Source organism: Leisingera sp. SA215 (assembly GCF_055902035.1).
Genome location: NZ_JBVVXU010000017.1, coordinates 1 through 57,671 on the forward strand (window position 1 = coordinate 1; position 57,671 = coordinate 57,671).

Sequence of the window (57,671 nt, forward strand, 5' to 3'; positions counted from 1 at the left end):
CCCCTCCCTCGCTTGGTTGGGTGCCTTCCTTTTTTTTTTTTTCCTTCCCCCCCCCCCCCCCCCCCCCCCCACCCCCAAGGCCGCCAAGGGCGCGCTGGCGCAGCCAGAGGTTCCTGCGGGCGCGGGAGAACCGCCGCGACAGGCCAGCGGCAAAAGCCGGGGCTCAGCGGCCGCGGGTCCAGCGGCTGGCTGACGCAAACAGCGGCGTTTTTGTGGCCAGGGCGACCATCGCATAGACTAGGAACCCGGCTGGATCCGACAGCAGCAGCTTCAGCACAAAGCCGCCGTCCGGAGGTGATTTGTCTTCATTCTGCTGCAGGACAGGGAATTTGCCGGCCACCTCCGCCACGCCGGCATTTTGCCGCCGCCGCACCCGCACTAGGTTGCGGAAGCCCTCCACCATCGGCCAGCTGTAGACAGCCGGCACTTTCACCCGCTCGGACGGGGCGAAATTCAGCCGGGCGAAAATGTCATCGGCGATGATATCCGGCCAGTCCCCCCAGCGCTGCCGTCCGGCCCGGTTCATGGCGAACACGCCGAACCCGGGCACGCCGCCGGTGACAAACGGCAGCCGGCTCCAGAGCCGTGCATAGGCACGGGTCACCGCACTGCGCGCCAGCGCCACCTGCGGGCGGCCGCTGGCATAAAGCGGCACGTCCTGCGCCAGCACCGCGGCAATCCGCGGGATCAGCGCCGGGCTGACGCCAACATCCGCATCCAGATAGATCAGAAGATCGCCGCGGGCCGCCGCATCGCCGGCATTCAGCGCACCAATCTTGCCGCCTTCCGGCAGTTCCAGCACCCGCAGATCCCAGCCCGCAGACGGTCTCTGCGCGCGGGCCAATGCGGCCGTCTCATCGCGGCAGCCGTTTGCCAGCACCAGAACCTCAGCGGTCATGCCCTGCGGCAGCGGATCCGAGGCAAAGACCGCCTGCAGGCACCCTGCGATATACGCCGCCTCATCATGGGCCGGGATCAGCACCGAGACCTGCGGCGTCATCTGACCGCCTCCAGCGCGTCCCAGCGCGGGTTCTCGTCGCTCAGAACCCGCAACGCCCCCCAGCTGCCCCATTTCCCCGGCACGCCAACGTCGGCATAGGCGGTGAACAGACTGCCGCCCAGGGCGCTCCAGCCCGCCAGCAGTTCCTGGTACAGCCTGCCCATCTCGGGCGTATAGTTGAAATGGGTGAAGAACCCGGTAAGTGTCTCATCCTCCACCATCGGACCGATGCCGACCACATGGCTGCCGCCCTCATACATGATCAGCTCCAGACCGTGTTGCCGGGCAATCCCGGCATGGTAGGGCAACACCCGCCCCAGCAGATCGGTCAACGTGTCGGCGCCGTCGCCCGAGATCAGCCCGTCGCGCAGCTCCGCTCCGGCCTGGGCCGAGGCTGCGTCATACTGATGCCTTGCCGCAAACTGCTCTGCGGCGGTGCCGGTCAACCCGCGTTGCGCCGCCACGGTCCGGGCCTGCTCGCGACTGCCGGCGATCCAGGCGCGGACATGGCCTGCGCGTTCCGTGACGCCAAGGATACCACCGAAATAGCCTGTCACCGCATAGGCATCGAAATAGGCGGCAGGGGGCTTGCGCCCCGGCTGTTCCGCCTGCCACAGCGGCGCTGACAGAACCTGTTCTTCCAATCCCAGCCAGCCGGTCTGCGAGGAAATCACCCGCACCAGCCGCTCGCTGCCTTCGCCAAAAACCCGGGTCCAGATCTGCGCAACCTCGGCGGCCCGGCCGCCATAGAACTGCATCCACAAGCCATCGCCGCCCCAGCGCGCCTGCGCCTGCGCTTCGGCCCAGGCGGCTTGCTGGAATTGCCAGTTCCAGACCTCGTTGGAGTATTCTGCATAGGCGCGCAGGTCTTCATCCAGCCTGCGCTCCGTCAGCCGTGCGAACTGGCGGACATAGGTATCATCCGCCATATGCGGCATGGTGAACCAGGGATCCGCCCCCAGCGTGTTGGCCAGCGCCAGCATGATTTCCGCCGGAACGCCTTTCAGCGCCCAGGTGTACTCCGGGACCCGCGGCCGGTCCTCCCAGCCGGTTTGGCCGGAGTCATTGGTGGCCATCCAATCCATGAACCGCAGCGCGGCAAACCCGTCCAGCCGGTCCAGCCACAACGGGTTGAACAGGTCGCCCTGCTCATAGGCTTCCAGATGCTCCTCCTTCACCACCCGGATGTTGCGGACATAGTCCGCGCCGCTGCCAGTACGCCGCCCGGTCCGCTGAATCCGGATTTCCACCGGGCCGGGGCCGGGGGCATAGTCAAACCGCACCTCGCCCTTGCCATAGCGCACGTTCTCGGCCCGGCCCGCAACTTCGACAATGCCCTGGCCCTCGAACCGCAGCACATAGCGGCCCGCAAGCGAGACGGCTTCCTTTGGCAGATCGGTCAGGATCACGGTGCCGATGGAGCTCAGCTCAGGCGGGATGGCGGTGGGCCAGCCCTCCGGGTCCAGATAGCCGGCAGCCAGAAGATCCTGGTGATCCGCACCGCCCCAGCGTTTCGGCAGATGCCCGATCCAGGGACGCGCGGTCTTGAAGTGATCCAGGAATGGCGCCTGGCTGCTCCAATCGGCGATGGCTGCCAGGTTGATGGCGACGGGCTGCCGGGCGGGGATGGCCTCCGGGGCGGTTCGATCTGCGGCCTGCACCGTGTTGAACGCAGGCAGAGCAGGCTCCCGCGGCAGCGTCGCAGGATCCGGCGGCAGCGCGGCGGTGCGCACGCCGGTGCCCTGGGCCGCAGCCCAGGCGATCTGCTGCAGCCGTGCCGCCAGTTCAGGCGGCGGCGCGGGATAAGGCTTGCCCCAGCGGTCGCTCAGCTGATGCGGCAGACCCGCCGGATCCTGCCCGGTCAGCACCGCGTACTGCAGCAGCGCCAGAAAATAGAAACCGGTGGCATTGGGGTGGATATCATCGGCAAACACATCGCGGATGCTGCTGAGGCCGGGCAGGGTGCCGGCCAGGATCGCATCCTCCAACCGGGCCATGGCCTGCCCCGCAGGCAGCAGTTTCACGCTGCCGCCGGTGGCGGTATTCACTTCTTCGACCACCGCCTGCCAGCGCGGCAGGTCCTGTCTGATCCGCGCGCGCCAAGGCACATCCGCGCCTTTGTCAAAGGGCACTTCGGCGCCGGTGCCGCTGTCCAGGCTGTGCCAGGTTTCCTGCAGGTAGAACGCGGTATCCGGATTGGCCGCCCGCGCCAGCTCATAAAACCGGGTCGCGGCACCTTCGGTATCGCTCCACTTCAGATGATTGGACAGCGGTATCGCCTCGGTGATGATCACCGCATCGGCCGGCTGGCGCAGCCTTTCACGTGAATCAACGCCCTCGGCGGTGCCGCTGTGCTGCCAGTTGTAGCTCAGCGGCGCGCCATTGATGATCTGCGCTTCGACGGTGGCTTCTGCGCGGGTATCCAGCAACTGTTCCAGCATCTGCGGATTGTCCGGCCCGAACAGCGAATGGCCGATCATCACAACCGAGGTGATCAGCGTCTCCAAATTCATCCGGTCTCTCCAGCCGCAGGCAATCCGGTGCGGGGCAGGGCGCGCACCACTTGCCAGACGATCCGCTGCACCGCAGCTGCGGCTTCAGGGCTGAATGCCTCTGCCGGGCTGCCATCGGCGCGGGTCAGGTCATGCGGCAGCCCTGCAGGTGCACGCTGATACAGCACCGCGTAATGGGTCAGCGCGACCGCATAGGCCCCCAGATCATTGACATGTATGGTATCGAGACCGCCTTCGGACGTCCGGGCAAACAGCGATTCACGTGAAGCCAGGCCCGGGATCCCGCCGCCCTCCGCTGCCCGCGCCAGCGCCGCCAGCACCTGTCCGCCGGGGATCAGATAGACCGGCTGCTGCGGCTGTCCGCGGCTGTCGGGCCCCAGCAGCTTGTTGACCCAGAGGTGTTCCAGATCGGTGCTGATCCGGTCCAGCCAGTCCTCGGGATCGTTCAGCCTGTGCCAGGTCTCATACAGGTAAATGCGTGTGTCCGGCGAGGCCGCCCGCGCAAGGCCGGCCCATTTGCCCAGGTATTCTGCCGCATCAAAGTAGCGGATGGCATCGCGCAGCTCGACCATCTCGGTCAGCACAACCGCGCCGTAGTTTCCCGAACCGATTGCGTCTTTTGCATCCCGGTAAGCAGGCGCCTGATTGGCGGTCTCAAAGTCGAGGATTTCCTCCTCCGCCTCCCAATGCGCCCTGAGCGGCGTGCCCGAGCCCAGCTGGCTGTTATAGCCATGCCCCTCCGGTGCCAGCTGCGCCAGCATATGCGGCATGTCCGGCCCGACCAGCGAATGGCCGAGGTGAAACACCTGCAGCGGGCCTTTGGGCGGGGTCAGGGGAGGGGGCACCGGCACGCTGCGGCTGCGCGCCGCAACTGCTGCCAGCCCCAGCGCTGAAACCGCCGCTGCCAGGGCCAGAAACCCGCGCCGCGCGATCATCCGCGCCCCCGGATTTCCGCCGTGGTGATGATCAGACCGGCGCCAATTGCAAACCGCCCGCCAACCGCCTCGCCACGCGCAAACGGCGGCCGGCCGGCGGTGAACACAGCCTGATAAGCGCCTGCCGCCAGATCAAACTCCAGCTCCATCCCGTCAAAGCCGTAAAAGGCCCGGCTCAGCGTGTACTGGCATTTATAGGCCGCTTCCTTGGCGGAAAATATCACCTTGGCCATCTGCCCCGGATTGTCCTGCCGCCGCAGCCAGGCCTGTTCGCGCTCCGAGCAGATCGCGGGCAGCAGCGCGTCTTTCAGGGGGGTGTCCTCTTCGATGTCGATCCCCAGCGCCTGAACATCGCCCGTTCTGGCCAGCACCGCCATGGCGCAGCTTTTGGTATGGGTAAGCGAGCCCACCAGCCCCGCGGGCCAGACCGGTGCCCGGTCGCGGCCCACCGGAACCGGAACAGGGGGCAGGCCCAGCTGTTGCATCGCCTGATGCGCAGCGCTGCGCCCGGCGGCAAATTCATTGCGCCGCTTGGCAACCGCGTTGGGCGACAGGCCCGCGGCCTCCTGGGCAAAGGGCACCGGCAGGGCGGCCAGCGGGTCCGCGCCCGCCACGGCCACATCCGCGGCAAACAGCGGCCGCATCAGATTCAGCCGCTCTGCCAGTTTGTTTTCGGCCTCTGTCATCCGGTCCTTGCTCTGCGGTTTGCACGCATCGCCCGCCGCTTTGACATGGTGCCAGCGCGGTCAGGCTTTTGGGTGTCCTGCGGCTGTTGTTCCGCATTTGCAGGGGGGCCTGCAAGCCCCTCGATGTGGGTGGCCAGCCCGGCCAGCGTCGGGAAGCGGAAGATATCGGTGATCGACAGCTTCGCGGTGTTCAGTTCCTCCCGCAGCTCCCGGTGCGCCTGCACCGCCAGCAGCGAATGGCCGCCAAGCGCAAAGAAGTTGTCCTGCGCGCCAATGCCGCTGACGCCCAGGATGCGGCTCCAGACGGTTGCGATCTTGGCCTGCGCGCCTGCATCCAGCGGCACCGCCGGCGCGGCTCCGGCCCGTGCCGGTTTCGGGTCCGGCAACGCCTTGCGGTCGATTTTCCTGTTCGGCGTCAGCGGAAAAGCCTCCAGCGTGACGATACGCGCTGGCACCATCACCTCAGCCAGTTTTGCCGCCAGTGCCCGTTTCAGGGCATCCTCGGCAACCGGTGCGGACACCGTGATATAGCCAGCCAGCTGCTCGGCTCCGCTTTCGCCGCGCGGCACCGCCACCGCTCCTGTGACACCCGGGAAGGCCGCCATGGCAGCCTCGATTTCGCCCAGTTCGATCCGCTGGCCGCGGATCTTCACCTGATGGTCGCTGCGGCCCAAAAAGCCCAGCCGCCCATCCGCAGTCCAGCGCACCAGATCGCCGGTGCGGTACAGGGGGCCATCGGCGAACGGTGCGTTTACGAACCGTTCAGAAGTCAGCGCCTGCTGCTGCCAGTACCCCGCCGTGACGCCCGCGCCGCCAATGTATAATTCACCGGGAGTCCCCGCGGGGACAGGCGATTGTTTTTCGTTCAGCACGTAAACCTGCGTATTCGCAACCGGCGTGCCAATCCCGGCTGTCCCCGCGGGGACAGCGCTGATTTTCTCCACCGTCGACCAGACCGTGGTTTCGGTCGGGCCGTACATGTTGTGGATTTCAGCCCCTGTCGCAGCCTGTAAGTTTTGCACCAGATCGCCCGGCAATGCCTCGCCGCCCAGCAGCAGATGCTGCAGCTGCCCCAGGCAGGCGCTTGCGTTTTCATCCGCCGCGATCATCCGCGCCATCGAGGGTGTGCATTGCAAATGGCTGACCCGGTGGCGCAGGATCTGCGCGCCCAGCGAGAAGTCATCCGCGGCCAGTTCCTGCGGCGCGTTCGTGAGACGCAGCACCTCGGCCAGCGGTTTCAGCCCCTCCAGCACCGCATCCGGCGCGATGCCGTAATCGATCAGGCAGGCAATTTCATCCACCCCGATCCGCTTCAGCTGCTCGACACGCCGGCAGGCGTCCCCGATGGTTCCGAACAGGCCGGCCTCCTCGAAATAGCGTTCAAAGGCAAAGTCGAGGATCGCTTCCAGCTCCGCCTCCGGCAAAGACCCCAGATCCATCTCGAAAGGGGTCTCGACCCCTTCGGGTTTCTTGAACGCCGGGAAGGCCCAGGCATATTGCTTGATCAGCCCTGCCGCCGAGCGCAGATAACCCTTCATCGGCTCCCGCGCCACCTGGCGGGCCTCCTCGCGGGTCGGCGCCAGATAGCTGTGCAGCATCAGCGTGACCTTGAAATCCGCAGGGTCATGGCCGGCGCCGCGCAGGGCCGCGTGATAAATGCGGATCTTGCCCGCAACCTCCTCAATGCTCTGGCCCAGCAGATGGGTCAGCACATTTGCCCCGATCGCGCCCGCCTCGCGCCAGGTCTCCGGGTTGCCCGCAGTGGTGACCCAGACCGGCAGCTCCCTGGATACCGGGCGGGGCTGGGTGACAACGGTGTGGCCGCTGCCGTCCCCGCGGGGAAAGGCAACTGCCTCGCCGCGCCACAGTTTGCGCACGGTTTCAATGGCCTCAAACAGGGCGGGTTTGTTTGCAGGCGGCGTGTTCTCCGGCCGCAGAATGAAATCATCCGGCTGCCACCCCGAGGCAAAGCCGATCCCGGCGCGCCCTGCGGTCAGGTTGTCGATCACCGCCCATTCCTCGGCGATCCGCGCCGGGTGGTGCAGCGGCGCGACGCAGGAGCCGCCGCGAACGCCGATGTTCTGAGTCACCGCGGCGACAGCGGCACCTGTTACCGACGGGTTCGGGTAGGGGCCGCCAAAGGCATGGAAATGCCGCTCCGGTGTCCAGACTGCATTGAACCCGTGGTGATCGGCAAACTTGGCGCCTTCCAGCAGCAGACGGTATTTCTGCGGCCCCGGCCCGTCGTCATTGCCCCAGTAGAACAGGTTGAAATCCATTCTGCGGTCTGACTGTGCAACCGGGCCCCTGGACAATTCCAGCCGGCTTTCATCGCTGGACAAGACCAGCTTGACGCCGCGCGACAGGGTCCAGAACAGTTCCAGCACCGAGATGTCAAAGCTGAGACTGGTGACCGCCAGCCAGGCGTCGCCGGGCTGATGCGGGATGCGCTGATCCATGCCGGCAAAGAAATTCGCGGCATTGGCATGGCTGACCATCACCCCCTTCGGCAGGCCGGTGGAGCCGGAGGTGTAAATCAGATAGGCCAGATCGCTGCCCGTGGCCCCGCCATCGATGTTATCTTCGGCTGTCCCCGCGGGGACGGTCTCGATTTCCAGCACCTGCGCGCCGGAGGCCGGCAGTTTCCCAGCCAGCGCCGCCTGCGTGATGATCACCTGCGCCCGGCTGTCGCTGATATAATGCGCGATCCTGTCTGCGGGGTAGGCCGGGTCCAAAGGCACATAGGCGGCGCCGGCCTTCATCACACCCAGGGCGGCAAAAACCAGTTCGGGCCCGCGGCGGATGTGGATGCCTGCATGCGTACCCGGTTTCACGTCCATTTCACGCAGGCGCCGGGCCACCGCATTGGCGCGGGCATTGACTTCGCCGTAGGTGAAACTCTGGTCCTCAAAGACCAGTGCGACGGCGTCTGGCGTGTTGGCGGCCTGGGCTTCAAAGGCTGCGTGGATGGTCAGATCCGATGGGTACTCGGTTGCGGTCCGGTTCCAGTCCTCCAGCAGCATCTTGCGTTCGGAATCCGGCAGCATAGGCAGGGCGGACACCGGTTGGCTTGCATCCTCGGCGAGGGCGACCAGCACCAGTTCCAGCCGCGCGGCAAGCAGGTCTGCGGCGGTGCTCTCCAGCCGGGCCTGGTCCGTATGCAGCGCCAATGTGCCATCACAGAAGGCGACGGTGGCGGTGCAGCCGGAAACGGCGGCGTCTTTGTCCAGCGACAGGCCTATGGCGGGTTGAGAAAAACCAGAAATCTCCGGAGCGCGCGCAACCAGATCCTCGGAAAATCCGCCGTATTCCCGCATTTTTTCAATAAGCTGACAGGTTTTCGCCTGCAGGTCTGAAGCAGTTTCTTCCCGCCGCGCTTGCAGCGGCACCCAATCAGAGATCAGCCCGGGAACCGTGTTCATGCCGCCAATCGACAGCGCCACATCCGCGGTGGTTTCGCCGCTGCTGAGCAACGCCCAGGCCAGCACTCCGGCAGCGGCCTGCTCCCGGTTAAGGCCGCCAGGCAGGGCAATCCCGCGGCGGGCCATCCCCGCATTGCCGGTATCTGAGGCCAGCGGCACCTGGACCGGCTGCATCGCAGCCAGCGCCTGGCGCCAGTGCTGCTCGCCGGCCTGCGTGACGGCCATCTTTGCGGTGAGGGTTTCGGCGTCCTCCGCGGTCAGCGCAGGCAGCATGCCGCCGGCGTGGATCAGCCCGGCCGGCTCCAGCGGTCTGCCCGCAGGGGTGGTCAGCCGCGACAGCAACAGCGCACCGTCCGCAGTGGCGATTTTCACGCTGTCTTTATGAACGTCTAGCACCGTGCCGGGGGCGCCGGAGCCCGCTGCCGTTTCCGCGGCACCGGTCAGAACCACGCGGCCGCCAATCCGCAGTTTTGCAGCGCACAGCGGATTCCAGTAACCGCCGGTGTCCAGCGCGCGGACCAGCCGCGCCAGTTCGGCGGCGGGGCGGCTGAAATCCAGCAGCCCGCCGGCGGCGGGAAGGTCGGATTTGGCGAACACACGGCGCTGGCTCAGGTCTTGCGGCTGCCGGTTCAGATCGCCGGTTTCCAGTTGCGCGATCACCTCGCCAAAGCTGTCCATCGCGGCGGCGTAGCATTTGGAGTTCAGGCTGAAGGCGGTTTCTTGCTCCGTCAGACCGAACATCCGCTGGGCCAGGATATCGCCCTCGTCCACGCCGCCCTCGATCAGGTGCCAGCTGATGCCATGCTGTGCTTCGCCGTTGATCAGCGCCCAGTTCGGGGTGTTGAGGCCCGCGTAGGCGGGCAGCGGGCCGTCGTGGAAATTCACCGCGCCTTTGGCGGCCAGCGCCAGAATGTTCTGCGGAATCACCGTCAGGTTGGCAATTGACAGCAGCCAGTCGAACCCGCCTTGCAGCTGCTGCTGGCTGTCCAGAAGGGTCAGACCCCTACCGCCGGCCCAGCTGCGGATACCGGGATCCTTGGAGACCACAGCGCGGATCCGGTGGCCGCGCGCCAGCAAGGCATCGGCACAGCCGATCAGCAGGGTTTCATTGCCGATCAGGGCACAGGTAAATGGGGTCATTTCTGCTCCTTTGCAGGCGGAGAAGCCGGGCGTGTTTCCTGCGATGGTTCCGGGCGCGGCGCAGCCATTGCCCGCAGGCTGTACAGGATCAGATCGCGCAGGAAATGCGGCGGATCCGCCTGCGGCTTGTTCTGGATCAGGCGGCGCAGGCCATAGATCAGGCTGCCCGCGGCCCGTGCCAGCGTGGCGGCGGCGGCATAGGCGTGCCCGTGGTGCTTGACGAAGTAATGACGGCGCGAGTCGAACCAGTATTGCGGGGTGCGCTGCCAGGCTTTCATGCCGGTGGAGGCGGACCCCACATGGGCGATCTCGCTGGCCGGGACATAGTGGGTGCGCCAGCCCGCACGGGCGGCGCGGCGGCAGAGGTCGGTTTCCTCGAAATACAGAAAAAAGGTCTCGTCAAAGCCGCCAACGGCCTCGGCTGCTTCACGCCGGATCATCAGGCTGGCGCCGGCGGTCCAGTCGACCTGCAGCTCCTCCTGCGGCAGGTCCATGGCGACCACCCAGGGTTTAAGAAGCCGGGTGAACATTCCGGTGCGCACGCTGGCTTCGAACTCGCCCGCGATGGAGGGGAAGCGGAAGGCGGTGCGGTGCGGCGTGCCGTCCGTGCCGCGCACGTAAGAGCCGGCCAGACCTGCGCCGGGATGTTGCAGCAGGAAATCGCGCAGGGTGCGGATCGTGCTGCCCTGCACAAAAGCGTCGGAATTCAGCAGGTAATAGAATTCCGGCGCGCTGCCGTCCGACAGGCCGGCCTTGATGCCGGTATTCATGCCTGCGCCAAAGCCGCCGTTCACCGGCGCGGCGATCACCCGGAGCCCGCCGCTGGCAAGCCAGCCGCGCGCCTCTGCCTGTGCGCGGATCTGCTCATAGGAGCCATCGCCGGAACCGTTGTCGATGATCAGCAGCTCGCCAGGCAGATCCTCCATTTCGCGCAATGCGGCCGCGGCTGCCTGCAGGGTCATTTCCGGCGTGCGGTAGTTGAGGAGAATGGTGAGGATGCGTTGCTGGTCCATGAATGTCACTCCGCGGCTGCGGCGAAACGGGGCCGGGCTGCCGCTGCATCCGCGGCATCGAGCCGGGCCTTGATGCCTGCGGCCAGCACACTGACATTCGGCACCAGCACCATGCTGTCATGATCGCCCGGCACTTCGGCCACCTCTGCCTGCGCGGCCCAGCGGGTCCAGTCGTTGTCGTCAAACACATATTCGCGGGCTGCGCTGACCCAGTTGCCGCCGCTGACCTGCCATTTGCGGTCGAGCGGCGGGCGGAACAGCGTCAGCGGACCGCTCCAGGGCCGGAGCGCATAGGTTTTGACGGCGGTGCGGAAGGCCAGCTCAATCTTGCGGTTGTTGAAGTCGGGCCGGGCGCCGGGCTCAATCGGGGCGGCGCGGCGTTTCTCAAATTCCCAGGCGATGCGGGTTTTGGCCCATTCACCAAAGTAGCCAGCCCCCTTGCTGCGTAGCTCGGCCAGTTTGATCAGCGCCTTGTCGCGGCGGCTGAGCGGCGGGCGCACCGGCAAGGGCGTGTCCAGCAGGATCAGCGCGGCAGTGTCCTGGCGCTGATCCTTCAGCTGCTGCGCCATCTCATAGGCGGTGATGCCGCCGCCGGAAAAGCCGCCCAGCAGATAGGGGCCGTCGGGCTGGATCCGGCGGATTTCATCCAGGCAGCTTTGGGCCGCATCCTCGATCCGGTTATGCGGGGCGCCGTTCCCGACCAGCCCCTTGGCTTGCAGGCCATAGACCGGGCGGTCCTTGCCCACCAGCAGGGCCAAATGGCGCAGGTTCAGCACGTTGCCGAACATGCCCGCGGCCAGAAAGAACGGCCGCCGTCCGGTGCCGTCGCCCGGATGCAGCTGAACCAGATGGGTGAACTGCGGTTTGTCTTCGGCGGCGGCGGGTGTTCCCGGTTCCACAGCCACTCCGCCGCCGGTAAGCCCGATGATTCGCTCTGCCAGCGCGGCGACGCTGGGGGCCTCGAACAGCACCGACAGGGGAAATTCCACGCCAAAGCCGCGTTTGATCTGGGCGAACAGCCGCACCGCAATCAGGGAATGGCCGCCCAGGTCAAAGAAACTGTCGTCGATCCCGACCTGCGACACCCCGAGGAGGCCGGCAAAGAGGCCGGCCAATTCTTCCTCTACCGGGTTGCTGGGGGCGGCATAATCGGTGTCGAGCTGCGGGCGTTCAAAGGTCTGCGCGTCCTCAGCGGCGGCGGTTGTCTGCCCTGCCTGTGCGATCAGCGCGGGCAGGGCCAGCGAGGATACCACCACCTGCGGCAGACCGGTGGCCAGGGCGCGGGCCAGGGCGTTGCCGCCTTCTGCGGCTTTGATGCCGTTGGAGATGTTCAGCTGCAGGCGCCGTTCCTCGGCTGACAGGGGCTGGGTGCCGGCGGCGGGTTCCAGGCCCAGGTCAGCGGCGGTGGCGTCCGCCTGTTCCCTGTTGGCTGCGGCGTCGAACCCGGCGGTCAGGCGCTGCATCCGGAACCCTTCGATCCGGACCAGAACGGCGCCATCCGGATCGGTCAGCGTAATATCAAAAGCGGCAGAGCTTGCATCCGGCGCATCCGCCAGCCGCACATGGCTGCAGATGCTGGAGGTAAGCGGCGCGAACACCCGGATCAGCCGGTAGGAGACCGGAACCCAAAGCGCGCTGGCGTCATAGCCGGGAATCAGCCCCATGGCCCAGCCGGTGGCCAGATCCAGCAGGCCGGGATGCAGCAGGCAGCCATCCTGCGCTGCGATGTCCGGGAGTGAGAGAGAGGCGAGCCCTTCGCCGTTGCCCAAGGCCGCGCGGTCCAGCACATGCCAGCGCGGGCCGAACCGCAGATGCGCCTCCTGCGCGGAGCGCAAGCGCCCGTCGATCGGCGCCTGCTCCTCCGGGCATCGGGTGAAAATAGTCTGGAGGTTGAGTGCGACGGGGCGTTCTGCCACCGCCGCTGAGGCCAGCATAGCCTGACAATTCAGAAAGTAACCTTTTGTACACCCCGAGTAAACAAACAGTTCATAACCATTTTCATTAGCTTCAATCTTTGCCAGGATATTCTGCGGCTGCTGTCCGGATGCAACCAGAGGGCGCGTGAAATAAAGGTCGCGGATTTCGAACGGCGTATCGATGCCGGTTTCCGCCAGCGCCTCGGCTGCCATTTCGATGTAGCCGGTGCCGGGCATCAGGGCGGTGCCATCAGCGGTCCGGTGTTCGTCCAGCAGCCAGTCAGCGGCGGCAAAACGCGGTGTGAAAATGCGGTTGCCGGCAGTGTCGGACCCGCGTTCCTGCAACAGCGGCTGCAGGCAGGGTTCCCTAGGGCCGGCTGCCGTGGCGCCGTTGCGGCTGGCCATGGCGTCGGCGGCCATGCCGGTATCGGACCACACCCCCCAATCAACTGCCATCACGCGGGTGCGGCCGCCGGCGCGGTGCTTGGCCCAGGCGTTGAGGAATTCATTTGCTGCAATGTAATCCACCTGCCCTGCCGGCCGGGTCGCGGCGGAGGAGGAGGAAAACAGCACCATCAGCTCCAGACTGCCATCCGGGAACACAGTATCCAGCGCCCGCAGGCCGCTGACCTTGGGCGCAAGCACCCGGGCGATCTGATCCTCGGTCTTGGCCAGCAGCGGGCCGTCATCGATGACGCCGGCACCGTGAATCACGCCGGTTACAGGCCCAAAGGCGGCTTCGGCCCGTTCACGGGCGCTGCGCAGCTCGCTGCTGTTGCAGACGTCGGCGGCCAGCGCCAGCACCCTGCCCCTGCCGGAGGTTTCCAGCGCCAGCACCGCGCGGATGCGCCGGGCGGTGCGGTTGGCCGGGCTGTGGCCGCGCAGGCAGCGCTCCCAGGTGTCGCGCGGCGGCAGACCTTCGCGGGAGATCAGCGAGATCCTGGCGCCGTAGTCCCGCATCAGATACTCTGCGATGGTCAATCCGATACCGCCATAGCCGCCGGTGATCAGATAGTGGCCGCCTTCGGTGAACGGCGGTGTTTGCGGTTCAGGCAGCGGCTGCGGGCGCCAGGCCAGTTCATACCGCTTTTCGCCGCGCCAGGCGGCGGCGGTGTTCGCGGGGTCCGCCATCAGCTCTTCCAGCAGACGCGGGGTGATGTCCGCCTCTGCAGTCGGTTTCCGGAACGCAAACCGCGCTTGCGGTTTTACTGGCAGTTCTATGTCGATGGTGGCGCAGGTCAGCCCCGGAAGCTCCCGCGGGATCACGCCGGCGGGGCCTGCTATCATCGCTTTTTCGGGGCAGGGCAGTGTCTCGGTGCGTACTTGCGCTGCTCCGGTGGTGAAAACGCTGAAATGCACGGGGCGGGGCAGATCGGCGTTGCCCAGTTCCTGCGCCAATGCGGTGAGGGAATGGAAACCCATTTCGAGGTTGCGGTCAAAGAAGGAAGAGCCGGGGCGGAAGCTCTCGGCCTCGGTCACCAGCCAGAAATGGGCGATGCGGTCCGGCAGCAGCCCGGCGCCTGCCAAGTCTGCCAGCAATGCGCCATAGGCAGCGCGGCCCTGCTCGGGCGGCAGGACATATGAGGTCGGGGACAGCTGCGCATAGGTGTCGCCGGCGCGGACGCGGGCAACGCTGTGACCGGCGGCTTGCAACTGCTGCGCGGCGCGGGCGGCGTGGCCTGTTTCATCTTCGAATATCAGCCAATTGTGCTGTTCCAGGTGCAAGTCTTGCGCCACGTCCAGGGCGCAATCGGCGAATCTGGGCCGCCAGGCGGGGCGGTAGCCCCAATCAGCCAGGTTTTCATGCCGGGCCGGGGGCGTGTCTTCCTCGATTGCGGGTTTGCCGGGTTCGATGAAATAGCGGCTGCGCTGAAAGGCATAGCCGGGCAGGGGCAGGCGGTTGCGCCGTGCCCCGCCCCAGATCTGCTGCCAGTCGGCCTCCACCCCGCAGGCCCAAAGCCGGCCGATGACGCCGAAGAAGTAGCTGTCGTCCATCACCTGCTGATCCGGATGGCGCAGCGAGCTGAGCACCTGGCCCGGTTGCACCGCAGGCGACATCTGCGCCAGCGCGCTGAGCGCCTTGCCGGGGCCGACCTCAAGGAACACCCGGCCCGGGGTTTTGGCGAGGGTACCGATGCAGTCGGCATAGCGCACGGTATTGCGCAGCTGGCCGACCCAATAGTCGGCGCTGGTGGCCTGTTCAGCAGTCAGGGCTGTGCCGGTGCGGTTGGAGATCACCGGCAATTTCGGGGCGGACAGATGCAGGGTGCGGATGAAATCGCCATATTGCTGCAGGATGCCGTCCAGCATCCGCGAATGGGCGGCAATGTCGATCTTGATGCGCTGATGCTCCACCTCGCGCGCGGTGAGGTCCGCTGCCAACCGGTCCAGCGCGTCTTGCGGGCCGGACACGGCGGTCAGCGCGGGGGCGTTGACGCTGGCAATGTCCAGATCGTCAGTGATCAGGGCCTCGACCTCTGCCAGCGGCAGCGCGATCGACAGCATGCCGCCCGCAGGCACGGTGTCGAACAGCTGCCCGCGCAGCAGAACCAGGTCGATGCAGTCCTCGAAACGCATGACGCCGGCCAGGCAGGCAGCAGTGTTTTCGCCCATTGAATGGCCGACCATGGCGGCGGGTTTCACGCCCCAGCTGATCCATAGCTGCGCCAGCGCGTATTCCACGATCATGATCAGCGGCAGCTGCGCCGAGGGCTGCTGAAGGCGTGCATTGGCAGCATCTTCTTCGGCCGCTTCCGGCAGCCAGATGGCGCGGATGTCGTAGTCGAGGCTCTTTTGCAGATGCTCCAGCCCGCGGTCCATCCAGTCGGCAAAGACCGGCTCGGTTTCGTAAAGGTCGCGCGCCATGCCTGCGTATTGCGCGCCGCCGCCGGGGAACATGAAGACGACCTCCGGCGCGTCGCCGAGGCGGTCGTGGGTAAAGACCCTGCGCGGGTCGTTTTCTGTCAGGATTTCAGCGGCTTCGGCAGGGGTTTCCGCTACCAGCACCCGCCGTTTGGCAAAGCCGCGGCGGCCTTCTTTCAGCGTATAGGCCACGTCAGCCAGATCGGCCTCGGGGTTTGCCTTCAGATATTCCGCCAGCGCCTGGGAATTGGCCTCCAGCGCGGATTTGGACTGGCCGGAGATGCAGAGGATCTGGAATGGGAAATCGCTTTCTTCCGTGGCCGCGCGCTCCGGTGCCTCTTCCAGGATCACATGGGCGTTGGTACCGCCGACACCCAGTGCGTTGACGCCGGCCCGGCGCGGCCCCTTGTGCGGCGTCCAGGGCGTGAGGGCGGCATTCACATGGAATGGCGAGCCGTCGAAGTCAATTGCCGGGTTCGGTGCCTCATAGCCCAGCGAGGGCGGGATTTCCTTGTGATGCAGCGCCAGCGCGGTCTTGGTCAGGCTGGCGACGCCCGCCGCGGTGTCCAGATGGCCGATGTTGGTCTTGACCGAGCCGATGCGGCAATAGCCGGTATCCCCGGTCGTGGCGCGGTAGGCATCGGTCAGCGCGGTGACCTCGATCGGGTCGCCCAGATAGGTGCCGGTGCCGTGGCATTCGACATAATCGATTGTCTCCGCCGGGGTGCCTGCAGCCTCCAGCGCCTTTTGCACCGCTGCCGACTGGCCGCCCACCGAGGGCGCCAGATAGCCGGCCTTGTCCGCACCGTCGTTGTTGATCGCGGAGCCCTTGATCACCGCCCAGATGTGGTCGCGGTCGGCAATCGCATCCTCCAGCCGCCGTAGCGCCACCGCGCCGGCGCCGGAGCCGAAGACAGTGCCTTGCGCCCGGTGGTCAAAGGCGTGGCAATGGCCGTCGGGGGAGAGGATCTCGTTTTCCTTGTAAAGATAGCCGCGGCCCTGCGGCAGCTCGATGGTGACACCGCCCGCCAGCGCCATATCGCACTCGCCCTCGCGCAGGGCCTTGCAGGCGTAATGCACCGCCACCAGAGAGGTGGAGCAGGCGGTCTGCACGTTCACGGACGGCCCCTTCAGGTCGAAGACATGGCTGACACGGGTCGACAGGAAGTCCTTGTCGTTGCCGGTGTGGCGCAGCAGGAACATGCCCACGTCATCGACCAGGCCGGGGTTCGAGCAGATGTTGAAATAGAAATAGCTGCCCATGCCGCAGCCCGCATAGACGCCAATCGGGCCTTGCAGGCTTTCGGGCGGATGGCCCGCGTTTTCCATCGCGCCCCAGGCGACCTCAAGGAACTTGCGGTGCTGCGGGTCGAGGATGGCGGCTTCCTTGGGGCTGAAGCCAAAGAATTCCGCGTCGAATTCATCAAACCCCTGCAGTCCGGCGGCGGCAGGCACATAGTCCGGGTCGGCCAGAACCGAGGGCCGCTCGCCGTTTGCCAGCAGGGTGTCCCGGTCCAGAATCGCAATCGATTCAATGCCGCTGCGCAAGTTCTGCCAGAACAACTCGGCTGAATTTGCACCGGGGACTGTCACGGACAACCCGACAATTGCTATATCTCCGGCTGCGCCCCCCGCCGCGGGTTTTTCATCCTGCATCGCCAATACCTGACCCACTGGTCCCCTAAAGCAGCCCGGCACAACGATGCCAGACTGCTTTGCAGAACTGGCAGGCGCCCGCCGGGCGGGTTGATTTATGCTGCCGGAGTATTCCCCGGCTGGTTGCCCGGGTCCGGCAGCAACAGATCCCCATCTGTGCCGCAACCCGGTTTCAATCTGTTTACTTTCGTCAATCCATAGGGCTGTCCTGTGGACGCATTGTGTTGAATTGAGCCTGAAAAGCGGAAAGATTGCGGCATCACAGAAGACTTCGCCTCTCCGGCCCGGCGGTGTCTGGCAGCAGCGCCTGCGCCCCGCCAAACAGGGCAGGTTTTCGGCTGAACAAGTCCGGGTAGAGCAATCGTTCGGCGTAGCCCAGAACCGACCCGGCGCACATCCAGGTGATCGGGATCAGCGTGGCATTGAGCAGCATATCCACCATGGTTGCGGCCAGGATCAGGGCAATCGGCGCGGCAAACGGCGAGACACTGCCCTGCGGCGCGTGCCGTGCGGCCTGTGCCAAAAGAACCAGCGGAGCCGCCAGCAGCCCCATTTCAGCAATGTATCCTAGCCAGCCGAAGGCGCCGAACACGATGATCCAGCGTCCGTCGGGGATCGACAGGATCTGCCCGGTTTCGGCGTGGCGCACCAGGTTGCGGCCCCAGCCGCCCCAGCCGAACCAGGGCTTTTCAGCAGCGCGTGCCAGCAATTGGGTTTCGTTTTCAAACCGGTAGTTCAGCGACTGCGCCCGCTCGGCGCTGATTGCCTCGGCCTGCGCCACCAGCGCTTCGGTCGGCACCAGCCCGGTGTTGCGCAGCATCGGATAGACCGCGGCAATCAGCGCCAGCAGCAGCGCCGCCCGCAGCTGCCACCGCAAGGGCGCCAGCGCCACCACAGGTGTAAAGGCCAGCGCATAGGCAAGCGAGGCGAGGCTTTTGCAGAGCACCAGCACGGCAAACAGATACACCGCTGCCAGCATCAAGCGCAGCCTTTGGCCCGAAGCCTCTGCGCGGGCCAGGGCCGTGGCGGCCAGCAGCGCCGACAGCATGAAAAACGCCAGCCACAGCGCGTGGGGCAGGAATACGATGGGGCGGAAGCCGCCCTGGCGGATCATCTGGCTGAAGTCATGCTGGAAAAAGCCGTAGACCCAGACATTGATCTGCGGGCTGAGACGGATCTCGATCAGCGATGGGACCGTGTAGGCCAGCCCGCCGATCATCAGCGCCAGCAGCAATTCGCGCTGGGCGCCGGGGGTGGAGAGGTAACGGCGCGCCAGCAGGAACGGGATCAGCACGATCATCTGGTTGATGATCACGGATCCAAGGTCGCGCCAGCGCAGCCCCGGCAGCTGACCGGTCAGAAAGACAATCGGATCGGAATTGGCGATTCTGCGGAACAGGACCGGCTCGCCATTGGTCAGCACCGTGGGGACGACGCCGAACACAAACAAAAGCGTCAGAACCCGCACCGCCGGGTGCCGCGGCAGCAGCGGCACCGGCCTGCGCAGCAGCAGCAGGCACAGCAGGAACGCCATCACCGATGGAATGGCAAATTTGTCCATATCCGGCACCAGCGGCAGGTCGAACTCAGCCAGCGGCGGCAGCAGCAGATAGCCCGCAATAAGGCACCACAGGATCGCCCGTTCCAGCGGCAGGCGCCGGAACAGGATCAGGCTGGCCAGCGGCCAGGCCAGTAGCATCAGATAGGCCATAAAATTGGGCAATGGCCGCGTTCTCCCTCAAGTCCCCGGAATTTGCGTCAAAGTTTACCTGTTGCAAACGGCCCTGTCCCGCGGATTTGCAAGAACAGGTAAACAGCGTGCAGCTATGCCACGCTCAGGCTGCGGCAGGTGCGGGGCCGCTGGCCTGGCCGCCGCGCCGGCGGTATGAGAGGGCGGCGTTGTCGTTGGAGGCTGCATTGCATTTCGAATTTCACGGCCGCCGGGTTGCGGTGAACATGCCGGCCCGTTCCATGCTGGAAGCGGAAGTCCGCGCCCGGTTCAGGGCCGGTCAGGGGTTTGCGCTGGCCACGGTCAATCTGGACCATCTGGTCAAGATGGCGGAGGCCCCGGGCTTTCTGGCTGTCTACCAGGCGCAGGATCTGGTGGTGGCCGACGGGCGCCCTGTTGTCTGGCTGTCGCGGCTGGCCCGCCGCCCGGTGGAGCTGATGCCCGGTTCGGACATGGTGCTGCCGCTGTGCCGTCTCGCGGCAGAGGCCGGGGTTCCGGTCGCCCTTGTGGGCAGCACGGATGCGGCGCTGGAGGATGCCAAGGCCGCTCTGGAGCCGCAGGTGCCGGGATTGGACATCGCCTGGACCCATGCGCCATCGGGCCGGTTTGACCCGGACGGGCCGGAAGCGGATCATATCCTGCACCGCCTGAAGGGGACCGGGATCGGTTTGTGCTTGCTGGCGCTGGGGGCGCCGAAGCAGGAACGGTTCGCCCAACGCGGCCGCCGGATGTCGCCGCGCACGGGGTTTGCCTCCATCGGTGCCGGGCTCGATTTCCTGGGCGGCCACCAGAAACGGGCGCCTGCCTGGGTGCGGGCGGTGGCGATGGAATGGCTGTGGCGGGCGCTGTCCAGCCCGTCGCGGCTGCTGCCGCGCTATGCCAAATGCCTGGCGATCCTGCCCGCCGAAATCCTGAAGGCATGGCGGATCCGCTGACGCTTGCGGGTGCGCCGCCGGCCGGCGCCCTGGTTTTGCAAGGCCGCTGACGAAAGGGGGGCAGCGCTACTTGTATTCGAGAATGCCGCGCGCCTTGCCGCGCCAGCGGAGCCAGTAGAACTCCACGGCGCCGGCCGCTTCGGCGAATTTCCCAAGGATGGCGAACAGCGCTTGCTCAGCCCCCATGCGGCGGGCCAGGCGCAGAAACTGTGCCGGGTAAACCAATGCCGCCAGCAGCAGCAGCGGGTGCAGCAGGCCAGCGATGAGGATGCCCGCTGGCAGCGCAGCCCCCCAAAACAGCGCACGCCGGGTTTCCGCGACCCAATGGCGTTCCGGCCCGGCCCCATGCAGCGCGGCGCCTTCGGCAAAGGCGTGGCCGGCGCGGCGGCTGCGCCGCCACCATTGGCAAAAATGCTGCATCTGCGCGTCATGCAGGGTCATCTCCGCATCGATCCGCCAGATCTGCCAGCCGTCGCGCCGCAGGCGCAGGCACAGCTCCGGCTCTTCCCCGGCGATCAGGCTGCCGCGGTATCCGCCTGCCGCACGGACCGCCGCAACCCGCATCAGCGCATCGCCGCCGCAGGCCGCAGTCCCGCCAAGCGGGGTGTTCCATTCGGCGTCGCACAGCCGGTTGTAGACCGAGGCGCCGGGAAACCGCTCCCGCCGCCGCCCGCAAACCACGGCCGTCCCGGACCGCGCCTGCAGGAAGGCTGCTGCGGTGGCGATCCAGTCCGGGTCCACCTCGCAATCGCCGTCCACGAATTGCACGAAATCGGGCCCCTCTCCCAATGCAGCCAGCCCGGCATTGCGCGCCCGCGCCGCAGTAAAGGGCCGGGCGAGATCGAGATCCACCACCTGGGCGCCAAGAGCCCGGGCCGCCGCGGCCGAGCCATCGCAGGAGCCGCTGTCCACATATATCAGCGGCTGCACTTTGCCTTGCAGGGAGCGCAGGCAGCGGATCAGGCGCTCTCCCTCGTTGCGGCCGATGACCACTGCAGCTATGGCACGGGGCGGTGCCCCGATGGACGGCTCAACCTTCGGCATATACGGCTGAAAATGCGGCGAATTTTTGGGAACGGATCAAAAACCCTTTATCATACAGGTCTTCGATGCCCGAGTACTCTTGGGCCAGGGGGGTGTGAAGCGTTAGGTCGTCCTGCTGGTCCAGGACGGCCAGGCGCAATTTGTCTGCTCCATGCGGGATTGTGCCGTCATGCACGGATTGCCGGTCCCGTTCGATGGGGCTGTTGCAAAATTTATAGTGACGCAGCAAGGCGGTGAAATCGGCACACCGCACCCGTGCTGAACAATGGGGGTGCACGCCGGCCTCGACGCCGGGCTCCAGGAAAACCAGAGGATGTTTGGTCAGGCAGCACTGTTCGCCGAAGATCTTGCTGCGGATGCCGCCGAACAGGAACTGAATGTGTTCTCCGGGAACGCTGTTGTGTTGCAGAAAATAGGAGAACCCGGCTGTCAGCGGATGGCTGTGCTCATGATAGGGCACTGTTTCTATCGCTTCGAGATCGAAATACCGGTAATCTTCCAACACTTTGGAAAAAGGCCAGTCAGACGCTTCGCGAAGCGTCACGGCGGGAAACAGGTCAAGCATCTGGGCGGCCAGCGCTGTGAAGCCGTTCGCATTCATATAGCGGATGAGGCAATTCAAACCGGTGTCTTCGCGGCCTTCAAAGTCAAACAGTTCATCGATGTCAGCATAAAGGCACCATCTTCCGGTGCAGTACCGTTCCGCTGCATAGCGCCGGAAATCCGGTTCGAATTCTGCAGTCGGCAATGCAGACTGCAGGACAACCGTGCCGGGCTCCTGCTGTATTCGCCTGATGGTCCCGTCAGATGAGCCATTGTCGACAAAGACAAAGTGGCGGACGCCCATTGACCGGTAATGGGCAAAGAACTCATCCAGGAAAAACCGCCCGTCCTTGACCACTGTCACCACTGTCACATCGTCAGTTGCCGCATACTGCCGGCGCGGTCCGTGCAAGTGCCGCATCGATGCCCGCAGCCGCATTTTCTTTTTCACGCGCGTCGCCTTGCCGACAATACGCGGCATCAGTGAATGCCAGGGAGCGGATACAGTCATGCAGGCCAGAACCAGTTTTGTTTCCATTGATTTCGGAGGTCTTTATTGCGGCGTTTCGGCTATCTGTCCAAATGCCAGCGGACGATTGCACTTCTGCAGTTGAATTGCAATTGCGGCGGGATTGCTGCAGTCTTGATGGCACGAAAATGATCAGAAAGGACCGCGGCACATGGCGGTTGAGCTGACTGTTCTGGCTGGCGATGCGGGGGGCAGCCGGACCCGGCTGGCCCTGGCGGCCCCCGGCATCGGGGTCACGGCGCTGCAAAGCTTTGCCAACGACAGTTTTGCCAGTTTGGAAGATGTGCTGACGTCCTATTGCGCGCAGCCGGGGTTTCCGCCCTTGCAAGGGGCCTGTCTGGCCGTGGCAGGTCCGGTCAGGGACGGGCAGTTTCACCTCACCAACCGCAATTGGCAAGGCGATGCAGACAGCGTAAGCGCCGCACTGGGGCTGCCGCCAGGTGCCAGGACCGGCATCATTAACGATCTTGCAGCCCTGTGCCACGCCTTGCCCGCGCTGATCCCGGGACAGCAGTCCTGCCTGCGTCCGGGGCGGCCCGGCGGCGGCCAGGCACTGGTTGCCGGTATCGGGACCGGGTTCAACGTTTCCGCCGCACGGAACGGAGCCGTGCTGGAGGCCGAACTTGGCCGCGCCAGCCTGCCGCAGGCCGTGTTTTGCCGCCTGCAGGGGCTGCTGGATCATGCGGCGGAGGGCTTTGCCAGCACCGAAATGCTGTTCTCGGGGGCTGGACTGGTGCAGCTTCACCAAGCGCTGACCGGCTCGGCGGCCAGAAGTGCGGAAGGGATCAGCACCGCCTATTTGGCAAACCCTGAGTCGCCCGAGGCACGCACCGTGTGCGAATGGGCGCATCTGCTGGGGCTGATGGCGCGCGAGCTGACAGCGGCCTATCTGCCAGGGCAGGGGATGTTCTTTGCCGGCAGCGTGGCGCGCGGGGTTTTGAACTCCCCCGCGCGGGCGCATTTCCTGGAGAGCTATACCGCGCCGGGCGGGCAGCTGGGAACGGTCTGTGCCGATACGCCCCTGCGGCTGATCACCGATGATGCGGCCGGTGTCGGCGGGGCGGCACGGGTGGCGCTTGCCGCCGCCGGAGCGGCGGTGTGAAACCCGCAGCCGGTGCGGCCGTCAGTAGTCGCGCTTGAAAAACAGGCCAAAGCCGGTTTCGCCCTCGCTGTCCACCGTGCCCTGCACTGTCAGGCTGTCCGTCATGTCCAGATTGATGCTCAATTCACTGTCGCCGCGGGTGTTGACGTTGAAATCGGTATAGACATTCTCGGCCACATAGCCGCCCAGGCCAAGCTGCCCGGCCCCCAGGTTGTCCGCGCCGATGTCGATGTCATCCGCCCCGGTGGCCTCGCGCAGCTTGCTTTGCGCCCCGCCGCCGCGGCCGCTGAGGGTCAGTGCCGACCCCGCCAGGCGGGCCAGTGCCAGCGGTGAAATGTCCTGGATATTGTCGCCGAACAGCAACAGCGCCAGTGCTTCCTCGCTAGGGCGGGGCGGGTCCGAGGTCACCTTGATTTCGGGCGCGTCAACCCGGCCCGAGATTTCCAGCGTTGCGGTGCCCTGATCGGTTGCGGCGGTGGATTTGAATTCCAGATAGGGTTTCAGATCGCCCAGCAGGGTGATCCGGCCTTCGTCCAATTCCAGCCGCCGTCCGAGGATATCAAAGCTGCCGCGGATCAGGCTGATCTGGCCGGAGGGCGACAACCGTGCAGTGGTGCCGCGCAGGCGGATATCGCCGCCCAGTTCCGAACGCAGGCCGCGGCCGCGGGCAAAGATTCTGGAGGGCGCGCTGATCAGGATGTCCAGCGCGGTCCTGGCAGATCCGCCGCCGCCGCCGTTGCTGCCGGTCAGCCCGGCGCGGGCCAGGGTCCGGCGCACCTCGCGCGGCGCTTTCACATGCCGGATCGGCGGGATCGGCGCCGCCGAGACCGAACCGCCGGCGGTGTTGAGATTGATGTTGGTTTCGCCCACATCGATCCGCCCCTCGATCCGGTTGCTGCCCGCCATTGCGCCGGACATTGCCAGAGTTCCGTTCAGCAGGGTTTCATAAGACAGGTTGTCGGTCACCACCACATCGCCGATCGCGATCTGCAGGTTGCCGTTGAAGGGCGGCAGCAGCCCGACCGGGCCGCTGATCCGCACCGTGCCGCCGTCGCGCGGGCGGGCCGAGACCTGCAGCTGCGCGCTGGAGCGGGCGATGGAGACGGTGGCGTTGATATCATCCACCCGCTGCGCTGCTGCCGGAATGGCCAGCGAGGCGCCGGGGACACTGATGGTGCCGCTCAAGCCTTCCAGTGCCGGAACACCCCGCAAGGCGATGTCGAAATTCGCAGGCCCCTGCATCAGGTTTGGGGAGATGAACGGGTTCAGCCCTTCCAGCCGCAGGGTGCCCTTGGCGGAGACATCAGCGGTGCCTTTGACCTCGCTCCAGCTGCCGGCAACGCGGCTGTCGATGCCGGCGGGGCCGCTGGCCGTGCTGTCGATGGTCCAGGTGCCGTCGCGCCGCGCCGCGGTGCCCTTGGCGTCGAGGCGGCCGGGCAGGTCTGGGACCAGCCGCTGCAGCTGACCGATGGCTGCATCAAAGCGCAGATCGGTGCTGCCGTTGCTTTCGGTAAAGCGGCCCTCGATATCCGCGGCGATGGCGGCTGGGCCTGCAGCCTTGCCTGCAATCTGCCATTCCCCGTTTCGCCGCGCGGCGGTGCCGCCGGCGGTCAGCTTGCCGGCCAGTTGCGGCACAAACCGTTCCAGCTCGTTCAGGGCGGCGGCAAAGGTGAAATCGGCATCGCCCTCCCGGGTGACGGATCCATTCAGTTCGGCGCTGGAGGTATGCGGTCCTTTCAGTTCTGCCACACCGCTGAGGGTATCGCCATTGCGAGTGAGGGCGGCGGCCAGTTCCAGCGCGCCGGGCGCTTGCGGCAGCAGCACCTCCAGCCGGTTTATCTTGGCACCGATCTCCATCCGCCCGGCATCGCTGTTGAGCGTGCCCGCGGCGCTGGCCTGCAGCGCGCTGCCTGCCAGCTCGAAACGGTCGATCACGATGCCGTTCTCGTCCCGTGCGGCCTGCAGTGCCAGCGTGGTCGTGCCTGCCAGCAGTTCATCTGCCTGGGCAATGCCCGCCGACAGGTCCTGCGCCTGCATTGACAGGTTGGTGGCAAACGCACCGGACAGCGGTGTAAAGGAGCCTTTGACCGCTGCCTGCACCGCGCCGCCCAGAGGGCGCCCGGCCAGGTCCGAGAACCGGGCCAGATCAGCCAGGCCCGCGGTCAGGTCAGCGCTGATTTTCATCCCTTCCTCCAGGCCATTGAAAGCCATGCCGCCGGCAGCCTGATAGTCGCTGCCGCGCAGCTCCATACCGGTGATTTGCAGCGTGCCGGGGCCTTCAGTGGTGAGGGTGCCTTCAAAGCGGATTTCATTGCCGGTGGCCTTGGCCAGGGCCGGATCGCGGGGCTGGAAGCCGCTCAGGCCTGCGGACAGCCGCCCTTCCAGTGCAAAGCCGCTGTCTTGATCCAGCGTGCCGCGGCCCGCAACCTCGGCCCGGTCCACCAGGGCGCCTGGATGGCTTAGCTGGTTCAGTACCCCGTCCAGGGTCCAATTGCCGGCGATTGTCTTTTTAAACTGCAGGTCCGCTGACCCCAGCGTGGTTTGCCCGCCGCCAACGGGAAGGGTGACGGCAGCCTGGCCTGCAGGCGGAGTGATTGCGGTTTTCAGATTTGCAGTGTCCAGCTTGCCGGCTGCGTCCAGCGTTGCAGCGCCGGTGACCTGCAGCGCATTGGTGCGCAGGACCAGAGTGTCCAGCGCCACCACGCCGCTTCCGGTCCGCAGGCCCTTGACGTTGAGCCGCAGGCCGGGGCCGAAGAACGGCCGGTGCACCGGCGGCAGCAGCACGTCTATATTACCACCAAGATCCGCGGCAAAGGCAATGCTGCGCGCGGTTTCGGGGGCGGCGTCTTCGGCCAGCGGCTGGGCGGCCAGCACAACCTTGCCTGCCAGCCGTTCCGCGCCATTGGTGCTGAACAGGATATCCGCAGTGAAGTCGCTGACCGGGCCGCTGCCTTGGGCAGTCAGTTGCAACTCGGGGCTGCCAGGCAGACCCAGGCTGCGGGAGATCAGACCGCCGGGGCTTTCCTCCACTGCCAGATCCAGGGTGATCTGCCGGGTCTCGTTGGCATAGCCGGCCTCGAGCCGGAAGTGATCACCGGGTTTGTCGAGCCGGGCGGCTGCCAGCCTGGTATCCAGCGCCCCGTCCGCCAGCAACAGCGAGCCCTCGACCGACAGGCTGGCCGCCGAGCCGGCCAGCTCCTCGCCCAGTTCGATCCGGTTCGCCTTGATCTCGCCCAGTTCAATCGCAACCGGCAGCTCCGGCAGGGCAAAAGGCGTGGCTTCAGGCTCCGGCAGTTCGGGGTCCGGCGGCAGCGGTTCGGGCGCGCGCGCCACCGTGATGCGTTCTGCCGACAGTTCATTGACCGAGAACCGCCCGCGCAGCAGCGCCAGCCGGTTCCAGTCGAGTTCAGCGCCTTCGATGGTCAGCCAGATGCCCTTTTCATCCGCCACCGTGATTTTCCTGATCTTGGCCTGCGAGGAGAACGCCCCCTCAAGACCCGTCACGCTGATATAACGGCTGTCTCCGGACAGTGTATCCTCAAGGAAATCGACCAGCAGCCCGCCGGCGTCATCTGTTGCGGTGTCCTGCGCCGCCGCCGGCGCAACTGTCAGCCCCAGGGCAAGGGCAAGGCCTAGAAACTGTTTCAAAACGCCTGTCCTATCCCGATATAGAATTGCAGCCCATCCTCGGTCCCGCCGTCCACCGGATAGGCGAGGTCAAGCCGGATCGGGCCGATGCCGGCCACATCATAGCGCAGGCCAATGCCTGCGCCGGCGTGGCGTGGGGAAGAGCCGGACACAATACTGTCCGCATCGACAAAGCCGATGTCATAGAACCCGACCAGGGAAATCTTGCTGGTGACCTTGCCCCGCACTTCGCCGGACAACGCCAGAAAACTGCGCCCGCCGGCAGTCCCGGTGCCAACAGGCACGCCCAGCGATTGGAATTCATGCCCGCGCACAGATCCCGCACCGCCGGAGAAGAACAGCAAGGTGGGGGAGACTTCATTCAGCGACGGCCCGATCACGGACCCCATCTGCAACCGCCCGGCCAGCACGATCCGGTCATCTGCTCCCAACCCGTGATAGGCTCGCCCGTCCCCTTTGATCTGCAAGCCGGATTTGTTGCCGTCAATGCCAAAGAATGGGGTAGCGCCGCCTTGCAGGAAGTAGCCGTTTGAGGGGTCCACACGGCTGTCCCGCCCGTCATATTCGGCCCGGATCCGGCCGCTCAGATACTTGAAGCGTCGTTTGCCGAACACGTCCTTTGCCAGGGTGGAGGAGACGCCAAGGGCAGCCTCAGCAAAGAAATTTTCTGAAAACGTCCGCCGCGCACCTATGGCGCCCAGCATTTGGGTGGCACTGAAGTGTTCCTCGTCCAGCCGTTCCGCCTCGGCCAGATAGAAAATGCCGTCATCCGGCCCCAGCGCTGCGGGCCGGTCCAGCCGCACTGCAATGCGCCCGTCAATGTCATTGCTGCTGCCAATGCCGCTGAGCCGGGCTTCGATCCGCAGTTTTTCGGCAGCGCCAAACAGATTGCGGTGCATCCAGGTGCCCGACAGCTCGACCCCGTCGGAGGAGCTGATCTCGGCCCCGAAGGTCAGGCGGCGCGGCGGCAGATCCTCGACCCGCGCCACAAAATCCAGGGTGCCGTCCGCATTCGGTTGTTCGGCCTCGCGCAGGACCACAGTGGAAAACGTGCCGGTGCGGCGCAGCCGGGTGGCGGATTTGGAGACCAGATCGGGGTGGAATGCTTCGCCTTCCGGGAAACCTGCGATCCGGCGGATGGCGTCCTCGCGGACATTGGTTTCGCCTGAGACCTGCAACTGTCCGAACCGCAGCCGCGGCCCCGGCGCAAGCCGCAGCTGTGCATCAAGCCGGGCTTGCACATGATTGGCTGTGATCTTCTGATCCGACACCGCTGCCTTGGCGTGGCCGCTGCGGCGCCAGGCCCGCACGCCGGCAATCGCCGCCTCGCGGACCGCTCCGGTGCTGGCAGGCTGGCCGGGGGCAAAGCCTGCGGGGATCTCCACGTCGCTGGTTTGCGGCAGCGGCGCCAGCTCTGCCGTGCCAAAGGTGAACCGCGGGCCGGGCTGCACGGTGATTTCCACCTTGCTGACGTCCTTTGGCGGATTCAGCGGCTGGATCCCCGCCGCCTCGCGCCCGTCCAGGCGGATATTCACCACCGGCGAGAAATGACCCGCATCATACAGCACCTGCACCAGTGTGCGGTAATCCGACAAGGCCGCTGCCAGCAGTTCCTGCACATTGGTTTCACCGCTGGCGGCCACCGAAGAGGAGGCGCCGCGCAGCCGCCCGGCCAGGTCTGCATCCGCACCGGGCGCCTGCAGCGTCGCTTCGGCGCCAAAGGCGGCAGGTGGCAGCACTGCCAGCAGGCTGAAGGCAAGGGCGCGCGCCAAGGGTCGCGGGCGGAAAGAAATATGCATGTCAGCTCCCGGCGGCGGGCGTGAAATTCTGCCTCTAAGCCCGGCGGGGCCACAGGCGGTTAGAGGCAAAGCCTAACACGGGAAAATTGCAGGATGGAACCGGCAAAGCAGCAGCTTTCCGCCCAGCTTGGGCCTGCGTTGACCAGAGGCGGATTGCCGCGCATCGCGGCCGTCATGCGGCCGCAACACTGAGGGTGGAGTGCCAAGCCGCGGGCGCAATCCTGCCGGTTTGGCGCGCGTGCGGTGAAATTGGCTGCAAAGATGATTGGAAACCGGTAGGAAATTCATACTATGCCGCGCAGCTCCGGCAGTTGAAGCTGCCGGAGCTGGCACTCGTTAACAAGGCTACTTCGAGTAAACGTCAGGCGCAGCCACCACTCACATGCAGCCTAGCCTGGCGGGAATGATACCACGCGGGATTGTACTGTCCAGATAATTATCGGATTGATAATTTCCGCGTGGTGTCATCTTATAGTGGCATATTAAGCGGTTCTTTAGCAGCGGATTAGGTTTCCCGGAGGTGTAAAAGTGGATCAGTTGAAGTCAATTTTTGAACTGCGGGATATGCTCCACATGATGGAGCGCGACATCGGACTGGACCGGTTGAGCAGGGTTGAGAGGGATGTGCTGCTGGCGGCGCATGCGCTGACCTCGGTGCCAGGCGCCCCGGTGCAATCCGAGCAGATCCGCAGCCACCGGCTGGTGCGGGAAATTGCCCAGGCGACCTTTCACCGGACACTGAAGTCGCTGCTGGCACTGGGGTTGCTGGTACGGGCGGGCGGCAGCAAAGCCAAGCATTATGTGGTTTGCTTTGATCCCGCGGCAAAGTGACAGCGCCGCGTAATCAAGGCCTTCACATGATTGCAGCCACCGCTGCTCCTGTCTAAGGGGGGCGGCATGATACGAGTTTTGCAGGTCCTGTCCGAGTTTCAGAGTTTTGCGGTCATCACCGCGGCCTATATCATTTGCCATGGTCTGACGGCCTGGGCCGTCACGCCGGTGCAGCAACTGTTCCTGCCGGAGATCACTGTCTTTGCCAGCCTGATCTACCTGCCGCACGGGGTGCGGGTGCTGAGCGTCTGGCTGCTTGGCTGGAAAGCGGTTCCGCCGCTTGCAGCCGGTGCGGTCCTGTCGGAGCTGATATTCACCCCAGGCACTGTGCTGCCCGTGGGGGAGCCGGTGCTGTGGCAGTCCATCGCAGTCGGGGCGTTTTCGGCATATGCCGCTTTTGAAATCGCCTGGCTTTTTGGCTGGACGCTTTATGCGGGTCAGACGCGGCGGATTGCCTGGACCGGGCTGCTGGCCGTGGGAGGGCTGGCGTCCGTCATCAATTCCCTGGGGCAGTCGGTTGTGTTTTCAGGCCTGATCTTTCCCGGCGGCCAGCTGCCGGTCATGGCAGTTTACGCGGCGGGCGACCTGATCGGTCTCGCGGTTTGCATGATTGCATTAATGCTGATTTTCCGCTGGCTCCGCCTGGCCGGTGCCGGGCGCAAGCCGCAGAAATAACAAGTCCGCCGGGGGCGGGCTTGCAAAGACGCGGCAGGCTGAGCCGGCATTTACCCGGCCATCAGCCGCGCCACATCCAGCATCCGGGCCGAAAAACCCCATTCATTGTCATACCAGCCGAACACACGCGCCTGATGCTCGCCGGCCATGCGGGTTTCGGGGCCGGCGATCACCAGCGATTCAGGCCGCGCGCGCAGGTCCGACGAGACCAGCGGCATATCTGTCCAGCCCAGCACCTGCGAGGCAGCAACGCCTTCGCGCAGCGCGGCGGTGAACTCTGGTTCGCTCATCGGGGTTTTCAGCTGCGCCACCAGATCAACCGCCGACACGCTGGCCGTCGGCACCCGCACCGCGGCGCCGCTGACCCGGCCTTTCAGATGCGGCAGCACCTCGTCGATCAGATGCATCGCCGAGGTGGTGGTCGGCACCATCGATTGCGCGCCGCCGCGGGAGCGGGCGAAATCGCCGCGCGGCGCGTCCACCATCGGCTGCGAGTTGGTGTAGCAATGGATCGTGGTCATATGGGCGGTGTCGATACCGGCGATGCCATCCAGCAGTTTGACCAGCGGCGTCAGACCATTGGTGGTGCAGGAGGCATTGGAGACGATCCGCGCGTCGCCGAGGCTCTCCTCGTTTGCCCCCAGCACCACGGTCAGCTCCGCCGCGGGGGAGGGGCCGGAGATCAGCACCTTGGCGGCGCCCGCCTTGATGCCGCGTTCGGCGACATCCGAGGTGCGGGCAATGCCGGTGCATTCCAGCACCAGATCAACACCGGACAGATCCACGCGTGTCAGGTCGGACGCATGGCTGACAGGAATGCTGCGGCCCATCACCTGCAGCGCCTCATCGCCGTGCGCCACCGGATGGGCAAAGGGGCCGAAGGTGCTGTCGTATTGGAACAGATAGGCGCACATGTCCAAGGGTGCGATATCATTAATCCGCACCACTTCGATGCCGTCTCCGCGCGCCGTGGTCAGGATCTGGCGCAGGATGGCGCGGCCAATGCGGCCGAATCCGTTGATTGCAAGTCTCATGCGCAATCTATGGCAGGCGCGCTTGGGCCGCTCAATCCATCGCCGCCGGGAAAATGATCACATTTCCCAAGAGGATGTTTCAGAAAAACGCTGCAAAACCGCAGAGCCGTCAGACGCGCTGCTATTTGCGGCAGATCATCTGGGCGTAGTAGGTGCCGGTGATATTGCGCACCATGGTGTCCAGGTTGACGCTGCAGCCGGTGGCCGCGCGCAGGGCCCGCACCGCCTGGCGCGCGGTCAGGACCGCAGGCGGGCGGAAGGGCAAATGCTCCAGGTTCATCCGCGTGGCGCTGTAGCGGCCCGCGGTGTCCGCGACCGGGAAAACCGCCCAATTGCGGCCCAGAACGGAAACCACGGTGCCTTCGGCATCCTTGGCGGATGCGGCCGGAGCCAGCGCGGCGCACAGGGTGGTGCACAGGGCGGCGGCCAAGACAGTCTGTTTCATCATCGAAATGCTCCTGCGGAAATATCCGGTGTCAGCCTAGCAAGGGCGGCGTGCATTACAAGAAGGGGTTTCCGGCGCAGATGTCAGAGGTGGTCCACCGCCTCGGCCTGGCGCAGCTCCGCCGCGCACAGCTGCAGCCCGCGCAGGAGCCGTTCTGCATCCGCCTGCGGCCGCTGTCCGCGCGGGGCAGAACTGCCCGCAACGACGGGCGTATGGCCGGGGCGCGAGACCGGTACCGCATAGCCGGTGATGCCGCCCTCGAACTCGCTGTCGGTGATGCAATAGCCTTGTTCGCGGGCCTGTGCGACACGCTCAAGGATGGCGCCGGGATCGGTCAGCGACTGGCCGGTGTGGCGCGGCACCTGCGTCTTGGCCAGCACCGACGCCGCCTCCTCTTGCGGCAGCCCGGCCAGCAGCATCCGCCCCAGGCTGGTATGGGCGAGCGGAATGTGCGAGCCGGCGGTGAAACCATAGGTGATATGACCATGATCCACGGTCGATTGCGCCAGCAGCAGCACCCGCCCCTGATCCAGCATCGCCAGCGTCACCTCGACCTCCATCTGCCGGGCGTGGCGGTTCAGTACCGGCTGCACCCGGCGGCCGAACTGGTTGGCCTGCAGGAACCCGCCCGCCAGTGCCAGCACCCGCGGCGTCAGCGCCAGCATCCGCCCGTCCTGGCGCAGATAGCCCGCCTGCACCAGCGTCAGCGCGCCGCGCCGCGCCGTGGCCCGGTCCTGGCCGGTGCGGCGGGCGATCTCGGCCAATGTCAAGCTGGGCGTCGCCGCGTCGAACACTGCCAGAACCGCCAGCCCCTTGGCAAAGCTCGAAGAAACATTCCTGTCCTGTTCAGCTGTGGTCATCTGATGCTGCCCGTCCCGATTGTGAAAACGCCGCTGCCTGCGGCGGTTTTGTGCGAATGCCGGAAACAATGTGCGATTTGCGAACGCTGTCAAGCGGCAAAGCCGCCGGAACCGCTGCTTTGCGCCGCCGCGCCTGGGAAATCTCCACCGGGTGCTGGACGCGCCCCTGGTTCCGGTGCAATTTCAGGCAGCCCGCTAGCCAAGAGGCCGCCCATGGCACATGAATTCACATCCGGCAAACTGGCCCGCCTGGGGCTGCTGAGTGCCGAGGATTGCCGTCAGGCGGCGGAGATCACTTCCCGCGCGCAGTTCGACGGGATCGAGACGGTGCGGGTGCTGTTCCCCGATCAGCACGGGGTTTTGCGCGGCAAGACGGTGATGGCCGGCGCCTTTGCCAGCGTCTTTGACCGCGGTCTCAACGTGCCCGCGACGCTGTTGCTCAAGGATACCTCGCACCGCAATGCCTTTCCGGTCTGGGAGGGCCGCACCGGCCTGGCCGGGCCGATGCGGGGCGCGGGCGACGTGCTGCTGGTGCCGCGCCCGGATACCTTCCGCGCGCTGCCCTGGTCCGGCCATTCCGCCTGGATCTTCTGCACGCCGGTCTATCCGGACGGCAGCCCGGTCCCGTTTGCATCCTGCGGCGTGCTGCAGCGGGCGGTCGAGGCCTTGGAGGGGCAGGGGATGGCGGCCAGCTTCGGGCTGGAGGTGGAGTTTCACATTTGCAAGCTGGCCGGCCGTTCCGACGGCGGCGATGCGGCAGGCCGCCCCGATGCGCCGGAGCAGCCCCGCAGCCTGACGCAAGGTTATCAGTATCTGGCTGAAACCTGCTATGGCGAAGCGGAGGGCGTGCTGGACCTGCTGCGCCGCAATGCCCAGAAACTGGGCCTGCCGGTGCGCTCGGTCGAGATTGAAATGGGGCCCGGTCAGGTGGAATTCACCTTTGCCCCCGGCGGCGCCATGGCCCAGGCGGATGCGATGGTGATGTTTCGCACCATGGTCAAGGAAGTTTGCGCCCGCAATGGCCTGCACGCCAGCTTCATGGCCAAGCCGCGGCTGGACAATGCCATGGCCAACGGCTGGCATGTGCATCAGTCGCTGCAGGATCAAGCCAGCGGGCGGCAGATGTTCATGCCGGAAACCGCTGGGGTGCTCAGCCCGCAGGCCAGCGCCTGGATGGCGGGGCTGCTGAAATACGCCACGGAAACATCGCTGCTGATCGCGCCGACCGTCAACAGCTACAAACGCTATCTGCCGTTCCAGCTGGCCCCGAACCGGATCGGCTGGGGCGAGGACAACCGCGGCGCCATGCTGCGGGCGCTGATGCAGCCGGGCGATACCGCCAGCCGGATTGAAAACCGCGCACCGGACAGTTCGGCCAACCCCTATTACGCGCTGGCGGCCCAGATCATTGCAGGCTTGGCGGGGATCACCGAAGGGCTGGAGGCGCCGCCGCCGACGCTGTCGCCCTACGGCGAAGACTCCGACCGCCTGCCGCGCTCGCTGGGCCAGGCGCTGGAGGGGTTCGGCGGCTCGCTGATGTGCCGGGCGGCGCTGGGGGAGGCATTCACCAGCTACCTGCTGCAGCTCAAGCACTTCGAGTGGGAGCGCTATCTCGACACCGTCAGCGAATGGGAGCAGGCGGAGTATTTCAACCTGTTCTGACCGCACAGGGGATCGGGGCCTGGCCCGTAAAAACGCAGGAAACCCGCGATTTGCCATCTTGATCGGAGACCGGCACCGTTGATAGCGTATACCCGCGCATGCAGAGGCCGGCAGGACCGGCTTTCTTTTTCCTGCGGCATCCTTTACGGCGGCCGAACCCGCACCGAAACCCCAAGCCTCTTCCAAGGAAAAAACGACGATGAAATACACCGAAGAACACGAGTGGCTGCTGCCCGAAGATGACCTGATCACCGTTGGCATCACCGCCCATGCCGCCGAGCAGCTGGGCGAAGTGGTCTTTGTGGAGCTGCCGGAGGTGGGCACCGAGGTTTCCAAGGATGAGGAAATCGTGGTGATCGAATCGGTCAAGGCCGCCTCCGACATTCTGGCACCGCTGGACGGTGAAGTGGTCGAAGTGAACGAGGCGCTGACCGATGATCCCGGCAAGGTGAACGAGGACCCCGAAGGCGGCGCCTGGTTTTTCAAGCTGAAGCCCGCGGATCTGTCGCCGATGGACGACTACATGGATGAAGCCGGCTACAAGACTTTCATCGGCTGATTTTCCCGCCCGCCGTGTTTTCCGCCCGGCGGGCGGTTCCCGTCTGGCATCACGATCCTGCCAGCGCGCCTGTGCAACCGCAGGCGATGTCCTACCATCCGGTCGATACCTGCAATCCAAACAGGAGACGCGCTATGACCGGTTTTTCGGGCCTCAATGCCCTGTTCATCAACACCTCCCTCAAGAAAGACGGCAGCAAAAGCCACACCCGCCTGCTGATGCAGGCTTCATCCTCGATCATGGAAAAGAACGGCGTGGAGGTCGAACATCTGCATATCCTGGACCACATGGTGCCGCCCGGCGTTTATCCGGACATGACCGGGCATGGCTGGCCGCAGGACGACTGGCCCAAGCTGTGGGAGAAGGTGCTGGCAGCCCGGATCCTGGTGATCGGAACGCCGATCTGGCTGGGCGAGGAAAGCTCGGTCTGCCGGATCCTGATTGAGCGCCTGTACGGCATGAGCGGGGAGCTGAACGATAAAGGGCAGTCGATCTTTTACGGCAAAACCGGCGGCACCGTCATCACCGGCAATGAAGACGGCATCAAGCATACCGCGATGACGCTCTGCTATGCGCTCAGCCATCTCGGCTTCACCATTCCGCCGCAGGCCGACTGCGGCTGGATCGGCGAGGCCGGGCCGGGGCCGTCTTATGGCGATGAAGTGGAGGGCAAGCCCGCCGGCTTTGAAAACGAGTTCACTCAGCGCAACACCACGATCATGACCTGGAACCTGATGCATCTGGCGGCGATGCTGCGCGATGCGGGCGGCTATCCGAATGAGGGCAACGACCGCAAAGCCTGGTCTGCCGGCTGCCGGTTCGACTATGAAAACCCGGATTACCGCTCCTAGCCGGCCTGCCGCGCCCCTGGCTGGCGCAGTTGGCCGCCTTACCCCTCTGCCGGAAACAAGGCAGCGCCTCCGGCGGGAGTGTTGAAATCCAGAAAGAAGCAGGGCGGGCGCTGCAGGCCGGATCAATACCCCAGCTGCCGGACCATTTCATGCAGCAGGTCTTGTCCGGCTTCAATCCGCCGGTAATTCTCCGCGACATCCGCCAGTGCATCGCCCAGATGCCAGCCTGACACACGCGGTGTGAGGGTGACCTGCGGATGCCTCCACAGCGGGCTGTCTGCCGGCAGCGGTGCCGCGCGTCAGTCCAGCCGCCGCACCAGGATCTGGTTGCCGTCGCCGCGTTTGGTCTCAAACAGCTTCAGCGAGGAAATCAGGTCGCTCAGCTTGCGCTTGCCATAGCTGCGGGTGTCAAAATCCGGCGCCGCCGCGGTGATGTACTGGCCGATCTGGCCCAGCGTGTACCATTCGTCGTCTTGATCGATCGCGTCCATCGCCCGCACCACCAGTTTGGTCGGATCAGCCAGTTCCGCCGGAGCATTTCCGTTGCCGCCGTCGTCTTCTTTCTTGGGTTTCGGCTTCGGTTTGCCCGGCTCATCCAGCAGGTTCTCGACATAGATGAACCGCTTGCAGGCCTGCACGAATGCCGCGGGCGTCTTGCGCATGCCCATGCCGAACACATCCACCCCCTGTTCGCGGATGCGGCTGGCCAGGCGGGTGAAATCGCTGTCGGAGGAGATCAGCACAAAACCGTCGAAACGGCCCGAATGCAGGATGTCCATCGCGTCGATCACCAGGGCTATGTCCGAAGCGTTTTTGCCGGTGGTATTGGCGAACTGCTGATGCGGCACGATCGCCAGCGCGGCCAGTTTCTCCTTGTTCCACCCCTGGGGGCTGCCGCCGGCGAAATCGCCGTAGATGCGACGGATGCTGGCCTCGCCGAACGAGGCGATTTCCTCGAACATTGCCTCGGCGTATTTGGCCGAGATGTTGTCGGCATCGATCAGGACAGCCAGAAGCGGGGGCTTTTCAGGTTTTGCCATTGCTGCGTGTGCCTCTTGTGTAATGGGGCGGGCAGGGGGCTGGTTGTGCCCTCTGGCGCATTGTCGGGGTTCAGTATGTGCAGCGCCCTGCGGGATGCAAGAGCCGGGTCAGGCAAAAGGGTCGTCGGGGTAGCCGACCCGCGCCAGATACAGCCCGTGGCCGGGGCAGACCGGTCCGCAGGCGGCGCGGTCGCGGGCGTCCAGCGCGGCCTTCACATCCGCAGGTTCCCAGGCGCCGGCACCGGCCCGCTCCAGCGTGCCGACAAAGCTGCGCACCTGGTTGTGCAGAAAGCTGCGGGCGCGCACGTGGAAATGGATCTCCGGCCCGGAAAACCCCTGCACCCGCTCAACCCGCAGCTCGTCCAGCGTCTTGACCGGGCTGGCCGCCTGGCAGATCGAGGAGCGGAAGGTGGTGAAATCATGGTTGCCGACCAGGTGGCTGGCGGCTTCCTGCATGGTGTTGGCATCCAGATCATGGCTCAGCTGCCAGACCTGGCCCGCGTCATGGGTGGCGGGCGCGCGGCGGATCAGGATGCGGAACAGATACTGCCGCTCCACCGCCGAGAACCGCGCGTGCCAGCCGTCATCGACCCGCGCGCAGTCCACGATCGCCACCGGATCGGGTTTCAGATGGTAATTCAGCGCCTCTGACAGGCGGAACGGGTCCCAGTCCTTGGCCATGTCGCAATGCGCCACCTGTCCCAGCCCATGCACACCGGTGTCGGTGCGCCCGGCGGCGGCAATCGTGTGCTCCCCCGGTTCCAGCCGCGCCAGCGCAGCCTCGATCGCCCCCTGGACGGAGGGCTGATCCTTCTGCCTTTGCCAGCCGGCAAAAGGCTTCCCGTGGTATTCGACTTTCAAAGCAAAACGCGGCATAAGCGGGCAAGTAGCAACGCAACACAGCCGGGGCAAGCCCCGCGTGCGCTCTGGTAACCCGCAGGCAGGCTGCCTATCTTGACAGCAGCAAGAACAGAGCAGGATCAGGGCCTTGGTGATAACCTCCCTTGCAGATGGGGTGATGAACGGTGTGGAGAACGTCGCCAGCGGCCTGTCATCGGCGCTGTTCGGCCGGCCCTTGCGGCTGGGCGTGACCGGATTGGCGCGCTCCGGCAAGACCGTGTTCATCACTTCTCTGGTGGCCAATCTGCTGGACCGGGGCCGGATGCTGCAGCTGAATGCGGCCCGCGACGGACGGATTGAGACCGCCTTTCTGCAGCCCCAGCCTGACGACACCGTGCCGCGGTTTGACTATGAAAACCACCTCGCGGCCCTGACCGGGCCGTCACCCCGTTGGCCGGACAGCACAAGGGCGGTGTCCGAGCTGCGTCTCAGCCTGAAGGTGCGGCCCGCCGGCTTGATATCGGGGCTGCAGGGGCCGCGCACGCTGCATCTGGATATCGTCGACTATCCGGGCGAGTGGCTCCTGGACCTTGCTCTGCTGGACAAATCCTATGCCGAATGGTCCGCCGATGTGCTGCCGCGCATCGCCAGCCGGCCCCAGGCTGAACGGTTCCTGTCGGAGAAATCCAAGGCTGTCCCCGCGGGGACGCATGACGAGCCGCAGGCGCAGGCGCTGGCCGGGGCCTACACCGCGTACCTGACCGCCGCCCGCGCCGCCGGTTTCTATGACTGCACCCCGGGCCGCTTCCTGCTGCCCGGCGACCTGGAGGGATCGCCGGTTCTCACCTTTGCGCCGCTCCCGCCGGAACCCGCCGCCCCGCGCGGCAGTCTCTGGCGCGAGATGGAACGGCGGTACGAAGCCTATAAGTCCAAGGTCGTCAAACCTTTCTTCCGCGACCACTTTGCCCGCATCGACCGGCAGGTGGTGCTGGTGGATGCGCTGTCGGCGATCCATTCCGGCCCGCAGGCGGTGGAGGACCTGCGCCATGCGATGGCGGATATCCTCAGCGCGTTCAAACCGGGCCGCAACCGTTTTCTGACCAGGCTCTTGGGCGGGAAACGGGTGGAGAAGATCCTGTTTGCCGCCACCAAGGCTGACCATCTGCACCACGCTCAGCACGCCCGTATGGCTGCAATCATAGAGGCGCTGACCCGCGAAGCACAGGACCGTGCCCGTTTTGCAGGCGCAGAAACCGCAGCCCTTGCGATGGCCTCTTTGCGGACCACGACAGAGGAAATGCGCACTCATAACGGCACTGAGCTGCCCTGCGTGCGCGGCACCCTGCTGGACAGCGGCAAGCAGGCGGCGTTTTACCCCGGGGCGTTGCCCGAAGACCCCGCGCACCTGCTGGCACCTGCGCGCCAAGGGGCGGACCGCTGGCTGGAGTGTGATTATCAGGCAATGGCTTTTGCGCCGGTTCCGCTTACTCTGAAACACGGCAGCGGTCCGCCGCATATCCGCCTCGACCGCGCTGCCGAATTCCTGATCGGAGATGCCTTGTGACCCTCGTCTTGCGCGCAGCAACGCCCCTTGATGCCGGTTCGGCGGGGGAGATCCTCTACCGTTTCCAACAGGACACCGAATGGATGCCGAAGCTGTACACATCCGCCGAGGCAGTTGCCTTCTGCGGCCTGATGATCGACCGCGGCTGGGTCACTGTGGCGGTGCGGGGCAGACGCGTGCTGGGCTTCCTGGCCCGTGACGGCGCCGAGGTCTGCGCGCTTTACCTGGCGCAGGGTGCCTGCGGGCAGGGGGCAGGCAAGGCGCTTCTGGATGCCGCCAAGGCTGCCGCCCCGCGGCTCGTGCTCCACACCTTTGCCGCCAATGCCCGCGCACAGCGGTTTTATCAGCGGCAAGGCTTTACCGAAACCGGCCGCGGCGATGGCGCAAGCAATGAGGAAGGCCTGCCGGCCATCACCTATGAATGGCGCAGCTGCCAGGAGGCGGTGGCATGAGCAGCAAGCCGGTTCTGATTGACCTCGTGGGCGAGACGGATGCCCCTTCGGTGACCGAGGCGCCGCCGGTGCCCGAGCCGCAGGCCGCCGCAGCCGGGCCGCCGGCAATGGAACAGGCGGCCCGGATTGCCGCCCGCCGCCCCTCGCGGCTGGCACGCTGGTTCTGGGTGCTGCTGGTTGCGGTCGTTGGCGCCATGGCTTCGGTTGCCGCTTGGGATTTTGCGGCTGGGCTGATCGCACGGGTTCCGCTGCTGGGCTGGGCAGTCAGTGCCGGGCTGGCGGTTCTTCTGCTGCTGGCTTTTGCGATGGCCCTGCGCGAACTGGCGGCGCTGTCCCGGCTGCGGCGCGTCGATACGCTGCGGCAACAGGCCGAGGCGGCAGCGGACCTGTCCGCCGCCCGCGGCTTCACCGCCCGGCTGGAGGGGTTTTACAAGGGCCGCGAGGATCTGGCCTGGCAGCTGGCCCGGCTGGCAGAGCGCCAGGCCGAGGTGATGGACGGCGACGCCCTGCTGCTGCTGGCAGAGGAGGAACTGCTGGTGCCGCTGGATGCGCTGGCGCTGCGCGAGGTCGAAGCCGCCGCCCGGCAGGTTGCCACGGTCACGGCGCTGGTTCCGATGGCGCTGGCAGATGTGGCGGCGGCACTGGTTTCCTCGCTGCGCATGATCCGCCGGGTGGCAGGGATCTACGGCGGCCGGCCCGGGTTCTTCAGTTCCTGGCGGCTGACCCGGGCGGTGCTGGCGCATCTGGCGGCCACCGGGGCCGTGGCCGCAGGCGATGATCTGCTGGAGCCGGTGCTGGGCGGCTCGGTGCTGTCGAAACTCTCCCGCCGTTTCGGAGAGGGGCTGGTGAATGGCGCATTGTCAGCCAGGGTGGGGATTGCTGCCATGGAGGTCTGCCGCCCGATGCCGTTTTCTGCGCAGCATAAGCCCAGCACCCGCAAGGTGGTGCAGCGGGCGCTGACCGGGCTGTTCTCCAAGGCCGGATAAGCAGCGCGCCAGGCTCATGCACAGCATGAGCCGCGCCCAAGCCTGCCTGGGCGGTCTGGCCGGGCCAGGGCTCCTGCAGGCGCGGGAGCATCCGGCAGGCCGCGCTCAGAACAGTTTGGGCGGCTGGTCCTTCGGCTGGCGCATCGCTACGATACCGGTGCGGAAGCCCTCGCCGATGCGGTCGGCCAAGGCCCCCCACTGCAGCGCGGTCCGCTCCGGCAGCTCGGTCCGCAGAACATCGTGGAACAGACCGAGCCATAGCGGGAAATGCTCTGCTTTCACGTCCGGGCGGCTGACATGCTCGCGCATCGGATTGCCGCTGTAGCTTTTCTCCCGCAGGATCGCATTGCGCCAGAAGCCGGCGATTTTCTCCTCATGCTCCGGCCAGTCCGCAACATGGGCGGCAAACACCGGGCCGAGCACGTCGTGGGACCGCACCCGGGCGTAGAAGACGGCAACAACGCGGGCGATCTCGCCGGCGCTGATGTCGAACCGCGCCAGCGGAACTTGCGTTTCGGTGTTGGTCATGGGGGCTCCGCTCTGCTGGGTCCGGCTGATAGATAGACACAGCAGGCCCCATGCGGAAGGGGGGGCGGGCGTATCTGCCGCATCTCACCGCTTTACCCTTTGGCGGGACCATCCTATAAGGCACTTCATGTCCCTATTCGCGGCCATCATTATTCGAATTATATCCCCGGCGCTCTGAAACCATCGAGCCGCCGGGCAAAGGCGCTTGAGCCATCGCGCCGAACCGAATATCCCGATTTCCAGCCTTGATCATCCAAAGGACGCCCCCGATGTGCGCCGACACGCCTCAGACGCCTGACTACAAAGACACCCTGAACCTGCCCAAGACCGCCTTTCCAATGCGTGCGGGCCTGCCCAAGCGGGAGCCTGCCTGGCTGGAACGCTGGGCGGAGATCGGGGTCTATGACCGCTTGCGCGAGAAGGCCGCCGCGGCCAAGGGCACTGACGGCGCGCGCAAGCCCTTCACCCTGCATGACGGCCCGCCCTATGCCAACGGCCACCTGCACATCGGCCACGCGCTGAACAAGACTATCAAGGACATGATCGTGCGCTCGCATCAGATGATGGGCTTTGACGCGCGCTATGTGCCGGGCTGGGACTGCCACGGCCTGCCGATCGAATGGAAGATCGAGGAGCAGTACCGCAAGAAGGGCAAGAACAAGGACGCGGTGCCGGTGGTGGAATTCCGCCAGGAATGCCGCGCCTTTGCCGACAGCTGGGTCGATGTCCAGCGCGAAGAGTTCAAACGGATCGGCATCACCGGCAACTGGGATAATCCCTATCTGACCATGAACTACCACGCCGAGGCGGTGATCGCGGATGAGTTCATGAAATTCCTGATGAACGGCACGCTGTATCAGGGCTCGAAACCCGTGATGTGGTCGCCGGTCGAGAAAACCGCGCTGGCCGAAGCCGAGGTTGAGTATCACGACAAGGAAAGCTTCACCATCTGGGTGAAATTCAAGGTCGCCGAGGCCGGCGGCTTTGTTCCCGCGGATGGCGAGGATGCCGATTTTGCCGGCGCGGATTCCGCGCTGGTGGCGCAGGATCTGGAAGGCGCCCATGTGGTGATCTGGACCACCACCCCCTGGACCATCCCGTCGAACAAGGCGGTGGTCTACGGCGCCGAGATTGCCTATGGCCTGTACGAGGTCACCGGCACGCCGGAGGAATGCTGGGCCAGCACCGGCGAGCGTTTCCTGCTGGCCGACAACCTGGCCGCTGACGTGTTCAAGCGCGCCCGCCTGGGCGAGGATCAATACACCCGCCTGCGCGGGGTCTCGGCCGAGGAACTGTCCAGCCTGTCGCTGAAGCATCCGCTGGCAGGCGCCGAAGGCGCGGGCGGTGAATGGGACGGGATCCGCGATTTCCGTGCGGCCCCCTTCGTGACCGACACCGAAGGCACCGGCTTTGTTCACTGCGCGCCGTCGCACGGGATGGAGGAATTCGAGCTTTACCGGGATCTGGGAATGCTGGAGCAGGTCATCACTTACAACGTGATGGACGATGGCGGATTCCGCGCCGATCTGCCGTTCTTCGGCGGCAAATACATCCTCAACCGCAAGGGCGGCGAGGGCGATGCCAACAAGGCGGTGATCGACAAGCTGGCCGAGGTCGGCGGCCTGCTGGCGCGCGGCAAGATCAAGCACAGCTACCCGCATTCCTGGCGCTCCAAGGCGCCGATCATCTACCGCAACACGCCGCAGTGGTTTGCTTCTGTCGACCGTCAGCTGGACGACGGCATGGATGAGATGGGCACCAGCATCCGCGAACGCGCGCTGCGTTCGATCGACGAGCTGGTGAAATGGTGGCCGCAAACCGGCCGCAACCGCCTGCATTCGATGATCGAAAGCCGCCCCGACTGGGTGTTGAGCCGCCAGCGCGCCTGGGGCGTGCCGCTCACCTGCTTCACCAAAAAAGGCGCTCTGCCCACCGATGCGGACTTCCTGTTGCGCAATGACGAGGTGAACAAGCGCATCGTCGCCGAGTTCGACGCCCATGGCGCGGACGTCTGGTATCAGGAGGGCTTCAAGGCCAAGGTGCTGGACGGCATCGTTGATGCGGACGCCTATGATCAGGTGTTCGATGTGCTGGACGTGTGGTTCGATAGCGGTTCGACCCATGCCTTTGTGCTGCGCGACCGCGAGGACGGCACCGAGGACGGCATTGCCGACGTCTACATGGAAGGCACCGACCAGCACCGCGGCTGGTTCCACTCCTCGCTGCTGCAGGCCTGCGGCACCAAGGGGCGCGCGCCGTACCGCAATGTGGTGACACATGGGTTCACGCTCGACGAGAAGGGCATGAAAATGTCCAAATCGCTGGGCAACACCATCGTGCCGGAAGAGGTCATCAAACAGTACGGCGCCGATATCCTGCGCCTGTGGGTGGCTCAGACCGATTACACCGCAGACCAGCGGATCGGGCCGGAGATCCTGAAAGGCACCGCCGACAGCTACCGCCGCCTGCGCAACACCATGCGCTTCCTGCTGGGCAGCTTGAGCGATTTCACCGAAGATCAGCGCGTGGAGCCGGCGGATATGCCGGAGCTGGAGCAATGGGTTCTGCACCGGCTGGCCGAGCTGGACAGCAAGGTGCGCAGCGGCTATCAGACCTTTGATTTTCAGGGTGTGTTCTCGGCGGTGTTCAACTTTGCCACCGTGGATCTGTCGGCCTTCTACTTCGACGTCCGCAAGGATGCGCTGTATTGCGACGGCGACACGCTGAACGCCCGTGCTGCGCGCACCGTGCTGGATATCCTGTTCCACCGCCTGACCACCTGGCTGGCACCGGTGCTGGTGTTCACCATGGAAGAGGTCTGGCTGGAGAAGTATCCGGGCGCGGGCAGCTCAATCCACCTGCAGGATATTCCCAGCACCCCCGCCGGCTGGCTGAATGAGGCGCTGGCGGCGAAATGGTCCAAGATCCGCCAGGCCCGCCGGGTGGTGACAGCCGCGCTGGAGGTGCAGCGCACCGACAAGGTGATCGGCGCCTCGCTGGAAGCCGCGCCGGTGGTGCATGTACGCGACAGCGAAGCGCTGAAGGCGCTGAATTCGGTGAACTTCGCCGATGTCTGCATCACCTCGGACATCCTGCTGACGAGCGATCCGGCCCCGGCCGAGGCCTTCAGGATGCCGGAAGTGGATGGCGTCTCGGTGGTGTTCGAAAAGGCCGAAGGCGGCAAGTGCCAGCGCTGCTGGAAGATCCTCCCCGATGTGGGCAATCACGCCCATGACGGGGTCTGCGGCCGTTGCGACAGCGCGCTGGGATAACCCGGCATTCAGCTTTTGAGTGTGTTTGGCGCCCGGCTTAATTGCCGGGCGCTTTCATTTCTGCGCTGTTCTTGCGGCATTTTCCGCACTTTTTCCGTGTGCAGCCTTGTGTATTGCCAAATTGAAACCCCCTAGATGTTGACCGGTTTTTCACAATTCATTAAGAAATCGTTAATTCAATGCAAGGTTTCAGCCGAAATTTATTAAGGCATAGGGCGGGGGCAGTATTTTATGCTGAAGCGGAAAGCGGACGTGCAGCGGGCGGCTGTGCCGGGCAAGCCGCGCGGTGCATCTATCCGGATTGACGGGGTGTCGGCACCAACGAATATGAAAATCGGGCTGGTTACGGTCCGCTCCGGGCCAGTGCCGCAGCCTGCTGTTGAGAGGGCAAAGCCTGCCTCGCCGAAACCCGCAGCCGTCATGGCGGCGAAACCCGCCGGTTCCGCGGCGGATGAGCAAAAGATTACCCCGGAACCGCAGCCCTTTGCGCCGGTGCCGGCTGAGGGCGGCAGCACGCTGCCTAAGCTGGGCCTGGCAGCAGCCGGCCTGGCAGTGGCTGCGGCGATGCTATTGTATTTCCAGTTCAGCGGCGGAGACCCGGCTGCACCAGCTCAGCAGCCTGGCCTGCAAAGGACGGCAGCGGACGGCGCCGGCGGCGAAGACGCCATGGTCGCCCGCATGACTGCCGGCACCCTGGCCGCGCTGCGCAGCAAGCGGGTAAATCCTGAAAGCCGGACCCAGGCGGCAGCTGTCGTTCCGGCCGCAGGCACAGCGCTCTACAAGTTGGTGCTGACCGCCGCGGCCCAGGGCCAGTCCGGTGCCTATATCGACCAGCTGGTGAACGCGGCATACGAGCGCAAGGAAATCACCGTGCCTGCCAGCCTGATCGGGGCTGACGGGCGGGTTGATACGGCAACGCTGCTGGTCCTGTTCGTCGGCAACTGATCTTTGCGCCGGGGCCGTTCCTGTTTGCCCTTCGGGGGTGGGTGCCGGAGCAGGCCAGGGACCATACATAACAACCAGAACAACGGGTGCTGCAGACCGGAACCGGCTGCGGTGCAGATTATTTCCCGGGGGGACTATGAAGAAAAACATTGCAGCCGCTGCCATGGGCCTGCTTGCCTTTGCAGTCAATTCTGCTGCGGCCGGGACCTGCGGCGGGGTCTATGCCGTGCAGCCGGGCGACAGCCTGTCGGTGATCGCGGACAAGCTGTACAAGGATGCGGGAAAATGGAGCGCGATTCACAGCCGCAACATTGATACAATCGGTCCCAAGCCAAGTGCCTTGCGTGTCGGCATGAACCTGTCGCTGGCCTGTCTTGAGGGCCTGCCTCTGGGCCTAGTAGGCGGCAAGGAAATCTCAGCCAGCGTGCCGGCGCAGGCCAGACCGGTGCGGATTGCCTTTGGCAGCGCCGAGGGACGCCATCGCATCAACCTGCTGACCGCGGATGACTTTGCCCCCTTCACCGGCAGGGACTTGCACAACGGCGGCATGATGACCGACGTGCTGAATGCCGCAATGCGCCATGCCGATCCGGAGCAGGGCTACGCCGTGCATTGGGTCGACCTGTGGACGGCGCATGAAGAGCCGTTGCTGTCGAACGCGCTGCTGAACGCGGGATTTCCCTGGTACAAGCCGGACTGCGAAAACAGTCCCGAAGAACCGCGCTGCAAGAATTTCCTGTTCTCGGATCCGATGTTCGAAGTTCTGGTGCTGATGTTCACCGACAAGGCGCGGCCCCTGGCCTTCACCAAGGACGAAGACCTGTTCGGCAAGACCTTCTGCCGTCCGCAGGGCTATGAGACGTATCTGTTCGAACAGCAGGGCCGCCACTGGCTGCGCGACGGCAAGGTCGAGGTGGTGCAGCCGCTGACCACCGCCGAATGCTACGCGATGGTGCTGGACGGCAAGGCGGATGCGGTTGTGATGAACGAATTCACCGGCCGTGCGCAGATCAAGGAGCTGGGCCTGTCGGACCGTTTTGATGCGGTGCCGGAGCCGATTTCGATCCAGGCGCTGCATGTGATTGTCCACAAGACTCACCCCAAGGCCCAGCAGTTGATGGAGATGGTCAACGCGTCGCTGCGCGGCATCCGCCAGAACGGCACCTATCAGGCGATCATCGAATATCACATGGCCAGGGTCTGGGCCGGATATTGAAGGGGAAAAGCATGCTGAGCAGATTCTGCCGCCGCCTGCCGGGCTATGTCTTGGGCCTCGGGCTGCTGCTGGGGCTGCTGCCCTCGGCGGCCCTGGCGATCTGCGATGTGGAATATGTCGCGCAGCCGGGGGACAACCTGTTTTCGATCGCTGAAACCCATTTTGGCGACCGCGAGCGCTGGACCATGATTTACTACCGCAACCAGGATGTTCTGGCCGGCTCGTCGGTGGTGCCGGGCCGCAAGCTGCAGATCCCCTGCATCAAGCAGGCGAGCGCACCGGACGCCACCCCGCTGCGCAGGCAGCAGGCCGAGATGACGCTGCTGACCGGCGGCGGCTATGCCCCCTTTACCGGCCGCGGGCTGCCGGGCCAGGGCATGGTGACCGAGCTGGTCAATGCAGCGCTGGAACTGGCGCCTTCGCCGGTGTCTTACGCAATCAGCTGGGAGGATGACTGGTCCAGGCATCTGTTTCCGATGCTGGACCAAAAGGAATTCGATATGGGTTTTCCCTGGCTCAAACCGGATTGCGCGGCGGAGCCGGACAATGAGCGCTGCGCGAATTTCCACTTCTCGGACCCGGTGATGACGCTGCCGATCATGCTGTTTGTGCGGCAGGACGATCAGTTTGCCTTTAGGGAAGACAGGGATATCGAAGGCAGAACCTTATGCCGCCCCAAGGGCTATTTCACGCATGATTTGAACCGCGCCGGCCGCCGCTGGCTGGACGAGGGCAAGATCACCCTGGTGCAGCCGCAATCACCGGCCGACTGTTTCCGCATGGTGTCCCGGCGCCAGGTGGATGCGGTGGCGGTGAACCTGTTTCTGGGCGCCAGCACCATCGTCCGGGAAGGTCTGCGCGACACGGTGCTGCCGCTGGAAAAACCGCTCTCCGTGGAAGGCTTGCACGTGGTGATTTCCAAACGCCACTGGCGCGGCACCCCGCATCTTTACCGGATCAATGCAGGGTTGAAAAAGCTGCGCGACAGCGGCCGGTTTGAAGACATCATGTCGCGCCACCTGGAGCTGTTCTGGGCCCAGCTGCGGTGATGCGATTGGCGGGCCTGCAGGATCAGAATGCCTTGCGGGCCTCCAGATACCGGGCCTCGGCGGCCATGGCGGAGGCCGTTTTCGGGCCTGCCTGAAAGCCGCTCGCCAGGTCCAGGTAATAGGCCGCCATGTCGAGGCCGTTCAATTGTTTCAGCCCCAGTGCCTCGGTCCGGGCAGCCGCACGGGCAGGGCCGACGTGCTGGGGGATCAAGGCATCCGGGCGTTCACCGTTCAACACCTGTTCGCGGGTAATGCTGCGGGCCAGGCCCTGGGTGCTGCCCGCGATCAGCGGTGCATCCACCTGCTGGCCGCCTGCTTCCGCGATTGCCGGCTGCCGCTGGTAGGCGGCCTGCATCTGTTTCATGGTGTTGTACAGGCTGGCTGTGCTGGAAACTGCAGTAATCATTAAACTCATCCTTAATACCGTTCTTGAAACTTACTTTATAATAATTTGATGTAATGTGGTGGGGATTTCTCAACACTGGTTAATGGGCCGTTAATACCTTCGGCCGGGCATCGGGCGGAACGCAGCAAGGCCAGAGGTCCTGCGGCTGGCGCCTGTCCTGCCGGGGATGCGTGCGATGCAAGGGGCGAAAAGGGATAATCATGGTTTCAGACAGTCTCGAAACACCCGTTGGGGCGCTCAGCGTGACGGAACGCGACGGCGCCATTGTGCGGCTCGCCTGGTCCGCGCAGTCAACCGGCCGATCGGCGCTGCTGGACAACGCCCTGGCGCAACTGCGCGCGTATTTTGCCGGCCGGCTGACAGAGTTCGACCTGCCGTTGCTGGTGGAGGGATCGGACTTCCAGCGAAGGGTTTGCGATGCGATGCTGGCAATCCCTCTGGGGGAAACCCGCACTTATGGCGATATTGCCCGGGAGCTGAATGCGCCGCCGCAGCCGGTTGGCAATGCCTGCGGCAGCAACCCGATCCCGGTGATCATTCCCTGCCACCGGGTGCTGAGTGCAACCGGCCTGGGCGGATTTTCCGGGTCGGGCGGGGTCGAAACCAAAGTCGCGCTTCTGAAACACGAGGGCGCCGCCAGCCTGCTGATCTGACCGCTCAGATTATCCATGCAGCCGCGTCCGGCTTCCTTCTGGCCTGAAATACTCCGGAGTGAATGCGCCCTGCAAGGGCGCAGAAGGGCTGTGCCCCTCAGCGCTGCGGGCTCACGGGTGGGACGCCGAGCGGCGCTGTTCAGGAATGATCTGCTGGGCAACGCCGACAAACAGCAGGTAGACCGACGTCACCACCAGCCCCCAATGCGCCCAGCTGGCGGGGTGGAAATCAACCCAGGCGGCCCAGCCGGCAAAGAAGGTCCAGGCCAGCGCCATCGGCAATGACAGCTTGCGCCAGCGCACGGTGCGCACCGGATGAATGAATTTCAGCGGCAGGAACATCGCCACGGACAGCAGCGTCACCAGGATCAGGCTGGTCCAATGGCTCGGCTCCAGCGCAAAGATCACCAGCACCAGCATATTCCAGCAGCCGGGAAAGCCGGCAAAGGAATTGTCCTTGGTCTTCATCCTGGTGTCGGCGAAATACATCGCGCTGCCAAAGGTGATTACGATGATCGCAAACCAACCGGTCCAGCCCGCCATCAGCCCCGATTGGAACAGCGCAAAGGCAGGAATGAAGACATAGGTCAGGTAGTCGATGATCAGGTCCAGCAGCACCCCGTCGAATTCCGGCGAGTAGCGTTTGACGTGATAATGCCGCGCCAGCGGGCCATCCACGCCGTCAACGGCAAAGGCAACCACAAGCCAGACAAACATCAGGCTCCAGTTGGCACCCGCCGCAGCCAGCATCGCCAGCATGGCGAACACGGCACCGGTTGCAGTCAGCAGATGAACGGAAAGGGCGCGGATCTGAGGTGTCATGCGCCCGTGATGGCGAATTTGCCCCGATCCCGCAAGCGTTCAATGCAGCTTTGGGCGGAATTCCGTACCTTTGAAGAACTGGATACGGGCCATCCGCTGGCCAAAAGGAACGGGGTCGGTGATATCAGGCGGGGAGAAGGGCGCCCTGGAGGGCCGGTCGCGTGTCCGCTCCCAGGGTTGCGTCCCGGGCGGCGGGGCAGGGGCGGCAGGGGCGCCATCGGCAAACAAGGCTGAATAGCCGGAACTGGTCATGGCAGAATCCTTTCTGGATCAATGTCTGCCATCAAGCCCGCAGCGCCTTAACAGCAGCTTTCCCGCTGCCGTGAAAATAGAGCGCATTTTAACAATGCAGATGCGCCGCAGCGCTAGCCGCAGCAGGCGCCGCTGGTCTGCACCGGCGGGCAGGGGACACTGCCGTAAGAACAGAAAACGCAGCAATCCCCGGGTTTTGGCCGCAGCAAGGCGCGGCAGGCCGGGCATTCATGAAACCACTGACAGCTGTCCTGCGGCATTTCTTCCGCGGTCTCATGCCCGCAAAAAGGACAGCTGAGAACGCTGATCAGGACCGGGGAACCGGGTTCAGTTGCAGACATGCGGCAGACCTTTCTGAGATCAGCAAAGGCCAGCCAGGCCCCGGGGTCAAGTCATGCCTTGGGGTGCGCCCGCATGTAGACCTCCATCAGATGGGTGGTGTCCACCGCTGTATAGGCCTGGGTGGTCGACAGGGATGCGTGCCCCAGCAATTCCTGAATCGCCCTCAAATCGCCGCCTGCCTCCAAGAGATGGGTGGCAAAGCTGTGGCGCAGGGCGTGCGGGGTTGCGGTTGCGGGCAGGCCCAGCTGGGCGCGGGTGCGGGCCATCACCCCCTGGATCTGGCGCGGGTTCAGCGCGCCGCCCCGCACACCGCGGAACAGCGGCGCGTCCGCCTCCTGCGGATGCGGGCACAGCTCAAGATAGCGCGCCACCGCATCGCGGGCGGCAGGCAGTACCGGCACCACCCGCTCTTTCCTGCCCTTGCCGAGAATGCGCAGCACCGGCGGCAGCGGCGCGGCACCGCCCTTCAGCCCCAGCGCTTCGGAGATCCTGAGCCCGCAGCCGTAGAGCAGCGTCACCACTGCCACATCGCGCGCCGCAACCCAATCCTGCTGCGACTGCAGCTCCACCGTCTCCAGCACCGCCTTGGCGGCCTCCGGCGCCAGCGGGCGGGGCAGTTTCTTCTGGAACTTGGGGGAGCGCGCCAGCAGCACCGCGGCCGGTTCAAAACCTTCGCGTTCCGCCAGCCAGCGGTAGAAATTCTTCACCGCCGACAGCTTGCGCGCCAGCGACCGCGCACCGGTGCCCGAGCCGCGCTCCGACGCCATCCAGGCGCGCATATCAGCGGTGGTGATCCGGGCCAGCGCCCCCAGGCCCTGGGGGCCGCCGGAATGCGCTGTCATAAAGACCAGAAAAGCACTGACATCGCTGCGATAGGCGCTCAGCGTGTTGGCAGAGGCATCCTCCAGCCCGGCCAAACGCTCCAGCCAAAGCTGCAGGGCGTCGCGGCAGGCCGGGGAGATCAGTGTCATGACAGCCAGCAGCGCATCGCGCGTTCGAAGACGCCGGCGAAAAACGCCAGCAGATCGGTGCCCTGCATCGGCGAGAACTGATGCGGGTCTTCCGAGCCCATTACCAGCATGCCGGGCAGGCGGCCCTCGCCCAGGTCCAGCATCAGGCAGGCCTCGGAGCGGATCCGCTCCGCTTTCGGGCCGTAGACACGCGGGCTGCCGCCCTGGGTCTGGCGCAGGGTCACAATGCGCTGGCTGCGGGGCTGGCCGGCATAGCTTTCGGTGAACCCGGGGCCTGACAGCTTCAGGGCGCCGGACTTGCGTTCAATCTCGGCGCCGCCGGGCTGGGCGGTCTCAAGCACCAGCGTCAGCGACTGCACCCGCAGGATCTCCGGCATTTCCTGTTCCAGGCAGGCCAGGAAGGCGGCGAAGTCCTGCGGCTCCAGCAGCCGCAGCACGGCGCGGTGGATCAGGTTGGTGCCGGCCAGGTTGTCATAGGCCGCGGCGATCACCGAACGGTGGGTGTCTTCCAGCCGGTCGAGCCGGGCCGCCAGCCGCTCCATCGCGATGCCGCGCAGGTCGACCACGTTGGAACCCATCGCGCGCTCATTGGCGGCGACAAGCGCATTCATCAGGTGCTGGTCCTCCAGCACCGCATCGGGTTTGGCGAGGATCGCCTCGCGCAACTGGTCTTCCAGGCTGGCTGAATTGCTTGAACTGCTCATGATTGAAACTCTTGCGGCTCCGGACCTCTGACGGGTTTGGATCCGTATATAACATGGGAACCGGGCTTTGCTGCGGAAAAATGCAGGGGCAGCGGAAATTGCCGCGGCGGCGTCAAGCGCCGCTGCAGGCGCGCTGCCGGGCCCAAGCCCCCGCACGGTCCGGTGCCAGCCGGGAAACGCAGGGCGCGCGGGAGTGCTCAGCCGATGGCAGGCATCTTTGAAACAGAAAGCAGCGAACAAAAAAGGCGCCCGGAAACCGGGGCGCCTTTCTCTGTTCTGTGTCCACGAGGCAGAATCAGAGGATTTTGATTTCAGCCGCTTTGATATCGGCCAGGAAAGCATCCAGGCCTTTGTCGGTCAGCGGGTGGTTGACCATCGATTTGATCACGGCGGGCGGCGCGGTGATCACATCGGCGCCGATCCGGGCCGAGTCCAGTACGTGGTTCACCGAGCGGATCGAGGCCGCCAGGATCTGGGTTTCAAACCCGTAGTTGTCATAGATGGTGCGGATGTCTTCGATCACTTCCATGCCGTCCAGGTTGATGTCATCCAGACGCCCGATGAAGGGGGAGATGAAGGTCGCGCCCGCCTTGGCCGCCAGCAGCGCCTGATTGGCAGAGAAGCACAGGGTCACATTCACCATATGGCCATCATCGCTGAGGGTCTTGCAAGCTTTCAGACCGTCCCAGGTCAGCGGCACCTTGACGGCGATGTTCTCGGCGATCTCGACCAGCTTGCGGCCTTCGGCGATCATGGTTCCGGCGTCGGTTGCGGTCACCTCGGCAGAGACCGGCCCATCGACCAGATCGCAGATCTCCTTGGTCACTTCGATGATGTCGCGGCCGGATTTCTTGATCAGCGAGGGGTTGGTGGTGACACCGTCCACCATGCCCAGATCGTTCAGCTCGGCAATCGCGTCGATCTCGGCGGTATCTACGAAGAATTTCATGGGGCAGTCCTTTGGATGGGTTGGCCTCGGTCGCCACAGCCTTTACCTCATGGATATACGGGCGGCAACACGGGCGGCAGGATGAGCGGGCAGGAGTTCTTTCAGGCAGGCGAACGGGTCGGGGTGCTGACCACGCAACCCCTTGACCGGCTTCTGGATTACCGTGCGCCGGAGGGCGGCTGTTTCCTGGGGGCCTATGTCGAGGTGCCGCTGGGGCCGCGCAAGGTTCTGGGGGTGGTCTGGGGGCCGGGCGCGGGGGATTTCGATTCGGCCAAGCTGCGCGCGGTGATCCGGGTGCTGGACGTGGCGCCGATGCGCGCAGAGATGCGCCAGTTCCTGGCCAAGGCCGCCGATTACACCCTGACCCCGATGTCCGCGATGCTGCGGCTGGCCACCCGCGCGCCGGGGCTCAGCGATCCGCCCTCAATGCGCAAGATCCTGCGCCGGGGCGAAGGCGCACCAGACCGGATGACCGAGGCCCGCAGCCGTGTGCTGGAAGTGATGGAGCAATACGGCGGCCTTGCCTTCACCCCGCGCGAACTGGCCGGTATGGCGGATGTGACGCCTTCGGTGGTGAAGGGGCTGGTGAAACAGGGCGCCCTGCGGGAGGAGGAAGCCCCGCGCGATCTGCCGTATCCGCAGCTGAACCCGGACCTGCCCGGCAAGGCCTTGACCGAGGATCAGGCTGCCGCCGCCGCCGCTCTGGCGGAGGGCGTGCAGAGCGGGCGCTATGGCACCACGCTGCTGAAGGGGGTCACCGGCTCTGGCAAGACGGAGGTCTATCTGGAGGCGGTCGCGGCCTGCTTGCGCGCCGGGCGGCAAGGGCTCGTGCTGCTGCCGGAGATTGCGCTGACGGCGGAATTCTTGACCCGGGTGGAGGCGCGGTTCGGCGCCAAACCCGCCGAGTGGCACTCGGGCGCCACCATGACCGAGCGCCGGCGGGTCTGGAAAATGGTCGGGCAAGGGGCCGCCGGCCTTGTGATCGGCGCGCGCTCGGCGCTGTTCCTGCCGTTCCGCGACCTTGGCCTGATCATCGTTGATGAGGAACACGACACCTCCTACAAGCAGGAAGACGGCGTTCTGTACAACGCCCGTGACATGGCGGTGCTGCGGGCAGCGATGTGTTCGGCCCAGGTGGTGCTGGCTTCGGCCACGCCCAGCCTCGAAAGCTGGGTCAATGCCGAGGCGGGCAAATACAAGCGCCTGGATCTGACTGCGCGGTTTGGCGCCGCGGTGCTGCCGCAGATGCGGTCGGTGGACATGCGCAGCGAAGACCTGCTGCCCTCGACCTGGATTTCCCCGACGCTGAAACAGGCAATGAAGCTCAGGCTGGAGCGCGGCGAGCAGTCGCTCTTGTTCCTGAACCGTCGCGGCTTTGCGCCGGTCACCATCTGCCGCGCCTGCGGTGCGCAGGTGGCCTGCGACCATTGCGACGCGCGGATGGTGGAACACCGCTTCATGAAACGGCTGATGTGCCACCAGTGCGGCGAAACCAAACCGGTGCCCGAGGCCTGCCCGTCCTGCGAAGTGGAGGGCAAGATGGCGCCGGTCGGCCCCGGCATCGAGAGGCTGGCCGAGGAGGCCACCGGCCTGTTCCCGGAAGCGCGGATCGCGGTGCTGAGTTCCGACCTGTTCGGCTCCGCCCGCGCCCTGAAAAGCCGGATCGAGGAGATCGCCAAGGGCGAGGCCGACATCATCCTGGGCACTCAGCTGGTCGCCAAGGGACATAATTTTCCGCTGCTGACACTGGTCGGCGTGATCGACGCTGACCTGGGGCTGCAAGGTTCGGACCTGCGCGCCGCAGAGCGCACGTTCCAGCTGATGCGCCAGGTGGCGGGCCGCGCAGGCCGCGCCGAACGGCCGGGAGAAGCCTTGATGCAGACGTTCCAGCCGGAACATCCGGTGATCCGGGCGATCCTGTCGGGGGATGAGGAAAGCTTCTGGAAGGCCGAGGCTGCCGAGCGCCAGGCGGCGGGGGTGCCGCCCTATGGCCGCATGGCGGGGATCATCCTGTCGGGGCCGGATCTGGCGGCGGTTTTTGACTTGGGCAATGCGATGGCCCGCAATGACGGCGCCCTCCGCCAGATCGGTGCGCAGGTGTTTGGACCGGCGCCCGCGCCGATTGCCCGCGTCCGCGGCCGCCACCGGGTGCGGCTGCTGGTCAAGGCCGCCAAGGGCGTGCCGCTGCAGGAGGCGATCGCCCGCTGGACCGCGCCGTTGCGCCTCAAAGGGGACTTGCGGCTGAGCATCGACATTGATCCGCAGAGCTTTTTCTGACACTGCGGGCGGGGACGGGGGCTTTGCCCCCGGCGTCCTGACGGCCGGCTCCCCCAGAGTATTGGGGACCAGAAAGAAGCGGTCTTCCCCTTTTCTTGAAATACCCCGGAGCGCGAGGTTGGGCCTCGTATTTCCCATTGCCGCCGACCGCCCGCGCCTCTGCGCGCTGATGCGGAGCTTGATGTGCGGGCGCGATTTCCCTCTCGCCAGGCGCGTCGAAGCGGCGTAAACCCGAGCCCATGTTCAGACCCATGCCCCTCTCCAGCGCCCAAGGCCTGCCGTTCTGGCGCCGTCCGGTGACGCTGCTGTTCCTGATGGCGCTGGCGATGCCGATCGCCTTCAACGCCTGGAGCGCGCTGCTCAATAATTTCGTGATCGAGGCGGCGCAATTCGACGGCGCCGATATCGGTCTGTTGCATACGGTGCGCGAGATCCCGGGCTTTCTGGCTGTTGGCGTCATCGCGGTCATTCTATTTGTGCGGGAGCAGGTGCTGGGGCTGATCTCGCTTGTCTTGCTGGGGGCGGCCACAGCTGTCACCGCCTGGTTCCCCTCGCTGGGCGGGCTGCTGATGGTGACGCTGCTCAGCTCGATCGGCTTTCATTATTACGAGACGGTGAACCAGTCGCTGCAGCTGCAATGGCTGTCCAAGGAGAAGGCACCGCAGACATTGGGCTGGCTGGTCGCGGCAGGCTCAGCGGCGACGCTGGTGGTCTACGGGCTGATCGTGCTGACCTGGGACAGGTTTGATCTGGCCTATAACACCGTCTTTCTGGCCGCAGGCGGGGCAACGGTGCTGATCGCGCTGTTTGCGCTCTTTGCCTATCCGCAGTTCGACGCGCCGCATCCGCAGACCAAGAAGCTGATCCTGCGAAAACGCTATTGGCTGTATTATGCGCTGCAGTTCATGGCGGGGGCACGGCGGCAGATCTTTGTGGTTTTTGCCGGCTTCATGATGGTCGAGAAATTCGGCTTTGATGTGCATGAGCTGACCGGGCTTTATATGATCAACCTGGTGATCAACATGGTTGCAGCGCCGATGCTGGGCAAGGCGGTGGCGATGTTCGGCGAGCGCCGCACGCTGATCCTGGAATACAGCGGGCTGGCAATTGTCTTTGCGTCTTATGGCGGGATCTATTGGTTCGGCTGGGGGGTGGCGGTTGCGGCGGTGCTTTACGTGATCGACCACGTGCTGTTTGCGCTGGCGCTGGCGCTGAAAACCTATTTCCAGAAAATCGCCGATCCCGGCGACATCGCCCCCACCGCGGCGGTGGCCTTTACCATCAATCATATCGCGGCGGTGTTCCTGCCGGTGCTGCTGGGGCTGTTGTGGGTGTTTTCGCCGGGGATGGTCTTTGTTCTGGCGGCAGCCATGGCGCTGGTGTCGTTGTCCCTGTCGCTGCTGATCCCGCGCCATCCTGAACCTGGCAACGAGACCATCTTCAGCAAATACGCAAGCCCGGCGCCGGCTGAGTAGCCCGGCAGCCCGCGGCGCCAGCCGCGCGGCGGGCACCCGCGCACACAGTGAGCGCGGGCGCTGCCTGGCCTGCGGCCAGGCGGGGGTGCTTGACGCGGGCGGCGCGGCGGCCTAGGCGCTTGCCAACAGTTTCAGGAGAGACGCCATGCCCACATTCACCGCCCTCACCACGCTCACCGGAAAAGCCCAGGCCGAAGCGCTGGGCGAGGCTATGGAGCGTCTGACCCCGGAACCCAGCGGCGTGGGCGTGTTCGAAATGGAGGACGGCTCCGGCCTGTGGGAAGTCGGCGGCTATTTCACGGACGCACCGGATGCAGCCGGTCTTGCCCTGCTGGCCGCGCTGCACGAAGCCAAGCCCTTTGTGGTTTCGGAACTGCCGGAAACCGACTGGGTCGCCCATGTGCGCCGCGAACTGGCGCCGGTCGAAGCGGGCCGTTTCTTTGTCTATGGCTCGCATGACGCGGACAAGCTGCCCGCGGACCGGATCCCGCTGCTGATCGAGGCGGCGATGGCCTTCGGCACCGGCCATCACGGCACCACTCTGGGCTGCCTCAAGGCCCTGGATCATCTGCTGGATCAGGGCTTTCGCGGCGCAAAAGTGGCCGACATCGGCTGCGGCACCGCGGTGCTGGCGATGGCCGCAGCCCGGGTCTGGGACGGCACCATTCTGGCCAGCGACATCGACCAGGTTGCCGTTGAAGTCGCCGAAGCAAATCTTAAGGCGAACGGTATGGAAGGCCAGGTTGCCTGTGTGGAAGCGGCTGGATTTGATCACCCGGATCTGCAGGCGCAGGCGCCGTTCGACCTCATCTTCGCGAACATTCTGAAAGGGCCTCTGGTAGCCTTGGCCCCGGATGTAGCTGCGAATCTGCGTCCCGGCGGCTATGCGATTCTCTCCGGAATCCTGAACGAGCAGGCCGAGGACGTGGTTAATGTTTATGCGCAGAATGGCATCAATCCCGAGCGCCGGGATGAAATTGGTGAATGGACAACGCTGCTTTTGCGTAAAGCGGGCTGATTGACTTAACTTTGCGGTGAATTTTAGGGATTTGCCGCATTTCCGCCGCATTTCAAGCCAAAGATGGGCCATCCGCTGGTGGGGGCCAGTTCGGAGGCTCGTAATGGGCGAACATCGTGATCAGTTCCAGGCGCGTTTGAAGCAGATCAACCGCAAACATGAAGCCCTGTCCGCGGGTTATTCCGCAAAACTGCGGCCGGACGGGCTGCTGGTGGTGAGACCGCACAGGCTGCGGACCCGGGGTTCGGGGCGTTCCATCCTTCTCTTTGTTGCAGCAGTCCTGCTGTTCAAAAGCTTCCTGATGGCCGCGCTTGGCTTTGGCAGCTATGACGCGCGGGTGCAGACCCTGGCCGCCGGCAGCGGCGTGGAGCGCGCGGGCGCCTTTCTGATGCAGGCCGATCCGGTGTCGGTCTTCGTGGCCCGCAAAATCGGACCGGTTCTGCGCTGACAGGAATGGAAGCGGGGGCAAATAGGCCGCGCGGCAGGGGGAGCCGGCGGCCTTTTTGCTGCGGTGTCGCATG

The 57,671-nt window shown here is 65.2% G+C and carries 44 protein-coding genes; 19 read left to right on the forward strand and 25 right to left on the reverse strand.

All coding sequences use genetic code 11. The features are described from left to right. Positions 1-163: 163 nt before the first annotated feature. From AC0KW6_RS16015 to AC0KW6_RS16050, 8 genes are all read right to left on the reverse strand, one after another. The gene (locus tag AC0KW6_RS16015; RefSeq protein WP_474035384.1) at positions 164-1,000 is read right to left on the reverse strand and encodes a glycosyltransferase family 2 protein; all 837 of its coding nucleotides are present in this window, start codon (positions 998-1,000) and stop codon (positions 164-166) included. Next, positions 997-3,513, reverse strand: a complete 2,517-nt coding sequence (locus AC0KW6_RS16020; RefSeq protein WP_474035385.1) for a hypothetical protein — start codon at positions 3,511-3,513, stop codon at positions 997-999. Before AC0KW6_RS16020 ends, AC0KW6_RS16015 begins: the two co-directional genes overlap by 4 nt. Then, the gene (locus AC0KW6_RS16025) at positions 3,510-4,448 is read right to left on the reverse strand and encodes a hypothetical protein (RefSeq protein ID WP_474035386.1); all 939 of its coding nucleotides are present in this window, start codon (positions 4,446-4,448) and stop codon (positions 3,510-3,512) included. The genes AC0KW6_RS16020 and AC0KW6_RS16025 overlap by 4 nt, the downstream gene beginning before the upstream one ends. Then, on the reverse strand, positions 4,445-5,134 hold the full coding sequence (locus tag AC0KW6_RS16030) for a 4'-phosphopantetheinyl transferase family protein (RefSeq protein ID WP_474035387.1): 690 nt from the start codon (positions 5,132-5,134) through the stop codon (positions 4,445-4,447). The genes AC0KW6_RS16025 and AC0KW6_RS16030 overlap by 4 nt, the downstream gene beginning before the upstream one ends. Next, positions 5,131-9,696, reverse strand: a complete 4,566-nt coding sequence (locus AC0KW6_RS16035) for a MupA/Atu3671 family FMN-dependent luciferase-like monooxygenase (RefSeq protein WP_474035388.1) — start codon at positions 9,694-9,696, stop codon at positions 5,131-5,133. Before AC0KW6_RS16035 ends, AC0KW6_RS16030 begins: the two co-directional genes overlap by 4 nt. Further along, on the reverse strand, positions 9,693-10,709 hold the full coding sequence (locus AC0KW6_RS16040; RefSeq protein ID WP_323783674.1) for a glycosyltransferase family 2 protein: 1,017 nt from the start codon (positions 10,707-10,709) through the stop codon (positions 9,693-9,695). The genes AC0KW6_RS16035 and AC0KW6_RS16040 overlap by 4 nt, the downstream gene beginning before the upstream one ends. 5 nt (positions 10,710-10,714) lie before the next feature. Further along, positions 10,715-17,143, reverse strand: a complete 6,429-nt coding sequence (locus tag AC0KW6_RS16045) for a type I polyketide synthase (protein ID WP_474035389.1) — start codon at positions 17,141-17,143, stop codon at positions 10,715-10,717. A gap of 259 nt (positions 17,144-17,402) precedes the next feature. Continuing rightward, complete coding sequence (locus tag AC0KW6_RS16050) at positions 17,403-18,866, reverse strand: hypothetical protein (RefSeq protein ID WP_474035390.1); 1,464 nt, start codon at positions 18,864-18,866, stop codon at positions 17,403-17,405. 194 nt (positions 18,867-19,060) lie between these two features. Here AC0KW6_RS16050 and AC0KW6_RS16055 point away from each other — a divergent pair, with 194 nt between their 5' ends. After that, on the forward strand, positions 19,061-19,807 hold the full coding sequence (locus AC0KW6_RS16055; RefSeq protein ID WP_323780700.1) for a WecB/TagA/CpsF family glycosyltransferase: 747 nt from the start codon (positions 19,061-19,063) through the stop codon (positions 19,805-19,807). Between the two features lie 66 nt (positions 19,808-19,873). Here AC0KW6_RS16055 and AC0KW6_RS16060 read toward each other — a convergent pair whose 3' ends face one another. Beyond that, positions 19,874-20,851, reverse strand: a complete 978-nt coding sequence (locus tag AC0KW6_RS16060; protein WP_474035391.1) for a glycosyltransferase — start codon at positions 20,849-20,851, stop codon at positions 19,874-19,876. Continuing rightward, positions 20,838-21,752, reverse strand: coding sequence for a glycosyltransferase family 2 protein (locus tag AC0KW6_RS16065; protein ID WP_474035392.1), 915 nt, complete (start codon positions 21,750-21,752; stop codon positions 20,838-20,840). The genes AC0KW6_RS16060 and AC0KW6_RS16065 overlap by 14 nt, the downstream gene beginning before the upstream one ends. A 322-nt stretch (positions 21,753-22,074) precedes the next feature. Here AC0KW6_RS16065 and AC0KW6_RS16070 point away from each other — a divergent pair, with 322 nt between their 5' ends. After that, complete coding sequence (locus AC0KW6_RS16070; protein WP_474035393.1) at positions 22,075-23,025, forward strand: glucokinase; 951 nt, start codon at positions 22,075-22,077, stop codon at positions 23,023-23,025. Between the two features lie 21 nt (positions 23,026-23,046). Here AC0KW6_RS16070 and AC0KW6_RS16075 read toward each other — a convergent pair whose 3' ends face one another. Beyond that, a complete protein-coding gene (locus AC0KW6_RS16075; protein ID WP_474035394.1) occupies positions 23,047-26,673 on the reverse strand; it encodes a translocation/assembly module TamB domain-containing protein in 3,627 nt (1,208 codons plus the stop codon). Then, positions 26,670-28,472, reverse strand: a complete 1,803-nt coding sequence (locus AC0KW6_RS16080) for an autotransporter assembly complex protein TamA (RefSeq protein WP_474035395.1) — start codon at positions 28,470-28,472, stop codon at positions 26,670-26,672. The genes AC0KW6_RS16075 and AC0KW6_RS16080 overlap by 4 nt, the downstream gene beginning before the upstream one ends. 528 nt (positions 28,473-29,000) lie before the next feature. On the opposite strand from AC0KW6_RS16080, the gene AC0KW6_RS16085 reads away from it, so the two are divergent. Together AC0KW6_RS16085 and AC0KW6_RS16090 are read left to right on the forward strand one after the other, a co-directional pair. After that, the gene (locus AC0KW6_RS16085; RefSeq protein WP_474035396.1) at positions 29,001-29,303 is read left to right on the forward strand and encodes a hypothetical protein; all 303 of its coding nucleotides are present in this window, start codon (positions 29,001-29,003) and stop codon (positions 29,301-29,303) included. A 66-nt stretch (positions 29,304-29,369) separates the two neighbouring features. Next, complete coding sequence (locus AC0KW6_RS16090; protein WP_323784396.1) at positions 29,370-29,978, forward strand: hypothetical protein; 609 nt, start codon at positions 29,370-29,372, stop codon at positions 29,976-29,978. Between the two features lie 50 nt (positions 29,979-30,028). Here the strand turns inward: AC0KW6_RS16090 and AC0KW6_RS16095 are convergent, their stop codons facing one another. The 3 genes from AC0KW6_RS16095 to AC0KW6_RS16105 form a co-directional block, all read right to left on the reverse strand. Then, positions 30,029-31,012: a type I glyceraldehyde-3-phosphate dehydrogenase gene (locus AC0KW6_RS16095; RefSeq protein WP_474035397.1), complete on the reverse strand. Its 984-nt coding sequence runs from the start codon at positions 31,010-31,012 to the stop codon at positions 30,029-30,031. Positions 31,013-31,133: 121 nt separating this feature from the next. Next, positions 31,134-31,460, reverse strand: coding sequence for a hypothetical protein (locus AC0KW6_RS16100; protein ID WP_323777788.1), 327 nt, complete (start codon positions 31,458-31,460; stop codon positions 31,134-31,136). A gap of 80 nt (positions 31,461-31,540) precedes the next feature. Continuing rightward, positions 31,541-32,317 (reverse strand): IclR family transcriptional regulator, encoded by a 777-nt coding sequence (locus AC0KW6_RS16105; protein ID WP_323777790.1) that lies wholly within the window; start codon positions 32,315-32,317, stop codon positions 31,541-31,543. A gap of 213 nt (positions 32,318-32,530) precedes the next feature. Here AC0KW6_RS16105 and AC0KW6_RS16110 point away from each other — a divergent pair, with 213 nt between their 5' ends. The 3 genes from AC0KW6_RS16110 (at position 32,531) to AC0KW6_RS16120 (ending at position 35,389) form a co-directional block, all read left to right on the forward strand. After that, complete coding sequence (locus AC0KW6_RS16110; RefSeq protein WP_474035398.1) at positions 32,531-33,979, forward strand: glutamine synthetase family protein; 1,449 nt, start codon at positions 32,531-32,533, stop codon at positions 33,977-33,979. A 199-nt stretch (positions 33,980-34,178) separates the two neighbouring features. After that, complete coding sequence (gene gcvH, locus AC0KW6_RS16115) at positions 34,179-34,538, forward strand: glycine cleavage system protein GcvH (protein WP_323777794.1); 360 nt, start codon at positions 34,179-34,181, stop codon at positions 34,536-34,538. Positions 34,539-34,672: 134 nt separating this feature from the next. Then, positions 34,673-35,389 (forward strand): flavodoxin family protein, encoded by a 717-nt coding sequence (locus AC0KW6_RS16120; RefSeq protein WP_474035399.1) that lies wholly within the window; start codon positions 34,673-34,675, stop codon positions 35,387-35,389. Positions 35,390-35,688: 299 nt separating this feature from the next. Here the strand turns inward: AC0KW6_RS16120 and AC0KW6_RS16125 are convergent, their stop codons facing one another. Further along, the gene (locus AC0KW6_RS16125; protein ID WP_323777797.1) at positions 35,689-36,429 is read right to left on the reverse strand and encodes an NYN domain-containing protein; all 741 of its coding nucleotides are present in this window, start codon (positions 36,427-36,429) and stop codon (positions 35,689-35,691) included. Between the two features lie 108 nt (positions 36,430-36,537). Beyond that, on the reverse strand, positions 36,538-37,305 hold the full coding sequence (gene truA, locus AC0KW6_RS16130; RefSeq protein ID WP_323777799.1) for a tRNA pseudouridine(38-40) synthase TruA: 768 nt from the start codon (positions 37,303-37,305) through the stop codon (positions 36,538-36,540). Positions 37,306-37,417: 112 nt separating this feature from the next. On the opposite strand from truA, the gene AC0KW6_RS16135 reads away from it, so the two are divergent. From AC0KW6_RS16135 to AC0KW6_RS16145, 3 genes are read left to right on the forward strand one after another with little or no spacing between them, the layout of a single operon-like run. Then, positions 37,418-38,833 carry a YcjX family GTP-binding protein gene (locus tag AC0KW6_RS16135; RefSeq protein WP_474035400.1) on the forward strand — a complete coding sequence of 472 codons (1,416 nt, stop codon included), beginning with the start codon at positions 37,418-37,420 and terminating at the stop codon, positions 38,831-38,833. Beyond that, positions 38,830-39,285: a GNAT family N-acetyltransferase gene (locus AC0KW6_RS16140; RefSeq protein WP_474035401.1), complete on the forward strand. Its 456-nt coding sequence runs from the start codon at positions 38,830-38,832 to the stop codon at positions 39,283-39,285. The genes AC0KW6_RS16135 and AC0KW6_RS16140 overlap by 4 nt, the downstream gene beginning before the upstream one ends. Then, positions 39,282-40,271, forward strand: coding sequence for a YcjF family protein (locus AC0KW6_RS16145; RefSeq protein WP_474035402.1), 990 nt, complete (start codon positions 39,282-39,284; stop codon positions 40,269-40,271). The genes AC0KW6_RS16140 and AC0KW6_RS16145 overlap by 4 nt, the downstream gene beginning before the upstream one ends. A 105-nt stretch (positions 40,272-40,376) precedes the next feature. Here AC0KW6_RS16145 and AC0KW6_RS16150 read toward each other — a convergent pair whose 3' ends face one another. After that, on the reverse strand, positions 40,377-40,799 hold the full coding sequence (locus tag AC0KW6_RS16150) for a group III truncated hemoglobin (RefSeq protein WP_474035403.1): 423 nt from the start codon (positions 40,797-40,799) through the stop codon (positions 40,377-40,379). A gap of 269 nt (positions 40,800-41,068) precedes the next feature. Here AC0KW6_RS16150 and ileS point away from each other — a divergent pair, with 269 nt between their 5' ends. The 4 genes from ileS (at position 41,069) to AC0KW6_RS16170 (ending at position 47,281) form a co-directional block, all read left to right on the forward strand. Continuing rightward, a complete protein-coding gene (ileS, locus tag AC0KW6_RS16155) occupies positions 41,069-44,071 on the forward strand; it encodes an isoleucine--tRNA ligase (RefSeq protein ID WP_474035404.1) in 3,003 nt (1,000 codons plus the stop codon). 231 nt (positions 44,072-44,302) lie between these two features. Beyond that, a complete protein-coding gene (locus AC0KW6_RS16160) occupies positions 44,303-45,016 on the forward strand; it encodes a hypothetical protein (protein ID WP_474035405.1) in 714 nt (237 codons plus the stop codon). 136 nt (positions 45,017-45,152) lie between these two features. Continuing rightward, on the forward strand, positions 45,153-46,232 hold the full coding sequence (locus tag AC0KW6_RS16165) for a peptidoglycan-binding protein LysM (protein ID WP_474035406.1): 1,080 nt from the start codon (positions 45,153-45,155) through the stop codon (positions 46,230-46,232). A gap of 11 nt (positions 46,233-46,243) precedes the next feature. Beyond that, complete coding sequence (locus AC0KW6_RS16170; protein ID WP_474035407.1) at positions 46,244-47,281, forward strand: ABC transporter substrate-binding protein; 1,038 nt, start codon at positions 46,244-46,246, stop codon at positions 47,279-47,281. Between the two features lie 22 nt (positions 47,282-47,303). Here the strand turns inward: AC0KW6_RS16170 and AC0KW6_RS16175 are convergent, their stop codons facing one another. After that, entirely contained in the window at positions 47,304-47,687 is a 384-nt protein-coding gene (locus tag AC0KW6_RS16175) for a hypothetical protein (RefSeq protein ID WP_323777816.1), read from the reverse strand. Between the two features lie 200 nt (positions 47,688-47,887). Between AC0KW6_RS16175 and AC0KW6_RS16180 the strand changes: the two genes are divergently transcribed. After that, positions 47,888-48,340, forward strand: coding sequence for a methylated-DNA--[protein]-cysteine S-methyltransferase (locus AC0KW6_RS16180; protein ID WP_323777818.1), 453 nt, complete (start codon positions 47,888-47,890; stop codon positions 48,338-48,340). A gap of 111 nt (positions 48,341-48,451) precedes the next feature. Here the strand turns inward: AC0KW6_RS16180 and AC0KW6_RS16185 are convergent, their stop codons facing one another. From AC0KW6_RS16185 to fsa, 6 genes are all read right to left on the reverse strand, one after another. Further along, positions 48,452-49,162: a CDP-alcohol phosphatidyltransferase family protein gene (locus tag AC0KW6_RS16185; protein WP_323777819.1), complete on the reverse strand. Its 711-nt coding sequence runs from the start codon at positions 49,160-49,162 to the stop codon at positions 48,452-48,454. Between the two features lie 39 nt (positions 49,163-49,201). Further along, complete coding sequence (locus tag AC0KW6_RS16190) at positions 49,202-49,414, reverse strand: hypothetical protein (RefSeq protein WP_474035408.1); 213 nt, start codon at positions 49,412-49,414, stop codon at positions 49,202-49,204. A gap of 113 nt (positions 49,415-49,527) precedes the next feature. Then, positions 49,528-49,755, reverse strand: coding sequence for a GDCCVxC domain-containing (seleno)protein (locus tag AC0KW6_RS16195; protein ID WP_323777821.1), 228 nt, complete (start codon positions 49,753-49,755; stop codon positions 49,528-49,530). Positions 49,756-49,806: 51 nt separating this feature from the next. Continuing rightward, positions 49,807-50,727, reverse strand: coding sequence for a tyrosine recombinase XerC (locus AC0KW6_RS16200; protein ID WP_474035409.1), 921 nt, complete (start codon positions 50,725-50,727; stop codon positions 49,807-49,809). Further along, on the reverse strand, positions 50,724-51,431 hold the full coding sequence (locus tag AC0KW6_RS16205; RefSeq protein WP_323777825.1) for a DUF484 family protein: 708 nt from the start codon (positions 51,429-51,431) through the stop codon (positions 50,724-50,726). The genes AC0KW6_RS16200 and AC0KW6_RS16205 overlap by 4 nt, the downstream gene beginning before the upstream one ends. A 295-nt stretch (positions 51,432-51,726) precedes the next feature. Beyond that, positions 51,727-52,380: a fructose-6-phosphate aldolase gene (fsa, locus tag AC0KW6_RS16210; RefSeq protein ID WP_323777826.1), complete on the reverse strand. Its 654-nt coding sequence runs from the start codon at positions 52,378-52,380 to the stop codon at positions 51,727-51,729. Between the two features lie 81 nt (positions 52,381-52,461). Between fsa and AC0KW6_RS16215 the strand changes: the two genes are divergently transcribed. The 4 genes from AC0KW6_RS16215 (at position 52,462) to AC0KW6_RS16230 (ending at position 57,598) form a co-directional block, all read left to right on the forward strand. Beyond that, a complete protein-coding gene (locus AC0KW6_RS16215; RefSeq protein WP_474035410.1) occupies positions 52,462-54,657 on the forward strand; it encodes a primosomal protein N' in 2,196 nt (731 codons plus the stop codon). 239 nt (positions 54,658-54,896) lie between these two features. Next, positions 54,897-56,132 carry an MFS transporter gene (locus AC0KW6_RS16220; RefSeq protein ID WP_474035411.1) on the forward strand — a complete coding sequence of 412 codons (1,236 nt, stop codon included), beginning with the start codon at positions 54,897-54,899 and terminating at the stop codon, positions 56,130-56,132. A 145-nt stretch (positions 56,133-56,277) separates the two neighbouring features. Continuing rightward, positions 56,278-57,150: a 50S ribosomal protein L11 methyltransferase gene (locus tag AC0KW6_RS16225; protein ID WP_474035412.1), complete on the forward strand. Its 873-nt coding sequence runs from the start codon at positions 56,278-56,280 to the stop codon at positions 57,148-57,150. Positions 57,151-57,253: 103 nt separating this feature from the next. Beyond that, the gene (locus tag AC0KW6_RS16230; RefSeq protein ID WP_323779855.1) at positions 57,254-57,598 is read left to right on the forward strand and encodes a hypothetical protein; all 345 of its coding nucleotides are present in this window, start codon (positions 57,254-57,256) and stop codon (positions 57,596-57,598) included. Positions 57,599-57,671 lie beyond the last annotated feature (73 nt).

Excerpts from the sequence above, each read along its gene's own strand:
- AC0KW6_RS16040 (WP_323783674.1), bottom strand. The coding sequence starts at position 10,709 with ATGGACCAGCAACGCATCCTCACCATTCTCCTCAACTACCGCACGCCG.
- AC0KW6_RS16205 (WP_323777825.1), bottom strand. The coding sequence starts at position 51,431 with ATGAGCAGTTCAAGCAATTCAGCCAGCCTGGAAGACCAGTTGCGCGAG.
- AC0KW6_RS16175 (WP_323777816.1), bottom strand. The coding sequence starts at position 47,687 with ATGATTACTGCAGTTTCCAGCACAGCCAGCCTGTACAACACCATGAAA.
- AC0KW6_RS16015 (WP_474035384.1), bottom strand. The coding sequence starts at position 1,000 with ATGACGCCGCAGGTCTCGGTGCTGATCCCGGCCCATGATGAGGCGGCG.
- AC0KW6_RS16145 (WP_474035402.1), top strand. The coding sequence starts at position 39,282 with ATGAGCAGCAAGCCGGTTCTGATTGACCTCGTGGGCGAGACGGATGCC.
- AC0KW6_RS16095 (WP_474035397.1), bottom strand. The coding sequence starts at position 31,012 with ATGAGACTTGCAATCAACGGATTCGGCCGCATTGGCCGCGCCATCCTG.
- AC0KW6_RS16170 (WP_474035407.1), top strand. The coding sequence starts at position 46,244 with ATGCTGAGCAGATTCTGCCGCCGCCTGCCGGGCTATGTCTTGGGCCTC.
- AC0KW6_RS16070 (WP_474035393.1), top strand. The coding sequence starts at position 22,075 with ATGGCGGTTGAGCTGACTGTTCTGGCTGGCGATGCGGGGGGCAGCCGG.
- AC0KW6_RS16080 (WP_474035395.1), bottom strand. The coding sequence starts at position 28,472 with ATGCATATTTCTTTCCGCCCGCGACCCTTGGCGCGCGCCCTTGCCTTC.
- AC0KW6_RS16195 (WP_323777821.1), bottom strand. The coding sequence starts at position 49,755 with ATGTCTGCAACTGAACCCGGTTCCCCGGTCCTGATCAGCGTTCTCAGC.
- gcvH (WP_323777794.1), top strand. The coding sequence starts at position 34,179 with ATGAAATACACCGAAGAACACGAGTGGCTGCTGCCCGAAGATGACCTG.
- AC0KW6_RS16165 (WP_474035406.1), top strand. The coding sequence starts at position 45,153 with ATGAAGAAAAACATTGCAGCCGCTGCCATGGGCCTGCTTGCCTTTGCA.
- truA (WP_323777799.1), bottom strand. The coding sequence starts at position 37,305 with ATGCCGCGTTTTGCTTTGAAAGTCGAATACCACGGGAAGCCTTTTGCC.
- AC0KW6_RS16100 (WP_323777788.1), bottom strand. The coding sequence starts at position 31,460 with ATGATGAAACAGACTGTCTTGGCCGCCGCCCTGTGCACCACCCTGTGC.
- AC0KW6_RS16160 (WP_474035405.1), top strand. The coding sequence starts at position 44,303 with ATGCTGAAGCGGAAAGCGGACGTGCAGCGGGCGGCTGTGCCGGGCAAG.
- AC0KW6_RS16045 (WP_474035389.1), bottom strand. The coding sequence starts at position 17,143 with ATGCAGGATGAAAAACCCGCGGCGGGGGGCGCAGCCGGAGATATAGCA.
- AC0KW6_RS16030 (WP_474035387.1), bottom strand. The coding sequence starts at position 5,134 with ATGACAGAGGCCGAAAACAAACTGGCAGAGCGGCTGAATCTGATGCGG.
- AC0KW6_RS16020 (WP_474035385.1), bottom strand. The coding sequence starts at position 3,513 with ATGAATTTGGAGACGCTGATCACCTCGGTTGTGATGATCGGCCATTCG.
- AC0KW6_RS16220 (WP_474035411.1), top strand. The coding sequence starts at position 54,897 with ATGTTCAGACCCATGCCCCTCTCCAGCGCCCAAGGCCTGCCGTTCTGG.
- fsa (WP_323777826.1), bottom strand. The coding sequence starts at position 52,380 with ATGAAATTCTTCGTAGATACCGCCGAGATCGACGCGATTGCCGAGCTG.
- AC0KW6_RS16090 (WP_323784396.1), top strand. The coding sequence starts at position 29,370 with ATGATACGAGTTTTGCAGGTCCTGTCCGAGTTTCAGAGTTTTGCGGTC.
- AC0KW6_RS16035 (WP_474035388.1), bottom strand. The coding sequence starts at position 9,696 with ATGACCCCATTTACCTGTGCCCTGATCGGCAATGAAACCCTGCTGATC.
- AC0KW6_RS16230 (WP_323779855.1), top strand. The coding sequence starts at position 57,254 with ATGGGCGAACATCGTGATCAGTTCCAGGCGCGTTTGAAGCAGATCAAC.
- AC0KW6_RS16225 (WP_474035412.1), top strand. The coding sequence starts at position 56,278 with ATGCCCACATTCACCGCCCTCACCACGCTCACCGGAAAAGCCCAGGCC.
- AC0KW6_RS16190 (WP_474035408.1), bottom strand. The coding sequence starts at position 49,414 with ATGACCAGTTCCGGCTATTCAGCCTTGTTTGCCGATGGCGCCCCTGCC.
- AC0KW6_RS16110 (WP_474035398.1), top strand. The coding sequence starts at position 32,531 with ATGGCACATGAATTCACATCCGGCAAACTGGCCCGCCTGGGGCTGCTG.
- AC0KW6_RS16125 (WP_323777797.1), bottom strand. The coding sequence starts at position 36,429 with ATGGCAAAACCTGAAAAGCCCCCGCTTCTGGCTGTCCTGATCGATGCC.
- AC0KW6_RS16150 (WP_474035403.1), bottom strand. The coding sequence starts at position 40,799 with ATGACCAACACCGAAACGCAAGTTCCGCTGGCGCGGTTCGACATCAGC.
- AC0KW6_RS16120 (WP_474035399.1), top strand. The coding sequence starts at position 34,673 with ATGACCGGTTTTTCGGGCCTCAATGCCCTGTTCATCAACACCTCCCTC.
- ileS (WP_474035404.1), top strand. The coding sequence starts at position 41,069 with ATGTGCGCCGACACGCCTCAGACGCCTGACTACAAAGACACCCTGAAC.
- AC0KW6_RS16105 (WP_323777790.1), bottom strand. The coding sequence starts at position 32,317 with ATGACCACAGCTGAACAGGACAGGAATGTTTCTTCGAGCTTTGCCAAG.
- AC0KW6_RS16200 (WP_474035409.1), bottom strand. The coding sequence starts at position 50,727 with ATGACACTGATCTCCCCGGCCTGCCGCGACGCCCTGCAGCTTTGGCTG.
- AC0KW6_RS16185 (WP_323777819.1), bottom strand. The coding sequence starts at position 49,162 with ATGACACCTCAGATCCGCGCCCTTTCCGTTCATCTGCTGACTGCAACC.
- AC0KW6_RS16025 (WP_474035386.1), bottom strand. The coding sequence starts at position 4,448 with ATGATCGCGCGGCGCGGGTTTCTGGCCCTGGCAGCGGCGGTTTCAGCG.
- AC0KW6_RS16215 (WP_474035410.1), top strand. The coding sequence starts at position 52,462 with ATGAGCGGGCAGGAGTTCTTTCAGGCAGGCGAACGGGTCGGGGTGCTG.
- AC0KW6_RS16180 (WP_323777818.1), top strand. The coding sequence starts at position 47,888 with ATGGTTTCAGACAGTCTCGAAACACCCGTTGGGGCGCTCAGCGTGACG.
- AC0KW6_RS16060 (WP_474035391.1), bottom strand. The coding sequence starts at position 20,851 with ATGCCGAAGGTTGAGCCGTCCATCGGGGCACCGCCCCGTGCCATAGCT.